Annotated in this window: 59 protein-coding genes, 1 rRNA gene and 1 pseudogene (1 of these 61 running past the window's edge); 24 read left to right on the top strand and 37 right to left on the bottom strand. The window is 35.9% G+C overall.

All coding sequences use genetic code 11. The features are described from left to right. Window positions 1–174, top strand: the final stretch of a protein-coding gene (gene mpl, locus GYX25_RS10665; protein ID WP_091350329.1) for a UDP-N-acetylmuramate:L-alanyl-gamma-D-glutamyl-meso-diaminopimelate ligase. 1,218 nt of this gene lie to the left of the window's left edge; the window shows 174 of its 1,392 coding nt (coding positions 1,219–1,392); the start codon falls outside the window, past its left edge; its stop codon occupies window positions 172–174. Between the two features lie 153 nt (window positions 175–327). Here the strand turns inward: mpl and GYX25_RS10660 are convergent, their stop codons facing one another. The 3 genes from GYX25_RS10660 to GYX25_RS10650 all read right to left on the bottom strand — a co-directional run bounded on the left by GYX25_RS10660 (window position 328) and on the right by GYX25_RS10650 (window position 2,825). Beyond that, entirely contained in the window at window positions 328–1,695 is a 1,368-nt protein-coding gene (locus tag GYX25_RS10660; protein WP_091350326.1) for an L-serine ammonia-lyase, read from the bottom strand. A 298-nt stretch (window positions 1,696–1,993) separates the two neighbouring features. Continuing rightward, window positions 1,994–2,395 carry a hypothetical protein gene (locus GYX25_RS10655; protein ID WP_091350323.1) on the bottom strand — a complete coding sequence of 134 codons (402 nt, stop codon included), beginning with the start codon at window positions 2,393–2,395 and terminating at the stop codon, window positions 1,994–1,996. A 25-nt stretch (window positions 2,396–2,420) separates the two neighbouring features. After that, entirely contained in the window at window positions 2,421–2,825 is a 405-nt protein-coding gene (locus tag GYX25_RS10650; protein WP_174787346.1) for a hypothetical protein, read from the bottom strand. Window positions 2,826–2,980: 155 nt separating this feature from the next. Here GYX25_RS10650 and proS point away from each other — a divergent pair, with 155 nt between their 5' ends. Next, entirely contained in the window at window positions 2,981–4,702 is a 1,722-nt protein-coding gene (proS, locus tag GYX25_RS10645) for a proline--tRNA ligase (RefSeq protein ID WP_174787345.1), read from the top strand. Window positions 4,703–4,907: 205 nt separating this feature from the next. After that, on the top strand, window positions 4,908–6,359 hold the full coding sequence (gene bepA, locus GYX25_RS10640; protein WP_091350312.1) for a beta-barrel assembly-enhancing protease: 1,452 nt from the start codon (window positions 4,908–4,910) through the stop codon (window positions 6,357–6,359). A gap of 71 nt (window positions 6,360–6,430) precedes the next feature. Here the strand turns inward: bepA and GYX25_RS10635 are convergent, their stop codons facing one another. Then, window positions 6,431–7,093, bottom strand: a complete 663-nt coding sequence (locus GYX25_RS10635; protein ID WP_091350309.1) for a histidine phosphatase family protein — start codon at window positions 7,091–7,093, stop codon at window positions 6,431–6,433. A 22-nt stretch (window positions 7,094–7,115) separates the two neighbouring features. Beyond that, on the bottom strand, window positions 7,116–8,099 hold the full coding sequence (gene rluC, locus GYX25_RS10630; protein WP_091350306.1) for a 23S rRNA pseudouridine(955/2504/2580) synthase RluC: 984 nt from the start codon (window positions 8,097–8,099) through the stop codon (window positions 7,116–7,118). A gap of 148 nt (window positions 8,100–8,247) precedes the next feature. Here rluC and dsbB point away from each other — a divergent pair, with 148 nt between their 5' ends. From dsbB to rapZ, 4 genes are all read left to right on the top strand, one after another. Beyond that, window positions 8,248–8,781, top strand: a complete 534-nt coding sequence (dsbB, locus tag GYX25_RS10625) for a disulfide bond formation protein DsbB (protein WP_091350304.1) — start codon at window positions 8,248–8,250, stop codon at window positions 8,779–8,781. Window positions 8,782–8,860: 79 nt separating this feature from the next. Continuing rightward, window positions 8,861–9,517, top strand: a complete 657-nt coding sequence (gene rluA / locus GYX25_RS10620) for a bifunctional tRNA pseudouridine(32) synthase/23S rRNA pseudouridine(746) synthase RluA (protein WP_091350301.1) — start codon at window positions 8,861–8,863, stop codon at window positions 9,515–9,517. Window positions 9,518–9,573: 56 nt separating this feature from the next. Beyond that, window positions 9,574–10,170, top strand: a complete 597-nt coding sequence (locus GYX25_RS10615; protein ID WP_174787344.1) for an XTP/dITP diphosphatase — start codon at window positions 9,574–9,576, stop codon at window positions 10,168–10,170. Window positions 10,171–10,258: 88 nt separating this feature from the next. Then, a complete protein-coding gene (gene rapZ, locus GYX25_RS10610; protein WP_091350295.1) occupies window positions 10,259–11,107 on the top strand; it encodes an RNase adapter RapZ in 849 nt (282 codons plus the stop codon). 10 nt (window positions 11,108–11,117) lie between these two features. Here the strand turns inward: rapZ and GYX25_RS10605 are convergent, their stop codons facing one another. The 3 genes from GYX25_RS10605 to GYX25_RS10595 form a co-directional block, all read right to left on the bottom strand. Next, on the bottom strand, window positions 11,118–11,942 hold the full coding sequence (locus GYX25_RS10605; protein ID WP_091350292.1) for a divergent polysaccharide deacetylase family protein: 825 nt from the start codon (window positions 11,940–11,942) through the stop codon (window positions 11,118–11,120). Then, window positions 11,942–13,150, bottom strand: a complete 1,209-nt coding sequence (gene envC / locus GYX25_RS10600) for a murein hydrolase activator EnvC (RefSeq protein WP_091350289.1) — start codon at window positions 13,148–13,150, stop codon at window positions 11,942–11,944. The genes GYX25_RS10605 and envC overlap by 1 nt, the downstream gene beginning before the upstream one ends. A 741-nt stretch (window positions 13,151–13,891) precedes the next feature. Then, window positions 13,892–15,601: a hypothetical protein gene (locus GYX25_RS10595; protein WP_174787343.1), complete on the bottom strand. Its 1,710-nt coding sequence runs from the start codon at window positions 15,599–15,601 to the stop codon at window positions 13,892–13,894. A gap of 1,823 nt (window positions 15,602–17,424) precedes the next feature. Here GYX25_RS10595 and glyQ point away from each other — a divergent pair. The 4 genes from glyQ to ybaK all read left to right on the top strand — a co-directional run bounded on the left by glyQ (window position 17,425) and on the right by ybaK (window position 21,907). Further along, on the top strand, window positions 17,425–18,357 hold the full coding sequence (glyQ, locus tag GYX25_RS10590; RefSeq protein ID WP_091350656.1) for a glycine--tRNA ligase subunit alpha: 933 nt from the start codon (window positions 17,425–17,427) through the stop codon (window positions 18,355–18,357). A gap of 10 nt (window positions 18,358–18,367) precedes the next feature. After that, window positions 18,368–20,440 (top strand): glycine--tRNA ligase subunit beta, encoded by a 2,073-nt coding sequence (glyS, locus tag GYX25_RS10585; protein WP_174787366.1) that lies wholly within the window; start codon window positions 18,368–18,370, stop codon window positions 20,438–20,440. A gap of 70 nt (window positions 20,441–20,510) precedes the next feature. Further along, a complete protein-coding gene (locus GYX25_RS10580) occupies window positions 20,511–21,323 on the top strand; it encodes a hypothetical protein (protein ID WP_091350652.1) in 813 nt (270 codons plus the stop codon). 98 nt (window positions 21,324–21,421) lie between these two features. Beyond that, entirely contained in the window at window positions 21,422–21,907 is a 486-nt protein-coding gene (ybaK, locus tag GYX25_RS10575; protein ID WP_174787342.1) for a Cys-tRNA(Pro) deacylase, read from the top strand. A 191-nt stretch (window positions 21,908–22,098) separates the two neighbouring features. Here ybaK and GYX25_RS10570 read toward each other — a convergent pair whose 3' ends face one another. From GYX25_RS10570 to GYX25_RS10555, 4 genes are all read right to left on the bottom strand, one after another. After that, complete coding sequence (locus GYX25_RS10570; RefSeq protein WP_065558407.1) at window positions 22,099–22,371, bottom strand: HU family DNA-binding protein; 273 nt, start codon at window positions 22,369–22,371, stop codon at window positions 22,099–22,101. Window positions 22,372–22,553: 182 nt separating this feature from the next. Beyond that, window positions 22,554–23,147 carry a YjaG family protein gene (locus GYX25_RS10565; protein WP_174787341.1) on the bottom strand — a complete coding sequence of 198 codons (594 nt, stop codon included), beginning with the start codon at window positions 23,145–23,147 and terminating at the stop codon, window positions 22,554–22,556. Beyond that, window positions 23,140–24,213 carry a uroporphyrinogen decarboxylase gene (gene hemE / locus GYX25_RS10560; RefSeq protein WP_174787340.1) on the bottom strand — a complete coding sequence of 358 codons (1,074 nt, stop codon included), beginning with the start codon at window positions 24,211–24,213 and terminating at the stop codon, window positions 23,140–23,142. The genes GYX25_RS10565 and hemE overlap by 8 nt, the downstream gene beginning before the upstream one ends. Before the next feature lie 98 nt (window positions 24,214–24,311). After that, entirely contained in the window at window positions 24,312–25,211 is a 900-nt protein-coding gene (locus tag GYX25_RS10555) for a LysR family transcriptional regulator ArgP (protein ID WP_091350644.1), read from the bottom strand. 208 nt (window positions 25,212–25,419) lie between these two features. Between GYX25_RS10555 and rpiA the strand changes: the two genes are divergently transcribed. Together rpiA and serA are read left to right on the top strand one after the other, a co-directional pair. Further along, window positions 25,420–26,076 (top strand): ribose-5-phosphate isomerase RpiA, encoded by a 657-nt coding sequence (rpiA, locus tag GYX25_RS10550; protein WP_091350642.1) that lies wholly within the window; start codon window positions 25,420–25,422, stop codon window positions 26,074–26,076. A gap of 35 nt (window positions 26,077–26,111) precedes the next feature. Continuing rightward, a complete protein-coding gene (serA, locus tag GYX25_RS10545) occupies window positions 26,112–27,353 on the top strand; it encodes a phosphoglycerate dehydrogenase (RefSeq protein WP_091350640.1) in 1,242 nt (413 codons plus the stop codon). Window positions 27,354–27,475: 122 nt separating this feature from the next. On the opposite strand, the gene srlR is transcribed toward serA, so the two are convergent. The 6 genes from srlR to srlA all read right to left on the bottom strand — a co-directional run bounded on the left by srlR (window position 27,476) and on the right by srlA (window position 31,579). After that, complete coding sequence (gene srlR / locus GYX25_RS10540) at window positions 27,476–28,255, bottom strand: glucitol operon DNA-binding transcriptional repressor SrlR (RefSeq protein WP_091350639.1); 780 nt, start codon at window positions 28,253–28,255, stop codon at window positions 27,476–27,478. A 99-nt stretch (window positions 28,256–28,354) separates the two neighbouring features. After that, complete coding sequence (locus GYX25_RS10535) at window positions 28,355–28,714, bottom strand: transcriptional regulator GutM (RefSeq protein WP_091350637.1); 360 nt, start codon at window positions 28,712–28,714, stop codon at window positions 28,355–28,357. Between the two features lie 78 nt (window positions 28,715–28,792). After that, window positions 28,793–29,572 carry a sorbitol-6-phosphate dehydrogenase gene (gene srlD / locus GYX25_RS10530; RefSeq protein WP_174787339.1) on the bottom strand — a complete coding sequence of 260 codons (780 nt, stop codon included), beginning with the start codon at window positions 29,570–29,572 and terminating at the stop codon, window positions 28,793–28,795. Between the two features lie 11 nt (window positions 29,573–29,583). Further along, window positions 29,584–29,952 (bottom strand): PTS glucitol/sorbitol transporter subunit IIA, encoded by a 369-nt coding sequence (gene srlB, locus GYX25_RS10525; protein ID WP_174787338.1) that lies wholly within the window; start codon window positions 29,950–29,952, stop codon window positions 29,584–29,586. Between the two features lie 51 nt (window positions 29,953–30,003). Further along, on the bottom strand, window positions 30,004–31,011 hold the full coding sequence (gene srlE, locus GYX25_RS10520) for a PTS glucitol/sorbitol transporter subunit IIB (RefSeq protein WP_091350630.1): 1,008 nt from the start codon (window positions 31,009–31,011) through the stop codon (window positions 30,004–30,006). A 19-nt stretch (window positions 31,012–31,030) separates the two neighbouring features. Continuing rightward, on the bottom strand, window positions 31,031–31,579 hold the full coding sequence (srlA, locus tag GYX25_RS10515; RefSeq protein WP_091350628.1) for a PTS glucitol/sorbitol transporter subunit IIC: 549 nt from the start codon (window positions 31,577–31,579) through the stop codon (window positions 31,031–31,033). Between the two features lie 275 nt (window positions 31,580–31,854). On the opposite strand from srlA, the gene GYX25_RS10510 reads away from it, so the two are divergent. The 9 genes from GYX25_RS10510 to GYX25_RS10470 all read left to right on the top strand — a co-directional run bounded on the left by GYX25_RS10510 (window position 31,855) and on the right by GYX25_RS10470 (window position 39,119). After that, complete coding sequence (locus tag GYX25_RS10510) at window positions 31,855–32,391, top strand: Dps family protein (RefSeq protein ID WP_091350626.1); 537 nt, start codon at window positions 31,855–31,857, stop codon at window positions 32,389–32,391. Between the two features lie 71 nt (window positions 32,392–32,462). Next, complete coding sequence (locus GYX25_RS10505) at window positions 32,463–33,014, top strand: NADPH-dependent FMN reductase (RefSeq protein WP_174787337.1); 552 nt, start codon at window positions 32,463–32,465, stop codon at window positions 33,012–33,014. Between the two features lie 72 nt (window positions 33,015–33,086). Beyond that, window positions 33,087–33,758 (top strand): DNA mismatch repair endonuclease MutH, encoded by a 672-nt coding sequence (mutH, locus tag GYX25_RS10500; RefSeq protein WP_174787336.1) that lies wholly within the window; start codon window positions 33,087–33,089, stop codon window positions 33,756–33,758. Between the two features lie 239 nt (window positions 33,759–33,997). Beyond that, window positions 33,998–34,417: a PTS sugar transporter subunit IIA gene (locus GYX25_RS10495; protein WP_091350623.1), complete on the top strand. Its 420-nt coding sequence runs from the start codon at window positions 33,998–34,000 to the stop codon at window positions 34,415–34,417. After that, window positions 34,418–34,909: a PTS system mannose/fructose/N-acetylgalactosamine-transporter subunit IIB gene (locus GYX25_RS10490; protein ID WP_091350622.1), complete on the top strand. Its 492-nt coding sequence runs from the start codon at window positions 34,418–34,420 to the stop codon at window positions 34,907–34,909. 33 nt (window positions 34,910–34,942) lie between these two features. Next, a complete protein-coding gene (locus GYX25_RS10485) occupies window positions 34,943–35,761 on the top strand; it encodes a PTS mannose/fructose/sorbose transporter subunit IIC (protein ID WP_174787335.1) in 819 nt (272 codons plus the stop codon). A gap of 26 nt (window positions 35,762–35,787) precedes the next feature. Next, window positions 35,788–36,609: a mannose/fructose/sorbose PTS transporter subunit IID gene (locus tag GYX25_RS10480; protein WP_209435405.1), complete on the top strand. Its 822-nt coding sequence runs from the start codon at window positions 35,788–35,790 to the stop codon at window positions 36,607–36,609. Between the two features lie 179 nt (window positions 36,610–36,788). Continuing rightward, a complete protein-coding gene (locus GYX25_RS10475; RefSeq protein WP_174787334.1) occupies window positions 36,789–38,033 on the top strand; it encodes a zinc-binding dehydrogenase in 1,245 nt (414 codons plus the stop codon). Window positions 38,034–38,288: 255 nt separating this feature from the next. After that, entirely contained in the window at window positions 38,289–39,119 is an 831-nt protein-coding gene (locus GYX25_RS10470; RefSeq protein WP_238786109.1) for a sugar-binding transcriptional regulator, read from the top strand. Between the two features lie 74 nt (window positions 39,120–39,193). Here the strand turns inward: GYX25_RS10470 and argA are convergent, their stop codons facing one another. The 5 genes from argA to aroE all read right to left on the bottom strand — a co-directional run bounded on the left by argA (window position 39,194) and on the right by aroE (window position 44,313). After that, complete coding sequence (argA, locus tag GYX25_RS10465; RefSeq protein ID WP_174787333.1) at window positions 39,194–40,522, bottom strand: amino-acid N-acetyltransferase; 1,329 nt, start codon at window positions 40,520–40,522, stop codon at window positions 39,194–39,196. Between the two features lie 284 nt (window positions 40,523–40,806). Next, window positions 40,807–42,006 (bottom strand): MFS transporter, encoded by a 1,200-nt coding sequence (locus tag GYX25_RS10460; RefSeq protein WP_091350616.1) that lies wholly within the window; start codon window positions 42,004–42,006, stop codon window positions 40,807–40,809. Between the two features lie 237 nt (window positions 42,007–42,243). After that, window positions 42,244–42,756, bottom strand: a complete 513-nt coding sequence (gene aroL, locus GYX25_RS10455; protein WP_091350615.1) for a shikimate kinase AroL — start codon at window positions 42,754–42,756, stop codon at window positions 42,244–42,246. Between the two features lie 211 nt (window positions 42,757–42,967). Further along, the gene (locus GYX25_RS10450) at window positions 42,968–43,321 is read right to left on the bottom strand and encodes an Aca2/YdiL-like domain-containing protein (RefSeq protein ID WP_091350614.1); all 354 of its coding nucleotides are present in this window, start codon (window positions 43,319–43,321) and stop codon (window positions 42,968–42,970) included. A gap of 161 nt (window positions 43,322–43,482) precedes the next feature. After that, entirely contained in the window at window positions 43,483–44,313 is an 831-nt protein-coding gene (gene aroE / locus GYX25_RS10445; protein ID WP_091350612.1) for a shikimate dehydrogenase, read from the bottom strand. 383 nt (window positions 44,314–44,696) lie between these two features. Here aroE and rpmB point away from each other — a divergent pair, with 383 nt between their 5' ends. Both rpmB and rpmG read left to right on the top strand, forming a co-directional pair. Then, window positions 44,697–44,933, top strand: coding sequence for a 50S ribosomal protein L28 (gene rpmB, locus GYX25_RS10440; protein WP_034884345.1), 237 nt, complete (start codon window positions 44,697–44,699; stop codon window positions 44,931–44,933). 15 nt (window positions 44,934–44,948) lie between these two features. Further along, complete coding sequence (rpmG, locus tag GYX25_RS10435) at window positions 44,949–45,116, top strand: 50S ribosomal protein L33 (RefSeq protein ID WP_034884348.1); 168 nt, start codon at window positions 44,949–44,951, stop codon at window positions 45,114–45,116. A 137-nt stretch (window positions 45,117–45,253) separates the two neighbouring features. On the opposite strand, the gene gltP is transcribed toward rpmG, so the two are convergent. The 14 genes and pseudogenes from gltP to rrf form a co-directional block, all read right to left on the bottom strand. Continuing rightward, on the bottom strand, window positions 45,254–46,564 hold the full coding sequence (gltP, locus tag GYX25_RS10430) for a glutamate/aspartate:proton symporter GltP (RefSeq protein ID WP_174787365.1): 1,311 nt from the start codon (window positions 46,562–46,564) through the stop codon (window positions 45,254–45,256). Between the two features lie 92 nt (window positions 46,565–46,656). Further along, window positions 46,657–49,353, bottom strand: coding sequence for a DNA topoisomerase (ATP-hydrolyzing) subunit A (gene gyrA, locus GYX25_RS10425; protein WP_091350608.1), 2,697 nt, complete (start codon window positions 49,351–49,353; stop codon window positions 46,657–46,659). A 98-nt stretch (window positions 49,354–49,451) separates the two neighbouring features. Continuing rightward, a complete protein-coding gene (locus tag GYX25_RS10420; RefSeq protein WP_091350606.1) occupies window positions 49,452–50,030 on the bottom strand; it encodes an SIS domain-containing protein in 579 nt (192 codons plus the stop codon). Between the two features lie 15 nt (window positions 50,031–50,045). Next, window positions 50,046–50,417, bottom strand: a complete 372-nt coding sequence (locus tag GYX25_RS10415; protein ID WP_091350604.1) for a YraN family protein — start codon at window positions 50,415–50,417, stop codon at window positions 50,046–50,048. Beyond that, window positions 50,383–52,227, bottom strand: coding sequence for a penicillin-binding protein activator (locus GYX25_RS10410; RefSeq protein WP_091350601.1), 1,845 nt, complete (start codon window positions 52,225–52,227; stop codon window positions 50,383–50,385). The genes GYX25_RS10415 and GYX25_RS10410 overlap by 35 nt, the downstream gene beginning before the upstream one ends. A gap of 20 nt (window positions 52,228–52,247) precedes the next feature. After that, window positions 52,248–53,330 carry a 23S rRNA (cytidine(2498)-2'-O)-methyltransferase RlmM gene (gene rlmM, locus GYX25_RS10405; RefSeq protein ID WP_091350599.1) on the bottom strand — a complete coding sequence of 361 codons (1,083 nt, stop codon included), beginning with the start codon at window positions 53,328–53,330 and terminating at the stop codon, window positions 52,248–52,250. 48 nt (window positions 53,331–53,378) lie between these two features. After that, the gene (gene lpxL / locus GYX25_RS10400; protein WP_091350596.1) at window positions 53,379–54,329 is read right to left on the bottom strand and encodes an LpxL/LpxP family Kdo(2)-lipid IV(A) lauroyl/palmitoleoyl acyltransferase; all 951 of its coding nucleotides are present in this window, start codon (window positions 54,327–54,329) and stop codon (window positions 53,379–53,381) included. A gap of 232 nt (window positions 54,330–54,561) precedes the next feature. Further along, entirely contained in the window at window positions 54,562–55,356 is a 795-nt protein-coding gene (thyA, locus tag GYX25_RS10395; protein WP_091350593.1) for a thymidylate synthase, read from the bottom strand. Continuing rightward, a complete protein-coding gene (gene lgt, locus GYX25_RS10390) occupies window positions 55,353–56,222 on the bottom strand; it encodes a prolipoprotein diacylglyceryl transferase (protein ID WP_091350590.1) in 870 nt (289 codons plus the stop codon). Before lgt ends, thyA begins: the two co-directional genes overlap by 4 nt. Next, a complete protein-coding gene (gene rppH / locus GYX25_RS10385; protein ID WP_091350588.1) occupies window positions 56,219–56,791 on the bottom strand; it encodes an RNA pyrophosphohydrolase in 573 nt (190 codons plus the stop codon). The genes lgt and rppH overlap by 4 nt, the downstream gene beginning before the upstream one ends. A 107-nt stretch (window positions 56,792–56,898) precedes the next feature. Then, window positions 56,899–57,057, bottom strand: coding sequence for a YgjV family protein (locus GYX25_RS11460; RefSeq protein WP_091350586.1), 159 nt, complete (start codon window positions 57,055–57,057; stop codon window positions 56,899–56,901). 1 nt (window position 57,058) lies between these two features. Beyond that, window positions 57,059–57,115 (bottom strand): annotated as a pseudogene (locus GYX25_RS11455) (hypothetical protein); the annotation flags it as partial. 56 nt (window positions 57,116–57,171) lie between these two features. Further along, window positions 57,172–57,333 (bottom strand): YgjV family protein, encoded by a 162-nt coding sequence (locus tag GYX25_RS11450; RefSeq protein WP_446718924.1) that lies wholly within the window; start codon window positions 57,331–57,333, stop codon window positions 57,172–57,174. A 238-nt stretch (window positions 57,334–57,571) separates the two neighbouring features. Continuing rightward, window positions 57,572–57,671, bottom strand: a 5S ribosomal RNA gene (gene rrf, locus GYX25_RS10370); the annotation flags it as partial.

Below are 57,671 nucleotides of genomic sequence, written 5' to 3'. Positions count from 1 at the left end.
GCTTACTGGACTGGCGACCTTGATTTACTGGTTGAAATGATCACAAAATCAGCCCGACCAACAGATGCAATTTTAATTATGAGCAATGGTGGCTTTAATGGCATCCATAACAAAATTGTAGAAAGTCTAGAAAAAAAACAAATAAAAGATCAAGAAGATCAACCATTAATTTAATAACGATATATTAATAGCAACATATGATATGCCTATCACAGGGCATATCATATAAACAGAATATATCATGAATGAAGCAATCGACATAATAGCTATATTATGTCGCAGAATAAAATTGGCAAGAATTGAAAAAGTTTATCTGATAACACCCAATTAATTACAGTGAACCGTAATTGCTAGCCCACCCCGTGATGTTTCTCGATATTTTGCATTCATATCTTTTCCTGTTTCATACATGGTTTTAATCACCTTATCTAACGATACTTTTGCCGCAGTAATTCGCCTTAAAGCCATTCTCGTTGCATTAATTGATTTTACAGCAGCGATGGCATTACGCTCAATACAAGGTACCTGAACTTGACCAGCGACAGGATCGCAAGTCAATCCTAAATTATGTTCCATCGCGATTTCTGCAGCCATGCAAACTTGCTCAGGATTACCCCCTAAAAGCTCAGCAAGCCCTGCTGCAGCCATAGAACAAGCAACACCCACTTCTCCTTGACATCCAACTTCAGCACCAGAAATAGACGCATTGATTTGATAAAGTTGCCCTATCGCACCACAAGTTAGAAAAAATCGAATATAAATATCTGGTGTCACTTCGTTAATAAATTTATCATAATAAGCTAGCACCGCTGGGATAATACCACACGCTCCATTTGTTGGCGCCGTCACCACTCGACCACCAGCAGCATTTTCTTCACTAACGGCAAGCGCAAACATATTTACCCAATCAATAACCACCATAGGATCACTAATAATTTTATCTTTGGTTGTAGATAATTGACGATATAACGAAAACGCACGACGAGGGACTTTTAGAGGTCCAGGCAATAATCCTTCTGTATTCATTCCACGCTTGATACATTCCAAAATAGTTTTCCCAACTCGCGAAAAATAATCTTCAATTTCTTCATAAGTGTGTAATTGCAGCTCATTTTTCATCATAATACTAGAAATTGACAATGAATTATCTTCACAATGTTTTAGTAACTGTTCGGCTGAAGAAAATGGATAAGGAAATTTTACGGAGTCTTGTTTTTGCAAACCAAATTGCTCCTCTTCAACAATTTGACCACCGCCCACGGAATAATACGTTTTTTGAAATAGTAATGTATCACCATTATAGGCACTCAACGTCATGCCGTTTTCATGTAATGGCAAAAATTTGGAATGAAACACCATACAACTATCCAAAGGAAAGTCGATTTCGTAACGATTATGATAAATCGGTAAACGGTGAGTTTGTCTTAATTTTTCGATAAAAATAGGAATATTATCAATATCAACAGTATCAGGTTTTTCACCGGCTAACCCCATAATAATAGCAATATCAGTTTGGTGCCCTTTACCTGTTAACGACAAAGAACCATAAACATCAGCAACAATTTTAGTAACCGATGACATCATATCATTGCTAATTAGTTGATCAACAAACGCCTTCCCAGCTCTCATTGGTCCAACTGTATGCGAACTTGAAGGACCAATACCAATTTTAAATATTTCAAATACTGAGCTCATTTTACTCCTTGAAATTATTATCTTTTATTTTTAAAGTAAATAAACATCTATTCATAACAGGAAAACACTATGCACTTCACCATAACATAATTAAGCTTGGAATGAATATTTAAATAATTTTGGCAAAAAACGAGTAAGAGAAATTTCAAATAAAAAGTATCTTTTATTAAAAAAGACATAAACAATATAGCGATTAAACCTATTGAAACTTAAGACTTTATAGCACAAAAAATAATGTTGAAAATCCCAAAATTATAAAATAACTAATTTTAAAAGCTTAATTATTAAAGATTGCATTTCAATCAAGAATTGAATCATAATAACAAATTATTCCTGTTTCTAAATGCTCAATTTCTAACTCGCCACCTGTTAAAATTTCATCACCAGAAAAATAACTTGGCTTTCTTTTTAGGGTCACTTTTCCCAAAAGCTCATCATTGTAATAAAAATACCCTTCATCACTAATTTTATTATAAGGATCATCCGATTCCATCAATCCTCTGCCACAAGGACAATCGATAGAATCAACCCAATTACCATCTTTAGTTTTGCACCCATCTCCTCGCCAGCCAAAATCCAAAATTTCATCATAACTTAAATCCATTAAATAATATTTGGTTATTTTCACAGGATAATAGAGTATAGCAAAGACTAATAGCACATAAATAATATGCGATATTTTTAATTTTTTTAGTTTCATTATTTTCTTATTACTTATTACTAAATTACTTATATGAATAAAAGGTACAGGTAATGCCTGATTCAAAATCCTTAACGTACAGTTCCCCACCAGTAAATCGTTCTAAAGGAATGTAATCAGGTTTTCTTTTCAAATAAACTTTTTTCATCAGATCACTACCAATAATATAGCCATTCCCATCTTTGATATAAATACCGTTACTTCTATATGGATTCATTTGTTCGCAAATAGAACAATCTTTGCCATAATGATACTTGCCGCTGTCCAACTCACCTGGGTAATAACATTCATGCTCATTCACCCACATAAGATCCATCATTTCTTCATAACTAAAATCAGTTAAATAATAGATAATAAATTTAACTGGTTGGTATAATACCAAAACCACAAAAAAGGCTGCCACTAAGCGTGATAAATTTAATTTATTCATACCGATTTTTCTTATTACTCATGCTGATAATTTACAATTAATCTTTATGATTCACAATAATTATCAATAAAATTGCTTTAGTGTTGCGTTGGGTACTGCTAAACTAGCTCACATTTTTATTATATTTATAAATAAATTATTTTCGGGATAAATTTATGCGAACCAGTAAATATCTTCTTTCAACGTTAAAAGAAACCCCCGCTGATGCAGAAGTCATTAGCCATCAATTAATGTTACGTGCCGGCATGATCCGTAAAGTGGCTGCGGGTTTATATACTTGGCTTCCCACTGGTTACCGAGTACTAAAAAAAGTAGAAAATATTGTTCGTGAAGAGATGAACAAAGCAGGAGCAATAGAAGTATTAATGCCGGTCGTGCAACCTGCTGATATTTGGCAAGAAAGTGGACGTTGGGAACAATATGGCCCAGAACTACTGCGGATTAAAGACCGCGGTGATCGTGATTTTGTGTTGGGTCCAACCCATGAAGAAGTGATTACTGACTTACTCCGTAATGAAGTAAGTTCGTACAAACAATTACCACTTAATATCTATCAAATTCAAACTAAATTTCGTGATGAAGTACGCCCACGTTTTGGTGTGATGCGTTCGCGTGAATTTATTATGAAAGATGCATACTCTTTCCATACCACACAAGAATCATTGCAAGAAACTTATGATGATATGTACAAAGCCTATAGCGCTGTATTTACTCGCGCAGGTTTAAACTTTAGAGCAGTGCGAGCTGACACAGGATCGATTGGTGGTAACTGGTCACATGAATTCCAAGTATTGGCCGACAGTGGTGAAGACGACATCGTGTTTTCAACAGAATCGGACTATGCTGCTAATATCGAAATGGCCCAAGCACAAGCGCCAACACAAAAACGCTCAGCGCCGACTAAAGCAATGGAACTGGTTGAGACACCAAACGCCAAAACGATTGAAGAATTAGTTGAACAATTCAATTTACCAATTGAAAAAACCGTGAAAACCCTAATGGTGAAAGCCACAAAAGAAAGCGGTCACAAACTTGTTGCGCTATTAGTCCGTGGAGACCACACCTTAAACGAAATCAAAGCCGAAAAAATTGATATCGTAGCCTCACCACTAGAATTTGCAACCGAAGAAGAAATCCGTGCGATTGTAAATGCAGGGCCAGGCTCATTAGGACCAATTAACTTAAATATGCCAATCATCATCGACCGTGATGTTGCAGTCATGAGCGACTTTGGTGCGGGTGCAAATATTGACCACAAACACTACTTCAATATTAATTGGGAACGCGACGTTGCCCTGCCACGTATTGAAGATATCCGCAACGTGGTTGAAGGTGACATTAGTCCTGATGGCAAAGGAACATTACAAATCAAACGAGGGATTGAAGTTGGGCATATCTTCCAACTTGGTACAAAATACTCACAAGCAATGAAAGCCACTGTACAAGGCGAAGATGGGCAAAATCACGTCATGATCATGGGTTGCTACGGTATTGGGGTTAGCCGAATTGTGGCAGCAGCAATTGAACAATGCCATGATGAACGTGGTATTGTTTGGCCTGAAGCCATTGCGCCATTTAGTGTCGTAATTATTCCAATGAATATGCACAAATCAGAAAAAGTCCAAGCCACGGCCGAAAAACTTTACGCTGATCTACAAGCTGCTGGCATTGAAGTTCTCTTTGACGACCGCAAAGAGCGCCCAGGAGTAATGTTTGCTGATGCGGAACTAATTGGTATTCCACACACAATTGTCATTGGTGAGCGTAACCTTGAAAACGGCGAGGTTGAATACAAACATCGCGCTGGTGGCGACAAACAAATGGTAAAAACAGATAATATTATCGACTTTATCAAACATCGCACTCAATTAGTTTAACGTTCAAATAACTTACTAAACAGCCTAAAAGCACAACTGCAATAAACCAATTACTGTTGTGCTTTTGCATTTTTTATCGTACCCCAAACCATCATTACCTAAGCAACCACTAAAAAGCTAAATTCGATTACAAATTCAAAGTGATATTGTGTTTTTTTTCAGCTAAAATAAATCAAAATAAATCTTATCTCAATGGGTTGAAATAATGTTAAAAAAAGTCATGGCATTTACTCTATCTGCCTCGTTATTATTACAAAGCACACCTATCGTTTATGCTGATAACATCAACCTACCAGACATGGGTACTGCCGCGGCCACAACCCTCAGCATTGGCCAAGAAATGGAAATGGGCGATTACTACGTACGAATGTTACGTGCCAGTGCACCAATTATTAACGATCCAGTTTTAAACCAATATATTAATGACTTAGGCAAAAAATTAGTCACTAAATCAGAATCAGTAAAAACCCCTTTTCAATTTTACATTATGAAAAGCGATGTACTTAACGCCTTTGCTTTCTTTGGTGGGAATGTCGTCATTCATTCACAATTGATATTAGATACCGACAACGAAAGTCAATTAGCTTCAGTCATGGCGCACGAAATTGGACACGTCACCCAACGCCACTTAGCCCGAGCAATGGAAAACCAAAACCGCAACAGCCCTTATGTATGGGGAGCAACATTAGGTTCTATCTTACTGACTTTAGCAAATCCCGAAGCGGGAATGGCTGCAATAACAAGTACTATGGCAGGTTCGGCGCAAAATATGATTAGCTTTACACAAAGTAACGAACAAGAAGCCGATCGAGTTGGTCTTAGAACGCTATCAAAAGCAGGATTTGATCCTTATGCTTCATCGGAGTTTTTACAAAAACTAGCCGATCAAAGTCGTTTTAGTAGCAAACCACCCGAAATATTACTCACTCACCCACTCCCTAACAGCCGAATAACCGACATTCGCAACCGCACATTACAATACGACAAAAAGAACGTAACACCTTCATTAAACTATTATTTAGCAAAAGCACGATTAGCAATTTTAATCAATAACAAAAAAAATGCCGGTAAACTACTCATACAGGATTACAAAAAGCTAAACAATGAACAAAGTAATATTGCCGCTATTTATGGCAACGCATTAACTGACAACGTAAGCGGTAATAACCAAAAAGCTAAACAACAATTACAACCGTTACTAGACAGTGATCCTAATAATATTTGGTATATCGACTTAATGACAGATATTGATTTAGCGCTCAATAATAACAATGCAGCCATTGCTCGCCTACAAGCGGCGTTAAAAAAAGCACCCGATAGCTCGGCATTGCAATTAAATCTAGCAAATGCGTACATAAAAAACCAAAATTATCAACAAGCGGTGAGTTTATTGCATCGTTACACTTTCGACCATAATGACGATATCAATGGTTGGGATTTACTTGTTACTGCTTATGGAGGAATACGTTCAAGAGCGCAAGAAATGAGTGCACAAGCAGAAATCAGCGCATTAAGAGGAAATTTTAAACAAGCAATCACAATATTACAAAATGCGAAAAACCAAACCAAAGGTAATCAAACGATGGTTTCGAAAATTGATGCAAGAATCAACCAATTACAACAACTGCAAAAACGTTATGCAGCTTACGCACGATAACGGGGTTAAATTGTAACAATATCGCCTCGACTCATGATAAAAATACTCATCAGTCGAGGTATAAAAGACCTTTATTCTTGGGTCAAATGATCTACGTTATTATAGAATTTCACCGTAAATTTGCCAACTGACTGGTCATCATCTTGCTTATAGTTAACTACACTAATGCTCGTATTCAACATCCTTGGAAAATAATCCTCATCACGATGTAAACGCCAATCGCCACCATTTAAAACACAAAGCAATATACGCAATACCGTACCATGTGACACAACTAAAATGTTCCCAGAATCTTGAGGGGCATTTTGCACAATAGTATTTAGCCCTTGCTTCATACGCGCTAAAATATCGGGGTAACTTTCGCCTTGGCTAACAGATGAATCAAAATTAGCAGGATCAGTCAAATAGACATTAAATTCCGGCACGTCTTGTTTTAAAGTAGGCACATGCTTACCTTCCCAAAGGCCAAAATCCATTTCGCGCAGATCCGCAAGCTCAGAAGTAGGAATAGCCATATTATTTTCATTCACAATATAATTACGCGTATCCATTGCACGTTTTTGAGGACTAGAATAAGCTTGCATAAAAGGCACATCTTTTAAATGTTGCCCAGTTAATTTAGCACCTGAAATACCTTGTTCGGTTAACGGAGAATCTTTTGACCCTTGCATCTGATCTTTAACATTCCACTGCGTTTGACCATGTCTAATTAAATATAAATTTAAATCCTTCATTCGTACTCACTACCTTTTCTATTTAAAATTCTGTAGGCTGATATTTATCTTTTCTAAGATAGGTTAAACAGCCCTGTAAAGCATCATCCATAGGTGCATTTAATTGCATCTCTTGCCCAGTTTTAGGATGAATAAATTTGACGCTAGCGGCATGTAAAAACAACCGATTAAGCTTAGTACCAGCTAACAATACATCAAACTGCCTATCACCATAACGATCATCAAAAGCAATTGGATGATTAGCATATTGCGTATGGATACGGATTTGATGGGTACGTCCAGTCACAGGGCTGGCTTTAATCAAAGTGGCAAAATCAAAACGCTCTTCAACTTTAAACCGTGTTTCCGATGGCTTACCCTCTTTATCGACTTTCACCACTCGCTCGCCGCTTTTCAATACGTTTTTAAGTAATGGCGCCTGAATCACCTTACATTCAGAAGACCAATTTCCCTTAACAAGCGCCAAATAATTTTTTTGCATTTGTTTAAGGCGCAACTGTTCATGTAACGCTTTTAATGTAGAGCGTTTTTTAGCGATCAACAATACACCCGATGTCTCGCGGTCAATACGATGCACCAACTCCAAAAACTTGGCATCGGGTCTTAGCGCGCGTAAGCCTTCAATTACACCAAAACTTAAACCACTACCACCATGAACGGCAATACCTGATGGTTTATTAATCGCTAATAAGACATCATCTTCATAGATAATGGCCTTTTCTAAATCAGCGACTTTATTAAGCTTGGTTGAAATTTCTGATGTAGCTTTTTCAGCCACGCGAATAGGAGGGATACGAATTTCATCGCCAATATTTAATTTATATTCAGGTTTAATTCGCTTTTTATTAACACGAACTTCGCCCTTTCTTAAAATACGATAAATCATACTTTTTGGCACACCCTTTAAATAGGTGATTAAAAAGTTATCAATTCGTTGTGTCGCATTTTCCTCTGAAATGGTAACAAATGAGACTTGTAACTTGGTTTGTGGAGCATTTGAGTCCATAAAAAATGATTAATCCGCCATCAATAAATAAAGTCGTTTACATTATTCAAAAATAAATTACACTATCGACATTAAAGAATCACGATAGATGATATCCAATATAATTAAAGAAAAATGATTATAACGGAATATGGAGGAATAAAATAGTATGTTGTCACTGCTTAATCAATACTCACAAAGCAGATTCGCTTGGTTCTTATTGTTCTTTTCCACGCTTAGTTTTGAAATAACCGCACTTTATTTTCAACATGGTCTAGGGCTAGCACCTTGTACACTTTGTATTTACCAACGTTGTGCCATATTTGGCATCATGCTAGCTAGCATCATAGGACTAATTGCACCTAAAAACATACTTGCACGGTTAGCGGCCGTTTTAATTTGGCTTTTTAGCGCCTATAAAGGATTTGCTTTAGCAACATTTCATGCCCACCTACAATTCGAACCAAACTTAAGTGACACTTGCTCACTCAGTCCTCAGTTTCCAGCTTGGTTACCATTAGACTCATGGTTACCTAGTTTATTTAATGCTTACGGATCTTGCGCTGATAAGATATGGACATTTTTAACTATCGAAATGTCACAATGGATGATCATCATCTTTGCTTGCTACCTTATTGTCGGTTTAGCCATATTAGTATCACAGCTATTTTCAGCCCCTAAAAGCTCAATGTGGAGCAAGTAACGCTATTTATAAAGCTAGCACTTTTTGTTGATTTTGTTAGAATGTGTGACAATTTTATTTTACAAATTGTCACACACAAATGCTTTTGGAATATCACCCACCTATTGAACCTTGGCTGTCTATTTTATATCAAGATGATCACATTGTCGTAGTCAACAAGCAACCCGGTATCTTATCGGTTTCAGGGAATAAACCTCAATTTATTGATAGTATTATTCATCGTTTGCAACAAAAATATAGCTATGTCGAATCCGTACACCGACTAGACATGGCAACCAGTGGCATCATGGTTGCCGCCTTATCGAAACTTGCCGATCGTGAAATAAAAAAACAGTTTCGGGAACGCATTCCCAAAAAAACCTATATCGCCGTTGTTCATGGGCACCTTGAGCAGGACACTGGCCGTGTTGAATTACCCCTAATTTGCGACTGGCCCAACCGCCCAAGGCAAATGGTCGATTTAGAAAATGGCAAACATGCACTGACTGAATATCAAGTTATTGCCCGCAATCCCGACAATACAACACGAGTAAAATTATTTCCTTTTACTGGACGCTCGCACCAATTGCGTGTTCATATGCAAGCCATTGGTCACCCAATTTTAGGCGATAAATTTTATGCACATCCCGAAGCATTTGCGATGTCTAAAAGACTGCTATTACACGCTCAATTACTCACGATTAATCACCCAAAAACAGGCGAAAGTATGACGTTTAGCACTGAGCCAGATTTTTGAAATACAAAACCGGCTTATACCAATGGCTAAAACTCATTAAAATAAAGGAAATTAAAATGCAAAAAATTGTATTAGCAACAAACAACCAAGGTAAAGTGAATGAATTGCAAAAATTACTCGCCGATGCCGGTTTTGATATTATTGCACAAAGCCAATTTAACGTACCTGATGCCGATGAAACAGGATTAACATTTATTGAAAATGCCATTTTAAAAGCAAGACATACTGCCAAATTAACAGGACTGCCGGCCATTGCTGATGACTCAGGCTTAGCGGTCGATGTGCTGGGTGGACAACCGGGGATCTATTCTGCGCGTTATGCGGGTGAACATGGCAACGACAAAAACAATAATCAAAAACTTCTTACAGCATTACAAAACGTCCCCAAAGAAGCCCGCACTGCCTACTTTTATTGCGCACTTGTCTTTATGAGACACGAAGCCGACCCAACTCCCATCGTCTGTCTAGGCAAATGGAATGGCTTTATCTTAAATGAAGAACAAGGTGAAGGCGGATTTGGCTACGATCCACTTTTTTATATCCCAGAATTAGGCTGCACCGCAGCACAGCTCACCAAAGAACAAAAAAGCCAAATCTCACATCGAGGCCAAGCACTTAAGCAACTTATTACCAAAATTAAAACTGATTATTAATGATTAACAATATTATTTATATTCAAAATTGTATATCAAGAAACAAACAGTATATAATTAATGCATCAATGGGCGTGGAGTTAATATTGTGATTCTACTAATAGTAAGTGGTCGCTCCGGTTCGGGCAAATCAATAGCCCTACGAGCGCTGGAAGATATGGGATTTTATTGTGTTGATAATATCCCTGTTGCGTTATTACCACAATTAGCCAATTCATTAAAAGACAACAACACACCCGTGGCAATTAGCATTGACATACGGAACTTACCTGAAAATTTTGACTTCAATAACGACATTTTCCAACGCTTACCGCAATCAGTAACCCCAGAGATCATCTTTTTCGACTGCAGTCGCAACACCCTAATTCGACGCTATAGCGAAACAAGGCGCATCCACCCATTAACCAATCAACACTACTCCCTCGAAGAAGCCATCGACCTTGAAGAAGCTTACCTAGAGCCATTAAAATCGCACGCAAGCCTCATCATCAACACCGACAACCTTTCAGTCCATGAACTATCCGATATTTTAAGATCACGTATTTTAGGTAAAAAAGAGCGCGAATTAACCATCATATTTGAATCATTCGGCTTTAAACATGGCTTACCGGTTGATGCTGATTTTGTCTTTGATGTCAGATTTTTACCCAACCCACATTGGGATATTAGTTTGCGCCCACTAACAGGTCTCGATGCACCTGTCAAAGAGTACTTACTAAAACATGACGAAGTATCCCACTTCATCTACCAAACAGCCAATTACTTAAATCAATGGCTACCATTGTTAGAAAAAAACAACCGCAGCTACTTAACCATCGCCATTGGTTGTACAGGTGGACAACATCGTTCAGTCTTTATTGTTGAACAATTAGCATCGTTTTTTAAAGCACAAAACAAACAAGTACAAATACGTCACCGAACGTTAGAAAAGCGCTAAAAAAACAGTTCTACTCATCAACCAGCTTAAGGTTTACTATTTCCTCAAGTCGGTGTTTGCATTTTTTAATAATTTCTTTCAACGTTATTTTAGGTTTATGGTTTACAGAATCTGACACCGTCGTAATTAGCTGACTGAGTTTAACCAACTCAATATCTGCAGGTAAATTAGCTAACTTAGTTCTTAACACATTAACCGTCTGCGGATGTGGATGACCAATAGCAATCGCCACACCATTTTTACGAGCCAATTTCACGGCCAAATCAAATTGCTGACTAATTGCGCTTTCGGTTTGCTTATCATCTAAAAAAACATCACGCGTTAACACCGGTATATTATAGTCCAGAGCAGCTTTTTTAACTTGGGTTTTACCGATAGTTTTACTATCCAAAAAAAACATTGAATAACGACTCAACGCTTTCATCACATTTATCATACCGCTTAGATTCGAAGTCATCAAACTACCCATATGGTTATTAACCCCAACGGCATAAGGCACCCGTTCAACAGCATTATCGACAATGACTTTAACTTCGCTTTCATTCATCGAAGGAAACAAAGTATCCTTTTCTAACGGTTGTTTATTCATTGGCGCCATAGGCAAATGGATAATCACATCATTACCATGCTCATGAGCCATCGTAGCAATACGTTTAGCATTAGGAGAGTGTGGCAAAACAGCAATGGTAATCAAGGGCGAAAACCCAATAATCTGCTCCTCATTATGTTGACGATAGCCAAAATCATCAATAACCAGCACCAACTGCCCCGCATATAAAACGGGCGAATTTAGCACCAACAAACTAATAACCAGCAGACCAATAAAACAGCGCATTACTTTAACCACCCACTTGGATCAAGTGCCTTACCATCACGGCGAATTTCAAAATATAAAGCAGGCGTATTTTGCCCCCCACTCGAACCAATCAACGCAATGGCTTGCCCGTTTTGAATCTTATCGCCCACCTCAACCAAAATACGTTGATTATAGCCATACAAACTCATATCGCCCTTACCATGCTCAAGTGCCACAACAAAACCATAACCTTGCAACCAACTCGCCAATATCACCCGTCCATCGGCAATAGCTCGCACCTGAGCACCATCTTTAGCATTAATGACCATCCCCTTCCAATGTAACTCACCTTGAAGCGATTCGCCAAAACGGTGAGCAACACTACCGCTAACAGGCCAATTAAACTGATGTTTCGGCTTACCAATACCACTCACCCGCGCCATCAATGCCCGCTCATCAGGGTTAAGGGTATAGCTTGTATTTTTTTGCTTTTCTTCAATATGTTTTGCCTGCCTTGCTTCTTCTTCTGCTATGCGTCGGCTTTCCTTTTCTGCTTGGGCAATTTTGGCTTGTAATTTGGCTTCATTGTTACGCAAACTGGCTAATTTTTGTTGATTTTCTTGCATTGACAATTCAAGCGAAGATATTGTCTTTTGCCGATTTTGACGGTTCTTTTCAAGCCCAGCTTGCTGTTCTTTTTGCTTGCTTTGCAAAGCTTTATGAGTTTCCTGTTTTTTTTGCAATTCTTGCTTTTTATTGGCCAATTGGGTTTGCGTATCTTCAAGCTCAGCAATCAGTTGTTGTCGTGCATTATTAATATAACTGAAATAAGTAATAATGCGATCATTACGCTCACTCTTCTCGCCCGAAAAAACAAGCTCAAATCCCGTCGCATTACCCAGTTTAAATGCGCTTTCTAACTGTTTGGCCAGCACAGCTCGTTGCTGTTTTTGTTTTACTGTTAGTAAATCAATTTGTTTAACTAAGCTATTGATGTCTTGATCAAGTTTTCTAAGTGATAAATCGTTTTTTTCAATCGAAGTTAACAATTTCGCGATTTCGGTTTCTTGCTCTTTAAGATCATTAACTAGCTCGGTACGTTCTTTTTTTTGCTGTGCTAGGCGTTTTTCTTGTTCTTCGATCGAATGACGTAGGGATTGGAGTAGCTGATTGTCATCAGCGTATGAAAAGTTAACTTTCATTAACCCCACAAGAACAATAATTGCAATTTTTTGATAAATGGACATGGTGTTGTATTTGTGATTGATAGCCGAGCAATAATGATGATGTCACTATACCGATAATTAGGGCAAGATGCAAAATGAAAACCAATTGTAATGTGGGGGGGAGATTGTTTTTTTTAGAAAAAACACTCAAAAAAAACTTTAATAAAATCAATACCATTTCTGACTGATTTTTGCTATATTATTTTTCATGGGGTGTCGTATGGTTGTTTTTTAACTTTGTTTTGAGGGCCAAGCCAGTTGGTGTTTTTTGATATAAGCAAAATCAAAAACCTTTCGCACCCCAGTTGGGAAGTTGCAACCTAAGATGCGTATATCGCTGATTTAACAATATCCCCTTACTTTCGTCCTTTTTATCAGCAAGCTTGCTGACAATTTTAGGTTGAAAGTCTTGGGTGATGAATAAGTGCTATGTTAGTAGTGCTCATTTTACTGTTAGGCATACTATGCCTAGCATTGAATAGATGCCATCAGTTGCATTAACACCACTATATTAAAGTACACAGCAAACACTTATCATTACCACCAACTGCTTGGTTATTCTTATTTATTTTACCCTTGTGCCACCGCCATCGACACTTTCAGCGTCGTCGGCGGCGGGGCGGCGCGATTGTGGCTTCGCCGCAACAGCGCAACCCTAAGGGAATACCCCAACTTGCGCGGGGGCGTTATTCTTTGTTAGTTGTCCTCTCAGGCACCATAACCGCCCCCGCGGCCCAAGGATTAAGGAATAAACGCTAAAAACTAAGGTGCGGCACAAAGGCCACGGCGGCCGTCGCCGGCACTGCGGCTGCGGACAGTGCCGTAGTACGAGGCGACAGTAAACCCATTGCTACCTGTAGCGTCGCTTGTCCAGTAGCTGCTGTCGGCGAAGCCCACAGCAGCGTAATCGTGCATGCGGCCCCACTCCGTGAAAAATCCAGAACCTATATGACGCATGTAATCATTACGAGATGAATGAGGCAAGGCGCCAGAAATAGGAGGATTATCTGTTTTGACTGCATTGGTTAAATCCTTAACCTGTGGCGCACGATAACCCAAACTTCTACACCAAGTGGATTGGCTAGACAGACTACTCTCGTTATTACCCCGATTGACGAACCACTGTTTTAAGACAAACCCATACCGAACCTCATTACCTCGACTATCCCTACCCAACAACTCAAAGGTCTGTGGCAAAGAGGGGACATCTAGCGGACTAGGATTACTTGAATTTTTCTGAGTATCATCAGCCCCAGGACCACTTAACTTAACTCGTGCGACAACTTTTCCTCTATCAACACTAGGAATCCAACTATCACTAGGTGTAACACTTGTCACCGTAGCCGTTATTCCACCACGAGTAACTGGAGACCATGTCAACTGACTTGCATCAACTCCAGTAGGCATCTCTAAGTCAAAATACAACCCATCAGCACCCGTTGTAGGAAAATTTCGGCCGTAAGATGATGAATCATTTGACTGAGTTAAAAAACCCTTTGTAGAAGACCATATGTTAGATGGGCCTGCGTAACTGCCTGAGCCACCGCGGAGATTCGGCCTTGCGCTACTCGCAAAGTAACAAGCAACAGGACCTGTAACACCATACGGATTGATATAATATGTCACCCTCTGACTGCTAAAATTGGTTCTATTAGGAACACCGTACTGGGTCTGTAAATATCCCCCTGTACTACTTAAAGTTACCCTATAAGGCGCCTTACATCCACTTAATTCTTCATTAAAACTAACATCATTGCCATCCTTATCTGTAAAGGATGCCGATATACTCCCTGATATACCATTTGCTGCCGGCTCATCTCCATCATCATCTCGCCAATAATCATACCTTGTGGCTAAATCACTTAAACTCACTGAACTAGCTGTTGTTCGTGGGAATATCATTCCTATATCTCCCAATCTACTTCCTTCATAAGGTAAGCTTATTGGATTTGATACGCTTGATGTATTACTAGATGGCCTGATTACCTGACCATCCTGCAACCGAATAGACAACAAACTGTCTGTATCTGTTGCCTTTGTTCGACCATGGTTGAACGCTAAATACGGCGCACTACCCTCTATTACCCTTGAAGTACACGCCATGAATGGCTGTGAACAAGGCGTTAATGCCACAGAACTCTGTGAATACGACAACAAGAACAACAACGCGAAGAACAACGCCGATTTAGATAACAATTTAGATAACAATGAAGGTCTAAACCATAATGGCGGTTTGAATACTAATGGCGGCTTTAATAACCACTTGGATATCGACGATAATTTTGCCGAAGAGGTGGCCGAAGGACCCGACGAAAACATCGCCTGAAAATACCTCGATGACGGCGTCCATTTCGCTACGCGAAATGACCTCGCTGATGAAAATAAGAATTGAGTCTGATTTCGACTACGGTGAAAATTAAAAAGTTTTAGGGCGTAGGTTTGGCAGGCCAGATGCCAGATGCCAGATGCCATAAATGGTAACGCATTTCGATCATCCTGTCAAGTAAATTTTTGTTTTATTTCGATTTTTTATAACTGACTGCTCGACTAATGAGCACTCCCTTGCTTTGAAAGCGATTAAATTATAACCGCTTGACCAATAATGCGCTACCTTTTTTGTTAAAAATTTGTAAAGTTTTGTTAAAGACTGAGTCAGCTTATGTTGGCGGGCTTTGGGAAATGGTTTTGGTGATGTTTTTTGAATAAAAAACATCAAATAAAAACTTCAATAAAATCAATACCTTTTCTGACCGATTTTTGGACGGAAAATCAGGCCTTTTTGGGGTTGGTGAATAGGATGGATTGGGTGCGGTGGTTTCGGACGTTTTGACCTATAGTGAACAAAATAGCCACAGTGACCACGTCCGAGCTAAGGGAATTAGAGCGAATTCCCTTAGCAATCCCGCGCTTGGCTGCAGAATGTGGCCTGCGGCACTACTCGTATCATCCTGATACTCGCCTCTACGAGGCCATCTTCGCTATGCTCAGATGTTCAAATTTGTTCCAGACAAATTTGTCCGCCGCCGGCGCTCGGTCTTGACGCACCGTTTGTGGACGCGCTCCCGGCGCACCACAAACTCGCCAAACATCCCTGTTTGGCGTGCTAACCTCACTCTGTTGTCGGCACATTCTGACGCCGGAATAAGACAAATAACATAACCATCGTTTTTGGGATGGGTTATTGTGTTTTTATAAGACAGTTTTTGCTAAAAAACAAAAAATAAAAACTTCAATAAAATCAATACCTTTTCTGACCACTTTTTGGATGTAATTACATTGCTTTTTAACACAAAAGCAACTCACCAAAAAACACCTAAGATTATGTTGTCTGTCTTGTTCCGGCGTCAGAATGTGCCGACAACAGAGCGAGGCTATTCTCCGTCTGGAACGGATAATAGCCGGTGCGTTAAGACCGAGTGGCGGCGGACAAATTTGTCTGGAACAAATTTGAACATCTGAGCATAGCGAAGATGGCCTCGTAGAGGCGAGTATCAGGATGATACGAGTAGTGCCGTAGGCCACATTCTGTAGCCAAAGCGTGGGTTGTCAGGGAATTCGCTTTAATTCCCTTTGCTCGGACGTGGTCACTGTAGCTATTTTATTCACCTAAGGTCAAAACGTCCGAAACCTGCGCACCTAATTTATTCTATTCACCAAAACAAAAAAGGCTTGATTTTCCGCTAAAAATCGGTCAGAAAAGATATTGATTTTATTAAAGTTTTTCCGGCCATTTTTTAACAAAAACTGCCTTATAAAAACACAATAACCCATCCCAAAAACGATGGCTATGTTGTCTGTCTTATTCCGGCGTCGGAATGTGCCGACAACAGAGCGAGGTTAGCACGCCAAACAGGACGTTTGGCGAGTTTGTGGTGCGCTTGGAGCGCGTCCACAAACGGTGCGTTAAGACCGAGCGGCGGCGGAGGGTAGCCGTAGGCCACATTCTGTAGCCAAAGCGCGGGATTGCTAAGGGAATTCGCTTTAATTCCCTTAGCTCGGACGTGGTCACGAGAGCTATTTTATTCACCCAAGGTCAAAACGTCCGAAACCACCACACCCAATTTATTCTATTCAACAAAAAAAAGGCCTAATTTTCCGCCCAAAAATCGGTCAGAAAAGGTATTGATTTTATTAAATTTTTTATTTTATTGTTTTTTTACAAAAAAAACCATCTTTAACTCACCCCGTATATTCAGGCATAAAACAATTAGACATTTCACAACTATTGATAAAAAGTATAATATATAGCACTATTTAAATTATCGAAAAACCAATTCAACCATAAAGATAACATCATGCAAAAGTTTAATGTCAAAACCTTTCAGGGGTTAATTCTTACGTTACAAGATTACTGGGCTAATCAAGGATGCACCGTGATTCAGCCTTTAGATATGGAAGTTGGCGCCGGGACTTCTCATCCTATGACTTGTTTACGAGCCTTGGGGCCTGAGCCGATTAATGCTGCTTATGTTCAACCATCACGCCGCCCAACCGATGGTCGCTATGGCGAAAACCCAAACAGGTTACAACATTATTATCAATTTCAAGTTATCTTAAAACCTTCGCCCGATAATATCCAAGAGCTCTATTTAGGTTCGTTAAAAGAGTTGGGGCTTGATCCTACTGTTAACGATATCCGTTTTGTTGAAGACAATTGGGAAAACCCAACCCTTGGTGCATGGGGGCTTGGTTGGGAGGTTTGGTTAAATGGGATGGAAGTAACCCAGTTTACTTACTTTCAACAAGTTGGCGGGCTTGAATGTAAGCCGGTCACCGGCGAGATCACTTACGGACTTGAGCGTTTAGCAATGTATATTCAAGGCGTCGATAGCGTTTATGATTTAGTTTGGAGTGATGGTGCATTTGGTAAAACCACTTATGGTGATGTGTTCCATCAAAATGAGGTTGAGCAGTCAACGTATAATTTTGAATACGCCAATGTTGAATTTTTATTTTATTGTTTTGAACAACACGAAAAAGAAGCCAAGTTTTTACTTGAGCTAGAAAAACCGCTTCCTTTGCCGGCTTATGAGCGTATTTTAAAAGCCGCCCACTGTTTTAATTTGCTTGATGCACGTAAGGCGATTTCGGTCACAGAGCGTCAACGTTATATTTTGCGTATTAGGACGTTAACAAAAATGGTGGCCGAGGCATATTATGCATCTCGTGAAGCACTTGGGTTCCCTATGTGCCAAAATTCACGCGCTAACGACAGTGCATCAAAGTAGGAATTAGAAGATTATGCAAAAAACATTCTTAGTGGAAATCGGTACCGAAGAGTTACCACCAAAATCACTCCGCACTTTAGCAGAAAGCTTTGCGGCAAATTTTATACAACAGCTTGATAATGCCAATTTAGAACATGGTGAAGTGCTTTGGTATGCTTCGCCACGTCGTTTAGCGTTAAAAGTTTTAAATTTGAGCGATACCCAGCCCGATAGCCAAATAGTTAAACGTGGTCCGGCGGTGAGTGCGGCATTTGATGCCAATGGTCATGCGACTAAAGCTGCCGAAGGTTGGGCGCGAGGTTGTGGCATTACTGTTGAGCAAGCTGAGCGTATACAAACAGATAAAGGCGAGTGGCTTTCTTATACTCAAAATCAAAAAGGTCAGCCTGTTGTTAATCTTTTATGTGATATGGTTAAAACCGCATTAAGTAAATTACCTATCCCTAAACCAATGCGTTGGGCAGCAAGACAGGTCGAATTTATTCGCCCATGTCATACGGTGACTATGTTGTATGGTGATGAGCTTGTGTCTGGTACCATTTTAGATATTGAGTCAAACCGCATTATTCGTGGCCACCGTTTTATGGGTGAACAAGAGTTTACTATCGATAATGCCGATCAGTATCCTGAAATTTTAGAGCAACGCGGTAAGGTGGTGGCTGACTATGATAAGCGTAAAGCGATCATTAAACAACAAGCCGAAGATGCCGCGGCAAAATTAAACGGTAAAGCCGACTTAACCGATAGCCTGCTTGAGGAGGTGTCGTCATTGGTGGAATGGCCTGTTGTGTTAACCGCTAAATTTGAAGAGCGTTTTTTAGCCGTTCCTGCAGAGTCGTTAGTGTATACGATGAAAGGTGATCAGAAGTATTTCCCTGTTTATGATAATCAAGGAAAATTGTTACCTAACTTTATTTTTGTTGCCAATATTGAGTCAAAAGATCCGCAGGTGGTAATTTCGGGTAATGAAAAGGTAGTTCGCCCTCGCCTTGCTGATGCTGAGTTTTTCTATAAGACGGATTTGAAACAACGTTTAGAAGATCGTTTGCCTCGCCTTGATACGGTTTTATTTCAACAACAATTGGGTACGGTTAAAGATAAATCACTTCGTATTGAAGCCTTATCTGGTTTTATTGCTGAACATATAGATACCAATGTTGAGCAAGCGAAACGAGCAGGTAAGTTGACTAAATGTGATTTAGTGACCAATACCGTTTTTGAATTCCCTGAAACGCAAGGCATTATGGGCCGTTATTTGGCACTAAAAGATGGTGAAAGCAGTGAAGTGGCCACCGCAATTGAAGAACAATATAAACCACGTTTTGCTGGCGATGAATTACCAAGTACAGCTGTGTCTTGTGCGGTTTCTATCGCTGAAAAAATGGATACTTTAGCGGGTATTTTTGGTATCGGACAGCACCCTAAAGGCGATAAAGATCCTTTTGCATTACGTCGGGCTGCAATTGGTGTTTTACGAATCATTGTTGAAAAGACACTACCGTTAGATCTTGTTGAATTAACCAGTTATGCCGCATCGTTATATGGTGATAAATTGAGTAATACAAATGTGGTTGAGGATATTGTTACTTTTATGCAAGGTCGTTTCCGCGCTTGGTATCAAGAACAAGGCTTTGCCATTGATACTATTCAAGCGGTTTTAGCGCTTAACCCAACAAAACCGGCTGATTTTGATGCGCGCATTAAAGCAGTTACTCACTTTAGAACCTTGCCAGAAGCATCGTCATTAGCCGAGGCCAATAAACGAGTGTCAAATATCTTATCTAAAGCCGAAATTACTATTCCAGAACAGATCAATGCAGCCTTGCTAGAAGCAGGTGCTGAAGGTGAATTAGCTAAAAAATTGGCAGTTTTAACCGATAAACTTTCACCTTATTTTAGTGAAGGTCGTTATCAAGATGCGTTAGTTGAATTATCATCTCTTAAAGAGACGGTCAATGCCTTTTTTGATTCTGTCATGGTTATGGTTGACAATGAACAGATTAAACTTAATCGATTAGCGCTTTTGAAAAAGTTGCAGAACTTATTCTTAAAAGTAGCGGATATTTCATTACTACAAGCCTAATTGACAAATTAAATTTTTCAACAACATAAATGGTGGTAACAAAACCAGTTACCACAAGAAAGGAACTTTTATGGAAGTGCAAAAAAAACTGACTTTTTCTTTAATTTTTAAACAAACACTGAATTTTACTCGTAACCATGTAATGCCTATTTTGTTTGTAAGCCTAATGGTAGCGTTAGCTAATTCGGTTATTACTAACTATCTTTACTATCTTAATTTGGACCTCCAATTGTATTTAGATCTATCTCCCCATATTCCAATTTTGATTCTAGCTTTGTTAATCCATAGCACTATGAAGTCAATTAGTATTGCAACCGTTAGTAATCTTAATAGCAGCAATAAACTTAAGCCAAAGCTATTCTTGTCTAGTTTTCTATCCAGTATGCTAAAAATTCTTGGTTTTTATATTACTTTTATTTTTTTAGTCTTCTTAATAGCAATCATTTTATCTTTAGTATTTATTTGTTTAAATTTTTTATTACCTAGCATTTTGATTTTGTTATTAATTGCTTTAATACTAATTGTTCCAATTATATTTTTCTCTATTTTTTCTGATCTCTTTTTCGGGTCATTAGCTGATCCTAAACAAAAAAGTTTCGCTGATTTACTTTCGTTAAACTATCAGCTAGTAAAAAAATATTGGGCTCCTGGTCTTTTGATGTTATTAATTAGCGGTGCATTTTCTACCCTTTTGGCCAAATTGGGTATGACCTTAGATAATGAAAATATTATATTGAGTGCTATCATTTCATTCGCCTCTGCCTTTTTTGATATCTTTGTTACTAGCTTTTTCTATCGTCTTTATTCGCTAGCCACTAATACTACTAGCCAAAACTTGCCGGCAAAAGATGATTATGAAACAACCAGTAATTTGATTGTTTAACTATTCTGATCCTCACCAATTTTTGTTGGTGAGGATTAACGTGCTATGTCAATTTGCGTGTATTAATTTGTTATAACAAAACCGGTAGGATAATAACTATGACACCCGCTATTAATTTGCTTAAAAAGTTAAACATCAAATTTAACATTCACCAATATAAGCACGATCCCAACCAAACCCACTACGGACAGGAAGCTGTAGATAAGCTTGATCCAAGTTTAAATGTCACTGCCGCCCAAGTGTTTAAAACGTTGGTTGTGAGCTTAAACGGTAACCCTAAAACCTTAGCTGTTTGTGTGTTACCTGTTGATGGTCATTTAGATCTTAAAAAAGCTGCAAAAGCGTTAAATTGTAAAAAAGTAGATTTGGCAGCTCCTAATTTAGCACAAAAGGTAACGGGCTATTTAGTCGGTGGAATTAGCCCTTTAGGCCAAAAACAACACTTTCCAACATTGATTGATTTAAGTGCAAATCAGCTCACTACAATGTTTATATCGGGCGGTAGAAGAGGATTAGAAATTGAAATTGCCCCTCAAGATTTGGCCGATATATTAAAGGCCACATTAACTGAAATAACCACTTAAAATTATCGGTAAAACAATTTTTAATTTGCTGTTGAGTTTAAATGTTACAAGGTGAGATTAAAAATTTAAAAAAATAGGCTGTTTTCTATTTTTAGCACATATTATTTTAGCTCAATAACAAGGGCATAAAACAATGTTCTATGCCCTTGTTATGTTCCATCAATAAAATCATCGATAGAAAAAGAATCAACTTATTTGATTGCTTCTTTTAAACTTTTACCAGATACAAATGCTGGTACTTTGCTTGCTGCAATTTTAATTTCTTTACCAGTCTTAGGGTTACGGCCTGTACGTGCTTTACGAGCATTAACTTTGAATGTGCCAAAACCAACTAATTGAACTGGTTCACCAGCTTTTAATGATTCAGTAATAGCTGCTAATGTAGCTTCTAATGCTGTTTTAGCTGCAACTTTAGTAATATCTGCTTTGCTAGCAATAGCGTCGACAAGTTCTGTTTTATTCATGGGTATATCCTTACATATTATTTTATTGTTAAAGTTAACATTACATACAAAGCAAGAATCAACAATCCAAGCTTCGTTACTGTAAACAATGTTTAGGTTACATTGCTGTTAAATGTAGTCTATATTTGATTAAGATTAAAGAAAAATTTAATAAAAAATAAAAAAATCACTCTTCAAATAGCTTAATTGCTCAAAAAAACACCAATATTACTTGTTTTAGCCGACCGTATTTCGTCTTTTAAGCCTTTTATTAACTCAATCGTTTCGTTGGTTTCATCGCGTAATAATCGAAAGAGTTCCCACTGCAAATCAAACTCGTCAACAACGCTCTGTAAGTTTTGTTGTTCGTCTTCAGATAGCGCAACATTGGTTTTAGTCATTTCAAATTCGGCAACGGTAGTGGCGGATATACCACTTACCTTGGCACTATGTTCGGCTATTTCACCACTTAAATAAGAGTGTAGAACTTCACTAAGCGCCTGACAAGCATCAATAGCAGGGTAAACCATATAAGGGCTGTCGTCAGTTACCGTAGGAATAATGGCTTCTAATTTTTCAAGTTGTAAGTCGAAATTGATTTTGACATCTTCAACCAGTAATGATTCCCAGACTAAATCTAGTATTTTTTTGTAGCTCTTTGCATCTTCTTCATTTTGTTGTTGCTGGCAATAAAAAACAAAATTGGGATACATTCGTTCACATAGACAAGCCATAAATAAACGTTGTTGCCATTGTGGTAACTTTTCTATTCTTAATTGAATAGGGTTTTTAATCATGATGAAACCTTTTAGACTTTTGATGCACTGCGTCAATTAAATATTGCACATGTTCAACGGGAATATCTTGATGAATACCGTGACCTAAATTAAAAATATGACCAGAATAAGCACCAAATTCGTTAAGAATGGTGCTAACATTAGATTCGATTGTAAGTTTATCCGCATATAAAACGGATGGATCTAAGTTGCCTTGTACGGCAATTTTTCCCTTTGAGGCAATTGAGCTCAAATTTACAGTCCAATCAACACCAATAGCATCACAACCTGTATTGGCAATACTATCGAACCATAATCCTCCACCCTTTGTAAAAAGCGTGACAGGTACATAAGAGGTGATGTCTGACGTTTTATGACCACGTTTTAATTTTGATAAGATTAATTGCATATAATGCAATGAGAATGTTTGATAACTTTGATGGCTCAATACTCCACCCCAAGTATCAAAAATCATAATAGATTGTGCTCCGGCTTCAATTTGGGCATTTAAGTACAAGGCCACGCTATCAGCAAGCTTTTCAAGTAGTCGATGTAGCGCTTTAGGTTCGCTATAAAGCATTTTTTTTATTTTAGTAAACGCTTTACTGCTCCCTCCTTCTATCATGTAGGTGGCTAATGTCCATGGACTGCCTGAAAATCCAATTAACGGTACTTTGCCATTGAGCTCTTTTTGAGTTAAACGAATCGCTTCCATCACATAATTAAGTGATTGATTTGGATCAGGAATCGGTAATTGCTCAATATCAGACATGCAAGTAATCGATTTTGTAAATTTAGGCCCTTCACCTGCCTCAAAATGTAAACCAAGCCCCATAGCATCAGGAATGGTTAAAATATCAGAAAAGATAATAGCAGCATCAAGTTTATATCGTGCTATGGGCTGTAAAGTCGCTTCGCAAGCGAGCTCGGGCGTTTGACATAAAGTCATAAAATCCCCTGCTTTTGCTCTTAACTGGCGATACTCAGGTAAATAGCGACCAGCTTGACGCATCATCCAAATCGGTGTGTAGTCCACTGGTAAACATTGCAAAGCACGTAAATAACGATCATTTTTTAATTGGCTCATATCTTCAGTTCTTTCAATAAAGAGGTTAGTTTGTCAAAAATTTCAGGAAAGTATGCGTTTAAATATCAAAATCACATTTTTTATCTATTATTTGTGCTCTAAACCTGAGGTTGTGATAATGTATTTTGAGCATAACAGATCAAAGCTTCAGAGATATTTTTCATTACACTACTTTCTGGAGCAAAACGATGCCAATATAACATTCGTCTTTGATATAACCCTTCCGTTAAATTGATTAATTCACCACTTTTTAATTCTTGTTCAACCTGTAATTTTGGTAGCATACAACACGCTGAACCTTGTTTAGCTAGTTGTACAAAGGCTTCAGATGAACTGGTAATATGGCAAATTACACTGCCTGGCGTGAGATTGAAGTTTTCTTGCAAAAACGCTTGATGCATGTCATCTAGATGGTCAAATGCAACTGCTGGAGCTTTTAATAATGAGGAGCGAGTTACACCATTTGGAAAGTACTTTTTAGCAAAATCAGGAGAGGCCACAAAAATATAGTCTAGTGCACCTAATAAATCAGATAGGCAACCCGGTAAAGGGTTAGCTTGAATGCTAATTGCAGCAACCACGGTGCCTAAACGCAATAGCTCTAGCGTATGCTCTTCGTCTTTAACTTGTATATCAAACCGTAAGATATTTTTATCTAAAACTGGTTTTAATGCAGGTAATAACCAAGTCGCTAACGAATCGGCATTGATTGCAATAGATAATGATAACGGTGTTGTATTTTGTTCATTATCCCCCAACCATTGTTGTTCTAATAACTCAACTTGGTGCAATAACCCTAAAAGATGTTCACCTTGTTTAGTGGCTTTTGGTGGAATGGTTCTGACCAATAATTGCTGACCAAAAAAGCTTTCTAATTGTTTAATACGTTGCGATACCGCAGGTTGTGTTATACACAACTTATCTGCTGCTCGTTCAAATCCTCGCTCTTTTATCACTGCATCTAATGCTTGTAATGCTCTATAATCTGGACGCTTCATAATCTCTTTAATAATGATTTGCTCATTGCTTGAATATTTAAACTAATTTAATACCGCAATAAATTATAAATATATTAAAAATTAATATATTTTCTTAAAATCCTAATGATTTTTGCTTTCCAATTAGTTACTATGCCATATCTTCAATGATTTTGCTTTCAAAATTTTATTTTTTTAACAAAAATTATCCTCAAATTAGGGTGATATCATGACTCAAGACGAATTAAAAAAAGCTGTAGGTTGGTCTGCATTAAAATTTATCAAACCTGATTCTTATGTCGGTGTGGGAACTGGCTCAACAGCATCCCATTTTATTGATGCATTAGCAACAATTAAAGATCAGATCAAAGGGACTGTTTCAAGTTCAGAAGCATCAACTCAAAAATTAAAAAGCTATGGCATTCCGGTATTAGATTGTAACCAAGTCGATAGCTTAGATGTTTATGTCGATGGTGCCGATGAAATCAATCATCATTTACAAATGATTAAAGGTGGTGGCGCAGCTTTAACCCGCGAAAAAATTGTTTCAGCCATTGCTAAGCAATTTATTTGTATTGTTGATGAGTCAAAAGTGGTTGATGTATTAGGCTCATTTCCATTACCAGTTGAAGTAATTCCTATGGCTCGTTCTTATGTTGCTCGCGAATTATTTAAACTGGGTGGAAAACCAATATATCGTCAAGGTGTAGTCACTGATAATGGTAATGTTATTTTGGATGTTCATGATCTCATCATCGCAAAGCCAATGGAATTAGAAAATAAAATTAATAGTATTGCAGGTGTGGTCACTGTTGGCTTATTTGCGAATAAAGGCGCTGATATTGCACTAGTTGGGTGTAGCACGGGTGTAAAAGAGCTCAGATAAGATCATTTGTTAGAATAAATTTAAGAGAGGAAATAATGGTTATTCAGACTTTAACCAAAGATGAAAACAAATTTTTGTTACTTGAGGGCATCCACCCTAGCGCAATAGATGTATTAAAATCCGCAGGCTTTACCAATATCGAATATCATAAAGGAGCATTATCGCCCGAAGAACTACAACAAGCCTTAAAGGATGTCCGTTTTATTGGGATCCGCTCAAGAACACAGTTAACCAAAGATATCATCGACGCAGCGCCAAAACTCGCTGGCATTGGCTGTTTTTGTATTGGCACCAATCAAGTGGATCTTGATGCGGCAACGGTGAAAGGCATTCCAGTATTTAATGCGCCATTTTCTAATACTCGATCAGTTGCTGAACTTGTTTTAGCTGAAGCAATTTTGTTATTGCGCCGAGTACCTGAAGCAAATGCTAAAGCACACCAAGGCAAATGGAATAAAATTGCCACCGGTTCGCACGAAGCACGTGGTAAAAATTTAGGCATCATTGGCTATGGCCATATTGGTAGCCAATTAAGCATTTTAGCTGAATCACTAGGGATGAATGTCTATTTTTATGATATCGAAACAAAACTGCCTTTAGGTAATGCTAAACAAATTTCAACAATGAAAGAGTTATTGGCTATAAGCGATATAGTCACCATGCATGTGCCGGAAAACGCAACGACCATAAAAATGATCAGTGATAACGAAATCGATGCTATGAAATCAGGTTCAATTTTGATTAATGCTTCACGCGGTAGAGTCATCGATATTGATGCATTAACTAAAGCGCTAAACACTCATAAATTGAGCGGTGCAGCCATTGATGTTTTCCCAACTGAACCGGCTAGTAATAACGATCCGTTTGAATCACCATTGTGCCAATTTGATAACGTGATTATTACACCACACATTGGTGGTTCAACAAGCGAAGCACAAGAAAACATTGGTATTGAAGTTGCTACAAAACTAGCTAAATACTCAGACACTGGCGCAACGCTTTCAGCGGTTAATTTTCCAGAAGCCTCTTTACCAATTCCAGCTAAAGGCGCAAGCCGTTTTATCAATATTCACCATAATCAACCCGGTGTATTAACCGCCATTAATACTTTATTTGCCGAACAAGGTTTGAATATTTCGGCCCAGTACTTACAAACCGATCCTAAAATTGGTTATGTTGTAATTGATATTGATAGAGTTGAACAAAGCAAAGCTGAAGAATTGTTAGTGAAACTGAAAAATGTATCAGGGACAATCCGAGCCAGACTGTTATTTTAAGCGATTCAAACTAGGTAGATGGATTAACATTATTTTTTACAATAGGTTGATCCATCTAAAATAAGCTTTAAATCAATTTTATTTATTTTTTCTAACCGTATTTAGATAATGATATTTTTATATTATTTATCAATCACTTTTACTTTAATCACTTTAATACCTTTTTGCATTAGTGCATCATAATATCTATCATCTAAATTATCATCAGTGATAATTGTATCGACAGCACTTAGCTCACAAACTACATTTGGGCTACGTCGTCCAAATTTAGTTGAGTCAGCTAATAATATTAATTTTGCTGCTGCTTTGCTCATCGCCACACTACCGTGATAACTTTCATTAAAAGTTGTTATGCCACCCACTAAATCTACTCCATCGGCGCCCATAAATAGTTTATCAAATGTATAAAGTTCAAATGCGGCTGCTGTCGATACACTATTACTGTGAAAAGAGGCTGATTTTCGACGAAAGGTCCCCCCAGATAGAATAATGGTATAATTATTATTGTAAGCAACTAGCTCGTTTACTATATGTAGGCTATTAGTCAAAATAGTCAGATTATCGAATTTAGCAAGCATAGGTATCATTTGTGCAACGGTACTACCAGAATCAAAAATAATTGAATCGCCCTCATGAATCAGGTTAGCCGCTTCTTCTGCTATTGCTTTTTTCGATGCTGTATTAATGTAAGTTTTATGATCGATGGCTCTATCACCAACTTCACGATTTAACATAGCACCACCATAAGTACGTAAAACCAAACCACTTTGGTGAAGCTGGGTTAAATCTTTTCGAATAGTTGTTCCTGTTGTTTTAAAATGTTCAACCAATTCATCAACACTAACCTGTCCATGGTTTTGGAGGTATTCTAAAATAGCTGTTTGTCGTAGCCTTACTTTCATACAAAAAATTCCATCATTATTAGTATACAAAAATTTTTATTTTACAAAATATTATACTGTACAATGAAAGAAATTACTTTTTAAAATAAAAGATAATTTTCAATTATTTGCCGTTAAGGCAGTAGTTAATGCACTTTGTGATGCTGCATCATTCGGAAATATCTTTTCTGGAATGATTTTTGATACTGATAATCCGTGTAATTGTAAAATGGGTTTAGGTAAAGCAAATACCGTTATCCCCTTCATTATGACTGAATCGATAACGACTTTATTTTCATCTAATGAAATTGCAATTAATACCCTTGGCATAAACCGTTTACCTTTGCTACGACCAACGCCTAAATAAGTGCCTTTTTTCATAGCTAAGAAAGCTTGATTAAAACGGCGAATTTGAAACCAACTAAAAACGATTTGGATACACCAAGCAATTAAGGCAATAGTAATTAACGTGGTTGTCATATTTGTGGTTTTCCATTTTATTTAAGTTAGAATAAAAAGTGCGATAAGTCGTAAATTAACTTTCGCACTTTATTTTAACTAAAACATTACTTGTCCACCTGTAATGTTGATTGATTGTCCTGTGCAATAAGATGCTTTATCGCTTGCATAAAATAGTAATACGTTAAGGACATCTTGATAATCACAACCACGTTTTAACGGCACTTTATCAATATAAACTTGCTCAACTTGCTCATCTGGAATACCTAATTTTTTAGCATATTGAGGTATTAATGATTGGAACATTGGTGATTTTAATAAATTCCCCAACATTAATGAGTTTACCGTAATACCATAATCAGCGAGATCAAGTGCCAGTGATTGCGTTAATCCAACACCACCAAATTTAGCTGCACTATAACCAGAATTATGCTTACTACCTACTTTGCCTGATTTGGAGTTAATTTGGATAATTCGTCCATGAGTTTTGTGTTTTACCATTAATTTAGCAAACTCACGCGCACATAAAAAATAGCCAGTAAGATTTACATTAACTGATAATTGAAAATCACTTAATGTAAAATTAGTAATAGGTGCAGCTCTTGCAATACCCGCACTGTAGACCATTAGGTCAACACGTTTGAATGTATCATCAGTATCTTGAGCAAGTTTAATTACACTGTCTTCATTTGTTGCATCAACAGCAAAACCTTTTGCTGTACCTGCTCCATGTTTTTTGTTAATTTCTTCTGCCACTTTATTTGCATTAGTAACATTTAAATCAGCAACAACAACTTTGTATCCTGCATCGGCTATGCCTTTACATAAAAATTCGCCTAAAGTTTGGCCACCACCTACAACGACTGCTACTTGTTTCATTTTTAAGTTCCTTAGTCATTTAAAATTATAATTTCATCACCCACAGAAAGTTGATCTGGTACATCACCTTTTACATGTACCGTTCCAGGCAATTCAGCCTGATGATTACCATCAAATCTTAATGTGATATGTCCCAACTCTCGAAAATTGATACTGCCTACATCACCGACTGCAGTAATTTCATAAACATGTTTACCTAATTTAATTTCCTGACCTACTTGCAAGTCTTGCTGCAAATCATCATGACTGTGAACAAAACAGTAATCAGCTAAATCTGCTGGTGCGCCATTCTTAAACAGGATTAGCATTCCATCAGCTAATGCCTCTTGGGCAAATTCACCAATTTGATTAATTTTTGAATGATAGATAACATTTGCCATTATTAACCTTCCGTCCGCTTAAGATGGGATTTATCCATCCCATTTTTTAATTTATTGATATATAAATAATGAAACAGCCCATGCAATTAAGACCGTTGGTGCGCCAGTTAAAAAACGACTAACCAACACAGATGGAACCCCTACTCTCACTGTATCTTGTTTAGCTTCAGCTAGTGATAACCCCACAGGAATAAAGTCACATGCAGCTTGAGCATTAATAGCAAACAATGCTGGTAATGCTAAATGAGGAGGAATATTACCAAGCCCAATTTGTACACCAACTAAAGTACCAATAACTTGAGCAATAACCGCGCCAGGACCTAAGAAAGGAGAAAGTAATGGGAAAGAACAGATCAAGGCTAATATAACAAGTCCAAATGGGTTGTTTGCTAGAGGAACAAGCCCATGGGCAATAAAATTACCTAATCCCGATGCAATGATGATTCCAATTAATGCTGATACAAACGCCATAAAAGGAAGTATTGTTTTAAGTACCGTATCAATAGTATCACGACCAGCTTGGAAGAAAACGGCAACGCCAGATCCCATACCAATACCAATCCTTGCTAGTAATCCGTCGCTTTGTTCAGTAATTTTTTTACTGCTGTCATATTCCTTAAATTCAGCTGATTTATTATTTGTTTGCGGTTCTTTGGCTGCTGATGCCATTTCGCTTACGCTATCACCTTCTTTTTCTATCAATTTGATATTGTTTGTCTTTACTGCTGAAACATAAATATCTTCAACAATATATTGGGCAAGAGGACCTGATTTACCTGTTGCATGAATATTGACAGTTGGTACGCGGTTCTTTGGATAGATACCACAACGTAACGTTCCACCGCAATCAATAACCGCTACACCGATTTCCTCTTTAGGTGGTTCACCTTCTTTGAATCCATCAATAGCTTCCCACCCGGTTAATTCTGCTAATGTATCAACAATCGCTGGACGAGTTCCTGCTGCAATATAGACAATTTTTTTCCCTGCAATGACAGGAAGTTCCAAAGGCCCACCCCAACCAGCTTCGCCTCTTTCAATACGAATAAATTTAGCCATTTTTATATTCCTTATAATTTTACAGATGAACTTTTCTTTCTAATTTAATACCCATTTTTCTTTCAAAAATGGCTGTACAAAAGTCAGTAATCCAACCTCTAAAAAAGTTAGTGCCTAAACCAACAAGGAAATAGCTCACAGCAAGAGGACCTAAAGGTAAATGTAATGTAGTTAAACCTGCCGCTATCCCCAAATAAACAAAGAGCTCACCAGGGTTAACGTGTGGAAATAATCCATTCATTGAATGGCAACTATAAGATGAAGCTGCATAGTAGCTTGGTTTGTAAAACTCTGGCATAAAACGACCTAAACTTAATGTCATCGGATTACAAAAAACAAAAGTACCAATAAGCGGTAACAGTAAATATCTAGAAATGGGATTACCCGCACAAGCTTGCGCTAAACGCTCAATACGTTCTTGCCCAATAAATTTAATCACTGCATTCATTACAACAAGCAATGAAATTAACAATGGTAAAATTCCCGTTACCATCCCAACAAATACTTTTCCGCCTTCTTGGAATAAACCAATAAACCATTCAGCACCAAATGAAATAGCATCAATCATATTGTCTCCTATTGAGTTGAATTCGAGTTGATAATATCAACACCAAACCACAAAAACTTTTAAATGGATCACAATTTGAAAAAATATCTTTCAATTTAAAAGAAAATTAACACAAAAAACAATTAATTTAAAATAAAGCAAATAAATGAAAGTGATAGATTGCTGAAATAACAGTAATAGCTAAAAATAGCTGATTTTTATTGGACATTAATTGTGAGTTGGCGTAACTTGGTACAAAAGCGTTGTTTTATTATTCAATTTAAGGAGAATATATTATGGCTAAAAGTATTACCTCAGCAAAAAAATTACAACAAACAGCAATTTTATTCCCTACTGACTTAGGTCAAAAAGCGTCAAAAGATATTTCTGGAGCAATGAATTCTGTTTTAGCAGATGTTTTTGCTTTATATTTAAAAACTAAAAACTTTCATTGGCATGTTAGTGGTCCTCATTTCCGTGATTACCATTTAATGTTAGATGATCATGGTGAAGAACTATTTGCCATGACAGATCCAATTGCAGAACGTGTACGTAAATTAGGCGGAACAACACTACGTTCAATCGGTCATATCGCTAAATTACAAAGCATTTCTGATAATGATGCTGATTTTGTTGAACCATCAGATATGCTTGCCGAACTTTGCCAAGATAATGTAAGACTAACAGAACGTATGCGTGTAGCACATGATATCTGTGATAAGTACAACGATACGGCTACAGCAAGTTTAATTGAAGAGTGGATAGATCAAACGGAACAACGTGCATGGTTCTTATTTGAAGCCGGACGAAAAGTCGACTCATCAGGACATTAATAAATAATTATTAATGAATAAAATAAGAGGCATATTCAGTGCCTCTTATTAAAAATATGTGGAGATTTAAGATGAGTAAAAAAATTGCTGTACTGGTTGGGAGTTTACGTAAAGACTCTTATAACTTAAAAGTAGCAAAAGTTTTTCAGAAAATAGCACCACCATCACTTTCGTTACAAATTATCCAAATTGGGGATTTACCTTTATATAATGAAGATATTGATAATAATGCCCCTCCAGCTTCTTATACTCGTTTTCGTCAAGAAATAGCCGATTGTCAGGGTGTTATTTTTGTGACACCAGAATATAATCGGGGCTTACCGGCAGTGATCAAAAATGCTATAGATGTTGGTTCGCGTCCTTATGGTAAGAGTGTTTGGTCAAAAAAACCTGCAGCGGTTGTTTCCGTTTCACAAGGTGCAATTGGTGGGTTTGGCGCTAATCATCAATTACGACAATCTTTAGTCTTTTTAGATATGCCAACATTACAACAACCTGAAGCTTATATTGGCAATATAAATGCTACTTTTGATGAAAGCGGTAATATTACCTCTAAAAGTGAAGAGTTTTTAACTGTTATCATTAATAGCTATGCTAGCTGGGTTGAAAAGTTAAGCCAATAACGCTTTATTTTACTATTCACAGTCAATATAATTGGCTGTGTTTTCTTAGCAAGCAAATTAATTCGTTTTCTCATGCCTATATTTTTTCCTAATAGTGAACAAAAATTGTTACATCGTGCGCAGTTAGTGGCGGGTTATACTTTTGGAGAAATAGCACAATATTTAAACATTCCTATCCCCACGGATTTAAGCAAACAAAAAGGTTGGGTAGGTAATCTTATCGAAATTTTTTTAGGTGCTAATGCTGGTAGTAAGGCTGAACGTGATTTTGCCAATTTAGGGATTGAACTGAAAACGATTCCCGTTGATAAACAAGGTAAACCGTTAGAAACGACTTTTGTCAGCGTCACACCATTAATGGCTAATCATGGCGTTATTTGGGAAACTAGCCATGTTAAATATAAACTAACAAAAGTACTTTGGATTCCAATAGAAGGCGAAAGAACGATTCCTCTTGCTGACCGAAAAGTAGGAAAACCTATTTTGTGGACACCAACTCAAGAACAAGAGCGACAACTCAAGCAAGACTGGGAAGAATTAATGGATATGATAGCGCTAGGTCAGGTTGAAAAAATTACCGCTCATTATGGCACCTATCTACAACTCAGACCCAAAGCGGCCAATGGACAAGCACTTACTGAAGCAATTGGTGAAAATGGGCAAATTATTTTAACTCGCCCTAGAGGATTTTATCTTAAAAAGTCATTTACTATGCAAATTTTAGATAATGCAATGAAGTCTTAATAGTTTTTCACACACCATTACACATCAAAATCATCACCTTCAAGCTTTAAAAACAAATCACATTAATAATCATACAAATATCATTTTTTACAAAAACAAATAATATTATTTTTATTTATTTGGCACAAAAATCAAATCTATATCACATTTTTTCACATTAGTGATTTACTTAGATCAAATGTGAGAATAAATTCAATTTAACATTTGTGAAACATTAAGAGAATTTGTGAGGGTTTAATATGAATTTTATTTTATCTGGGCATGGAAATATTGCTATTGAAATGAAAAAAAGTATTGAAATGATAGCGGGAAAATACCTCAATTTATATGCAATAACCTTTGAACCTGGTGAAGGTATTGATAGTTTGCAAGATAAATATCTAAAAATTATTAACCAATCAGAAAACCAACAATTCATTATTATCACAGATATTTTTTCTGGTAGTCCTTATAACGCGGCAGCAATATTAGCGCTGAAACTAAGAAATATTGAAGTTATCAGTGGGCTCTCCTTACCACTTTGTTTGGAGTTATTAAATTCTGATTACTCCTTAATCAATATTGAAAACGCATTTGAACAACTGGACAACGTCAAATTGGATTTTATCAAGTCATTCAAATCATTATCTAAAAATGCATGTATAGAGGAGGATCTATAAATGATTATAAATTTAGTTCGCATTGATGATCGTTTAATTCACGGACAAGTGACAACTGTTTGGACCAAAGAAGCCAAAGCAGAAAGAATAATTGTTGTAAGTGATGAAGTTGCCAATGATGAGATCCGTGCAACACTCGTTAAACAAGCAGCCCCTCCAGGCACTAAAGTTTCGGTGGTGAGCATTGAAAAAGCTGTAGCTGTTTATAAAAACATAAAATATGAACATGATACCGTATTTTATCTATTTACCAATCCAACCGATGTGTTGCGCTTAATTCAAGCAGGCGTTCCTATTAAAAATGTCAATATTGGAGGTATGTCATTCAAAGCTGGTAAAAAACAAATTACTAAAGCTGTTTCTGTTGATGAAAACGACGTATCGGCATTTAGAAAAATGCATGATATTGGAGTAAATCTTTATTTAAAAGTGGTGATTACCGATCCTTTTGTCGATTTTATCAAACTTCTTGAACAAGAATTTCCATATTAATAATCACTATTAATAACAAAATAGGAGGCAATAATGGAGATTTCATTATTTCAAATCATATTAGTTTTTATTTTTTCTTGTGTGGCTGGTATGGGGAGTGTGCTGGATGAGTTTCAAACCCATCGTCCATTAATTTCCTGTACTGTAATTGGTTTAATTTTAGGAGACGTCAAAACTGGAATTATTCTTGGAGGTACATTGGAACTTATCGCATTAGGTTGGATGAACATTGGAGCAGCGCAGTCACCCGATTCAGCATTAGCCAGTGTTATATCAACTATTTTAGTTGTGGTCGGTAAACAAGATATCCAAACAGGTATCGCTATCGCATTGCCAGTTGCTGCAGCAGGCCAAGTACTTACGGTATTTGCTAGAACCATCACTGTGGCCTTTCAACATGAAGCAGATAGTGCAGCTGAAAAAGTCCAATTTAGAAAAATAGAATTATTACATTTTAGTGCACTTTTTGTTCAAGCGCTAAGAGTGGCAATTCCGGCGACATTAGTTGCTATATATGTTGATGCAAACACAGTAAATAGATTATTAAATTTATTACCCGATATTGTTACTGGCGGCCTTGCTGTTGCTGGTGGATTTATTGTGATTGTCGGTTATGCCATGGTTTTAAATATGATGATGGTCAAATACTTAGCACCATTTTTCTATCTGGGTTTTATTTTGGGTGGATACCTAAACTTTAGCCTCCTGTCATTTGGTATTTTAGGGGTCATCTTTGCCATTATTTATGTTCAATTAAATTCTAAATTTAATACGGTTAAAAACAATGAAGATTCAATAAATCGATCAACAAATAGCAGACCAATCATTGCCGATGATGAATTAGATGATTAATTAACAAGGATTTTATTATGAAAGAAATGATAAATACCATTCAAAAGAAAGATATTATTAGTACGTTTATTCGATCTAATTTCCAACAAGCTTCTTTTAACTATGAACGAATTCACGCTTTGGCATTTTGTGTGGATATGATACCAACAATAAAACGAGTCTATAAAACAAAAGAAGAACAACGTGAAGCCTTAAAACGACACCTCGCTTTTTTTAATACTACTCCTGCGATGTGTGGCCCTATACTTGGTGTCACAATGGCAATGGAAGAAGCAAGAGCTAACGGTGCACCTATTACAGATGGGACGATTAACAGTTTAAAAATTGGATTGATGGGACCTTTAGCCGGTGTCGGTGATCCATTGGTATGGGGAACACTTCGCCCAATCACAGCAGCACTCGGTGCTTCATTAGCACTTTCTGGAAATATAGCCGGTCCATTGCTGTTTTTTATTCTGTTTAATTTAGTTAGGCTTGCTATGAAATGGTATGGATTGACTTATGGTTTATCGAAAGGAATAGGTATTGTTAAAGATCTTTCCGGCAATATTTTACCAAAATTGACAGAAGGTGCATCAATTCTTGGATTATTTATCATGGGAGTGTTGGTCACAAAATGGACTTCAATTAACGTTCCATTAGTTGTATCTCAAACAGCTGACATAAATGGTAACCAAATCACAATGACAGTTCAAAGTATACTTAATGATCTTGTCCCTGGCTTATTACCGCTTGGCTTAACACTCTTAATGATGAAACTACTCAGGAAAAAAGTAAGTCCAATAATGCTAATTTTTATACTTTTTGCTGTAGGTATAATTGGATATGGTTTAGGAATACTTGCTTAACAAAATGATAACTAAATGTTTATTAAAATTTAATGGGTTTTAAGTTCAATAACTAAAATTCAAAAAGTACGCAAAAAGGTTAGTCAGTTATTTTATTTATTCTAACACAATACAAATAAAATCTTTCAGCCTTTTTGTGTCTGCCCTTCAACAAGATTTAACTTATCAAAGAGGAATATATGAAAACTCAAGCGGTTAGGTTATATGGTAAAAATGATTTACGATTAGAGTCGTTTGAACTTCCACAAATAAATGATGATGAAATTCTAGTTTCGGTAATTGTAGATAGCATGTGCATGTCTTCATTGAAATTAGTCAATCAAGGAGAAGATCATAAAAAAACACCACCTGATTTAGTCAATAATCCTATCATCATTGGTCACGAATGCTGTGGTGAAATTTTAGAAGTTGGAAAAAATTGGCAGCACAAATTTAAAGCGGGAAAAAAATATGTAGTACAAGCGAATCTACAACTTAAGGATAGTCCTTATTGTGTCGGTTATTCTTATCCATACACAGGAGGATGCGCTACTTATATGATCATTAATCATGATGTATTAAAACAAGATTGTTTAATTCCCTATGATGGTAACACCTACTTTGAGGGTGCTTTAATTGAACCTTTATCCTGTGTTATTGGCGCATTTAATGCTAATTATCATTTAAAACCTAATAGTTACCAACATGTTATGGGCATAAAACACGGTGGGGATCTGTTAATTTTAGGTGGAACAGGCCCGATGGGGATGTTGGCAATTGATTATGCTCTAGGGGGACCAATAAAACCTAAAAAAGTGGTTGTCACAGGACGGAGTAAAGAAAAAATAGCTCATCTTAAAACGTTGTATCCTCCTCGTAATGGTATTGAACTTGAATTTGTTGATATATCAAATGTTGATGACCAATTAGAATCATTAAAAAGCCTTTCGACCAAAGGTAGTTTTGATGATGTTTTTGTTTTTTTACCTTCACAAGAATTAATTCATTTAGCATCAAAATTATTAGCTTTTGACGGTTGTCTTAACTTTTTTGCAGGTCCGCAGAATAAAGATTTTTTAGCTGAAATTAACTTTTATGATGTCCATTATAACTTTACCCACATTGTTGGAACATCTGGTGGAAATACCGACGATATGCGTGAGGCAGTCAAACTTATTGAAGCTGGAGCTGTTGATGTAGCTAAAATTGTTTCACATATTCTGGGGATCAACCAAGCTAGTAAAATCACTCAAATGCAAGATAAAATTAAAGGTGGTAAAAAATTAGTTTATACCCATAAGCAATTTGACATTAAAAATATAGAATCATTAACTGATAGTAAAGACGATATTGCATTGAAACAAATACTTATTAAAAATCATGGGATTTGGTCAAAAGAAGCCGAAGATTTTATATTAAATTATTTTCCTGATATTGAACCTTAATTTTTGATATACTCTACTAGCATCAAGATGTCATCATGCTGAAAATAAATGACTTCTTGATGTTATTAAATAGACTAATATTTTTAAAACAATAGATAATAAGATAACGCTACGATGATAAATCACAATTTTAGCAATAACGATTTTGAGCAACATAAAATGTTAATTAAAATTGCACAGCTGTATTATGAAGAAAATAAAACGCAGTCAGAGATAGCAAAAATAGTTCATATACATAGGTCGAGCATAAGCCGAATGCTAAAAACAATACGTGAATTAGGCCTCGTCTCTATTTCAATTAATTATGATTTATTACCCAATATCGCCTTAGAAGAAAAAATTTGTAGTCAATTTAATTTAAAACAAGTTATTGTTGTGCCTGTTAACCCCAATTTAGATAATGATACGAAAAATCAAATTGTGTGTAATGTAACATCTAGTGTATTACTTAAAAATATTCACGATAACGATGTTATTGGTATATCTTGGGGACGCTCAATTAATTATATTGTTGATAGTTTAAAAAATGATAATAATACGTTTGGCAATATAACCATTGTACCAATGATTGGTGGACCTTCTGGAAAAATTGAAACAAAATATCATGTTAATAATATTGCCTATAAATTATCCAACAAACTGAAAAGTAAATCGATATTAATTGATTACCCAGCCATTGTCGACACATCTAAATTGAAAGCTGAAATTGAAAAAACTCAGCACATGAAAGAGTTAAAAGATTGGTGGAATAAGATAACAGTAGCATTGTTTAGTATAGGTTGTCCCGCCATATCCAAAAGTTCAATTTGGTACGGTTTTTATGGAGAACTATTCCAAACAATTACCAATAAAAAAATTGTGGGCGATATCTTATCTCGATTCTATGATAAAAATGGAGCTGAATTAGATACACCATTCTCTAATCAAATTATTGGCGTCACCTTAGATAAACTAAAACAAATCCCACTTAAAATTTGTGCTAGTGGTGATCCCGAAAAACTTAATAGCTTAGTTGCAGCATTAAATGCAAATTATATTGATATATTAGTCATTAGTGATGAGTTAGCTAATCAACTAATTGACTAATTTTCAAACCAAAATAATAAAAAAGAGTCTTAATTAATGACAATACTATTTTTAATATTTAATATCAAAAAAATCTAAATAATATCAAGCATTAAAATTTTTGAATTTCGTTGATAATTATAAAGTTGCTTTTTTTTAATTGGCAAATCATCTACCTCTGCTGGATTGAATCCTTTTTCCCTAAACCAGTGAATACTGCGAGTAGTGAGAACAAATATTTTTTCTAATCCTAACTGGGTTGCTTTTTCAGTTAACTTTTCAATTAATACGTTTCCCCGAGACGAGCTACGATAGTCTGGGTGAATAGCTACACAGGCCATTTCGCCCATTTTTTCTTCAGGATAAGGGTAAAGTGCAGCACAACCTATTGTCATGTTATCACGTTCAATAATGGTAAATTTATCAATCTCCATTTCTAATTGTTCACGAGATCGTTTAACCAATACACCTTGTTCTTCCAGTGGACGAATAAGTTCTAAAATCCCACCAATATCGTTAATCGTTGCCGAACGAACCTTCTCTGAATGCTCCATTGCAACTTGCGTTCCAATTCCATCGCGCGAAAATAATTCTTGTAAAATCGAACCATCAATCAAATAACTTACCAAGTGGCTTCGTCTAACTCCACTTCGGCATGCTTTCGATGCTGCGCGTAAAAACCGTGCTTCACTGGATAAATGTTTGCCTTGCTGTTCTTTTTGATTAACATAATTATCTGCATCAACTGGATAAAGGTCAGTAATAACACGACCTTCTTCATCTAAAACCCCTTGTTCTGCACAAAAGCTGATTAATTTATCCGCTTTTAAGCGAATGGCAACTTCAGCTGCGACATCCTCAGATGCTAAATTAAAACTTTCTCCAGTAACCGAAACACCAACTGGGCCTAATAACACAATAGAGCCGCGATCTAACTGTTCTGCTATCGCCTCGTTATTGATTCGTCGGATTTTACCTGTATGACAATAATCAACGCCATCATCTACACCCAATGGTTGGGCAATTACAAAATTACCACTGACAACACTTATATGAGCACCTTGTAATGGGGTATTATTTAAACTCATTGATAAACTTGCGGTAATATTAAGTTGTAATGATCCTGTAACTTGTTTAATGATGTCTAGCGTCACTGCATCAGTGATGCGCGTATTTTTATGATATTTCGGCACAATATGATATTTTTTTAAAGATTCATCGATCTGATTACGAGCACCATTGACAATAACAAGTTTAATACCAAGACTATAGAGTAAACCAATATCACTGATGATACTTGAATAATTATTACTTTTTAACACCGCACCTGTGAGCAAAATCACAAATATTTTCCCATGATGAGCATTAATATAAGGTACTGAGTGTCTTAATCCATCAACCAATTCAGTTGTACGTTCTTGCATTTTTACAACCACCTTAAAATGAATATTTATTCAAATTAAATGTAATTTTATTTATTTTTGATTTAATAGCAAGCTATATTTTAAGGTTCTATCAACAATCTAAATATTCACTATTTATAAAAGATAAAATTGAAAATCGATAAGTATCTGATTGAAAAACGACCAATTAACCCAGCATTAAATGGTTAATTAAAAAGATTAAGTTAAAATTTTAAAAACCGTTAGTATGAAAAAAAGCATGCCATATTGGCATGCCCCATAACATTAAACTTTAGATCAATAAATTATATTTTTGTTAAATCAATGACCTTCTTAAAACGATAAAAAACAATTGATCCAAGTAATACACTTGATACTGCAATAAAAAAGTCTATTAAAATAGCATAACTGACATTGATCATAGCTAATTTTGGCACTATACGCGGAATGACAACAAACGATAGTCCACTAAATGTATACATACAACCAACGGCCAGACCTTTACGAGTTGGGAACAGTTGTTGCATTACAACCAAAGTCAACTGTAACACGCCGCCTGCAGCAGTAAATCCTACGCCAATTGCAGCAATGACACACATGACTGGTGAAATATTGAAATAAAACACAATTAAGACTAAGGCAGACAAAGCCGGCAGAATAATAATACAAAATATTGGTTTTAAGAAACGTTTAACCACAAATGCTGTAACAAATACCGAGATAATGGATGCGGTGCTATAATAGCTGATCAGTTGGTTTGCATCGATATCGCTCATATTAACACCTTTAATAGCGATAGTCGGTAACCACTGTAAAATAATGACAAATGTTGCTGTTGTAGTAAATCCCATGACAATCAGTAAAATACCTTCAAATTCAAATCGAGGATTACCTGTAAAATAGTTTACTGAACCTTCACAACCTTTGATTGTCGTATCTTTATGTGGGAATTGTTGAGGTAATAATAATAAACTGTTAATGATTAAATAAGCAGTAAAACCAAGAAACGCCCAACCATACCATATTTTGTTGGTATCAAAAAAAGTAACAATAAAAGGTAGAACTAGCGTTCCGATGGAAATGAAGGCTTTTATAAGAACACTTGCAGAGCTCGCAGCTCCAGGAAAGCATTCAGTCAATGCAGGCATAGAGCCTGTATCTAAAAAAGAATTCCCCGCCCCCACGGCAATCGCTAAACAAAAAGCTATATGAATGTTGGTACAAAAAATTATTCCTACAAAAAAGATAGCGTAACAAATCATACCTAGATAAATAAATAACTTTCTACCAAATTTATCTGATAGCACCCCACCAACGAACATTAAAAATATTTTGCCAATTCCTATGCCAGATGCAACATAACCAAGCCCAACTATATCAGTATTTAGTTGCTTTGAAAGCGCTTGAGAAAATTGCATAATCACAATTAGCGCAATACTTTGAATAATATAGTTTGCATAAATAGATCCGACAATTCCATAAGAATTGATCTTTCGATTTTCCATTTGTCATACTCCATATGTAAAACATAAAACTTTAGTTCTATTCAATATATATGTATCAATATTAAGCAGAAAGAGTAAATCTAGATTTGTTACTTAACTTTTATCTTCTTTACTTCTAAAAATAGCAAAAATCTGACAGAAAATTAAAGTTATATAGAATTCGTATTATAATTTTATTGTTGTCTATTACCAATAAAAATACCACTGTTTAAGTGGTATCTGTTATAAAAGGTTAAATTAACTTCCTAGCATCTCAAGCATTTTTGCTAGAATCAAGCTTTCATCTTGATCAACATTCACTATATGGTGTGCTGCATCATGATATAAAGGCAATCTTTCAGTTAATACTTTTTCTATTTCATCAGCAATAGATAAGCCCGTTAACGATGGTCTTTGAGCAACATTCGGGTCTTTCATTAAACGAGCAGCTAGTGTTGCCGCTGGAGCAGATAAAAAGATAACTGTGCCATTTTGTTTCATAAAATGGCGGTTATGCTCAGCTAATACCATTCCTCCACCAGTAGCAACGACGCGATTTGGTTTAGTTGTATCAACAAGCACTTGGCTTTCTCTTGATCTAAATCCTTCCCAACCTTCTTTTTCAACAATTTCAGCTACCGTTTTTTGAGTAGTTTCAAGTAAATAGCTGTCGGTATCAATAAAAGAAAACGATAGCTTATTCGCTAACATTTTTCCCATTGTTGTTTTACCTGCTGCCCTTGCACCAACTAAAAAAATTGTTTTATTCATATTGGGTTCTGTCCTTTTTTCTTTACAGAATATGTTACCATGCTAGTGATTTACTCTCGTTTTTGCAATATATTTTTATATATTATTTAATAAATTAAAAAAATAATGTTTAATGAACTCTAACATCACTTTTAAAAACATTACCGTAAATATTTTTTTACAAAAATCGTAAAAATATTAAATAGTGCTAAAATCTTGCAGATAAAACCAATTAACACAGTTTTTCTAGACCACGAAAATAGAGCTCTGTCGCTATCGATTGATGTAATCGCCACTGAATAATATCAAGGTTAATATTTACCTTTTTAAACTCTTCGTATGTCATAAAATAACGAATAGTATTACTGCCAACTCGATCATTGATACTATTGATGATGATATTTATTTTTTCGATTCGAAGTTTCTTTAGATCTTGCATTGCTGTTACAACAAATTCTGGAATCGGTTTTGTCCCATTTTCCCAATCATGCCATGTATTAACATCTGTTTTACCAATATATTCACTAGCTTCTGACACTTTTAACATAAAGAAACGACGATATGCTTGCAACTCTAAATTAGTCATAAATGCTCCTTATTATGATGCTCTTAAACTATCTAATTGATATGTTAACTTTGTTTAGACCAATTAAATAACATACAAATTTGGCAATCACAAAGCAATTATATAAATAACGGAAAACATGACTAATTCCAATTAACTAGCCATATTTACCATTTGGGCAACTATTTTTTATTCAAAGCATCAATTACAGCCTGTTTTGCGCGCTCAGAAAGATTTTTCCCTGTCCAAATTTTAAATTGAGCATTTGCCTGGCCAATAAACATTTCACGTCCTGAAATTGACTCCCAACCAGCTTGTTCAGCTTCTTGTCTAAAACGCGTATTGTATGGAGTATAAACAATATCATAAGCCACACCTTTACCTTTAAACCAAGCTTGTTTATAAGGTGTTTGATCTTCAAATTTACCCGTCATGCCTAATGGTGTTGAGTTAATAATAATTTGAGCTTCAACTTTACTACGGTCTTCCCATTTAATAGTTTTAAGATTGAATTCATTAGCTAACATATTAGGTAAATCATCTACAATATCTGTTACTGTGATATCGGTATAGCCAAGTTCCTGTAACCCAACAACAGCTGCACGTGCAGCTCCCCCTGCACCAAGTAATAATACTTTTTTATAATCTGCAGGTAGTTTTTTTGTTTTAAGCGGTTCCATAAATCCAACAATATCAGTATTATCACCACAAAGTTTATCTCCATTCCAATAAACTAAATTAGCCGCTCCCGCTTTCTTTACATGATCGGTTACTTCATCTAAATAAGGAATAACTGTTTGTTTATGTGGAATGGTGACACATAAGCCTCGAATGTTTAATAACCTTATGGATTTAAATAAAGTTGCAATATCTTCCGGAGGTGTAGCAAAAGGAACTAAAATTGCAGGAATTCCATTGTCTTGAAATGATGTAGTATGAATAAGAGGGCTCATACTATGTCCTAAAGGATAACCGATAATGCCGTATATACTATATGGCGTAAACTGTTCCATATAACCTCCTTAAAAATTAGAAAATTAAACCTAAAATGGATAAAATCGATAAATCATAGTATTAAAACATATTTATTATAAAATTAAACCGTTTTTGTATTTAATCTACATAATCAAAATTAGAAAGTTATCGTTTAATAGTAACAGACATCTATTTGTTAATATTCATTTGGACAATAAACTTATTTTACGCTTAAATAAGATAATGCTTGAGAATTTGCGTATAACAGCGTATACTTCGCTACCTCATTATTGTGGGTGTAGTGTGAGAGGTTAGACTGCTTCTCAGATAGAACTGCAGCAAACTAAAAGCCTGACGAGGTTAATTCCATTAACATATTACGCCCAAGGCTTAAGCATTGAAATTTCGGAGAATTATTGACATGTCACGAGTATGCCAAGTAACAGGAAAAGGTCCTTTAGTAGGAAATAATCGTTCTCATGCGATGAATGCTACTAAACGTCGTTTTCTACCAAACCTTCAAACTCACCGTTTCTGGATTGAGAGTGAAAAACGTTTTGTAAAATTGCGTGTATCTGCTAAAGGTATGCGTACTATCGATAAAAAGGGTATTGATGCAGTTTTAGCTGAACTTCGTGCCCGTGGTGAAAAGTACTAATAAGGAAACCATATCATGGCAAAAGGTGTACGCGAAAAAATTAGATTAGTTTCTTCTGCTGGTACAGGTCATTTTTATACCACTAGCAAAAACAAAAGAACTATGCCTGAAAAAATGGAGATCAAAAAATACGATCCTGTAGTTCGTCAACATGTAGTTTATAAAGAAGCTAAGATTAAATAGTTTTAATAAATAATAAAAACCCAGCAATGCTGGGTTTTTTTATATCTTTTTAAAATTGATGTTGCTCATTGATTAACTACTTAAGAAATAAAAAAGCTTCAGTTTTTACCTGAAGCTGAAATAAGCAAACAATGATTTTATTTTAAATATTGTTGCTCATATGATCTTGCTTTTTTATCGTCAAAGACATGCTCCCAGCGTGCAATAACAATTGCAGCTAATGCATTACCTACTACATTAACTACCGTTCTTCCCATGTCTAAGATTCGTTCAACACCCATAATATAGCCAATACCTTCAAGAGGTATACCGACACTACCAAGTGTTGCCGATAAAACTAAAATTGAAGCACCAGGAACGCCAGCAATCCCTTTAGATGCTATCATTAATGTGATAACAATAATAATTTGATCCAAAATTGTTAGATCGATGCTAAATAGCTGCGCTAAAAAGATAACAGTTATGCTTTGATAAAGTGTCGATCCATCAAGATTAAATGAATAGCCCGTAGGAATAACAAAGCTAGTTATTGATTTTGGAGCACCATAAGCTTCCATCTTTTCAATAATCTTTGGTAGTGCTGTTTCAGAACTCGCCGTTGAAAATGCAATTACCAACTCTTCTTTTAAAATTCTCAACAATGTAAAAATATTAAAGTGACAAAGTTTACAAACAAGACCAAGTATCACTAATGTGAAAATAATCATTGCCGAATACACTGTTAAAATTAATTTAAATAAAGGCAGTAAGGATTCAAAACCATATTTAGCAACAGTTACCGTAATAAGTGAAAAAACACCAATTGGTGCATAACGCATAATCATGTTAGTTACTTTAAACATGGTATCTGAAATTACTTTTAAGAAGAAAAGAAATGGTTCACGCTGTTTATCTTGTAAAGACATTAGCCCTAAACCAAAAAAAACACAGAAAAAGATAACCGGTAAAATTGCACCATCAGCCATTGCTTTAAAAATATTTGCAGGAATCATATCAAGAATCATAACAATCAAACCATGTGGTTTTCCGTTCAATTCCTCAGCTGCTTTGGCATATTTACTAACATCAGTGGTTGCAAGAGTAGATGAATCAATTCCTGCTCCCGGTGAAAAAATATTTCCCCAGCAAATACCTAACAAAATAGCAATAGTTGTAATAATCTCAAAATAAAGTATTGTTTTAAATCCTAATGTACCTAATCGTTTTGAACCGCCAATACCTGCAATACCTAGTGTTAATGTACTAAGTATAATAGGTAGTACAATCATTTTAATTAAACGAATAAAGATATCACCCGCTGGTTGAAAGATATTGACTATCGAAAACTGATAATAAGAATGTAAAGGATGAGATGGAACAGAAAGCTCAAATAAATAGGCCCCCATCGCAATACCTAAAACCAAAGCAATTAAAATTTGCCATGCAAGATTTGTTAATATTTTTTTTATAAAAAACGACATCTAATACTATTCCTTTTCGATATTATTCTAAATAAAAAAAGGATTAGTTATATTAACTAATCCTTTTTAATAATTAAAAGTTATTCTTCGGCCCCCGGCGCCAAATCACTCCGCTCTTCACACTGTGATAATAATTCGGATTCATTATCGTCCTCTGTTTCAGCGATTCGCTGTAGTCCCACTACTTTTTCAGTTTCCGCTGTTCGAATAAGCATAACCCCTTGAGTATTACGGCCTACAATACTGACTTCTGCAACTCGAGTACGAACAAGTGTTCCTGCATTTGTAATTAACATGATTTCATCTGTTTCATCAACTTGAACTGCCCCAACCACAGCTCCATTACGCTCACTTACTTTGATAGAAATAACACCTTTAGTTGCACGTGATTTCGTTGGGTACAACTCTTGCTCTGTACGTTTACCATAACCGTTTTGGGTTGCAGTTAAGATTGCGCCATTTCCACGAGGTACTATCAGAGACACCACTTTGTCATCACTCTCAAGTTTTATGCCTCGAACACCTGCAGCAGTTCGCCCCATACAACGAACTTTATTCGCTGGGAATCGAACAACTTTACCATTGGCTGAGAATAACATAATATCTTCAGTAGTTGAGAGTTGTGAAACTTCATCATCTTCAGTATCAATATCTTCTATCACGCTATCATCATTCATTTCTTCATCATCAGTCATAGCTGAAGGATCATTACTAGTTAAATCAACACCAATCAATTCATCATCGTCACGCAAATTAATCGCAATAATTCCACCACTTCGAGGACGGCTGAATTCAATTAAAGAAGTTTTCTTAACTGTACCTTGTGCCGTAGCCATGAATACACAATGTTCATTATCAAATTCTCTAACTGGTAAAATTGCAGTAATACGTTCGTTTTCTTCCAGAGGTAATAAGTTTATTATTGGGCGACCACGAGAACCACGGCTTGCTTCAGGTAATTGATAAACCTTCATCCAATATAATCGACCACGACTAGAGAAACAGAGAATCGTATCATGGGTATTAGCAACTAATAATTTTTCAACAAAGTCTTCTTCTTTAATTTTAGTTGCAGATTTACCTTTACCACCACGACGTTGAGCCTCATAATCTGAAATCGGTTGATATTTTACATAACCTTGATGCGAAAGAGTAACAACGACATCTTCTTGGGCAATGAGATCTTCAATATTAATATCTGCACTACTTGCTGTAATTTCGGTCCGTCTAGCATCTTGGAACTGGTCACGAATGGCTTCGAGTTCTTCTCGAATCACTTCCATTAAACGCTCTGAACTTGCTAAAATATGCAATAACTCACCGATTTGAACTAATAAATCTTTATATTCATCAAGAATTTTCTCATGTTCAAGTCCTGTTAGACGATGTAAGCGAAGATCTAAAATCGCTTGAGCTTGTGCATCTGATAGGTAATAGTGTCCCTCATGAATACCAAATTCTGGCGCTAAATCTTCTGGTCTAGCAGCATCATTACCTGCTTTTTCCAACATCGATGCAACGTTTCCAAGTTGCCAAGCTTGAGCCAGTAATTTAGTTTTTGCCTCACTTGGCGTTGCAGCTGCACGAATTAATTCAATAACTGGATCAATATTAGCGAGTGCAATTGCCAAACCTTCTAACACGTGAGCGCGCTCACGTGCTTTACGTAGTTCATAAATAGTTCGACGCGTAACTACTTCACGACGATGAAGTACAAAAGCTTCAATCATTTCACGCAAGTTTAACAGTTTGGGTTGACCTTTATGTAAAGCCACCATATTGATACCAAATGAAACTTGCAATTGAGTCAACGAAAAAAGATTATTTAAAACAACTTCACCAACCGCATCACGCTTTATTTCAATAACGATACGCATACCATCTTTATCAGATTCATCGCGTAATGCCGAAATACCTTCTATTTTTTTATCTTTGACCAATTCAGCTATTTTCTCGATCAATTTTTTCTTGTTAACTTGATACGGAATTTCATTAACAATGATCGTTTCTCTTCCTGAATGGTCATCAACTTCGATAGTTGCTTTAGAACGAATATAGATAATACCACGACCAGTACGATAAGCATTTTCAATGCCTTTTCGGCCATTAATCAATGCTGCCGTTGGAAAGTCTGGCCCATGGATATATTCCATTAAACCATCAACCGAAATATTTTCGTCTTCAATAAAAGCCAAGCAGCCATTAATAACTTCAGATAAATTGTGAGGAGGGATGTTAGTCGCCATACCAACAGCAATCCCTGATGCTCCATTAATTAATAAGTTAGGAATTCGTGTTGGTAACACATCTGGAATCATTTCTGAACCATCGTAGTTAGGAGAAAAATCAACCGTTTCTTTATCAAGATCCGTTAATAATGCTCCTGCAAACTTTTGCATCCGAATTTCTGTATAACGCATTGCAGCAGCTGAATCACCATCAACAGAACCGAAGTTACCTTGACCGTCAACTAACATATAGCGCAATGAAAATGGTTGGGCCATACGTACAATTGTGTCATAAACCGCCGAGTCACCATGTGGATGGTATTTACCGATTACATCCCCAACAACACGAGCAGACTTTCGATAAGGTTTATTCCAATCATATCCCGCTTCATGCATAGCAAATAAAACTCGCCTGTGAACAGGTTTTAAACCATCACGGACATCAGGTAAAGCACGTCCAACAATGACAGACATTGCATAATCAAGATAAGAGGATTTTAACTCATCTTCAATGTTAACGGGGGTTATTTCTTTGGCTAGTTCGGTCATAACACCATGTTCTCTTATTAATTTAACTCATCAAAATAGTACATAATTATAGCATGAAAATCGCTATTAATGCAGAACTAAACTGTTTTTATTTCAACTTATTCGCTATGAATAAACAACGTATTTTCAATTAATTGGCATAAGCAATTTAAAATCATGGCGTGCATTTCGTAAGCCATAACTTTTTTATAAGATGGTACTCTTATTTCAATATCATTTTGCCCAAGTAAACCAATCACTTCACCACCATCAAAAGCAGTTAATGCAACGATTTTCATGTCCTTAATTACAGCTTCTTGAACAGCACGAATAATGGCTCGACTATTTCCTTGGCAAGTCGCTATAATTAAAACATCACTTTGTTGACCTAATGCTTGAATTTGACGAGCATAAATTTCTTCATGATTAGCTATAGCACTTAATAAAACATTATCCGAGACTAAAGCTATTGCTGGAATGCTTGGTCTTTCGATATTAATACTGGTGATTAAACGTGAAGTAAAGCTTTGTACATTAGCAGCGGATGAACCATTACCACAGCTCATAATCTTATTGCCGTTAAGTAAACTCTCAACAATAATATTTGCTGCTTTTTCAATAGAGGAACCGAGCGATTCAGCCATCACAATTTGAGTTTGAATACTTTCAGTAAAATAATTTTTAATTAAATCTTGCACGCTTTTCACCTAAAATTAAAATGCATTAATAATCCACTTTTGGCTTTTACCTGTAATAGCAAAAATATCAAATCTAAACTCTGTATTCTCAATATTTAAATTTTGCTCTATCATCCATAGTTGAGCAGCATGCTTGATTTTATTTTGTTTATTTAATGTCACGGTCATTTCAGCATCACCAAAATTTGCATTTTTTCGATAACGCACTTCAATAAAAACAAGGCACTTGTTATCTAACATAATTAAATCGAGTTCACCAATGCGAAATTGGATATTATGAGCAAGAAGTATAAGCCCATGTTTAAGTAGATATTGGCAAGCAATATTTTCATAATACTCACCGATTTGTTTTTTATTCGCTTTTTGAATCAGATTTAACTTCACCATAAGTATATTGTTGCCAAGAAAGCGAGCGAGTCACTTCACATTGATTACTTGTTGATAGTTTCCCTGTCATACCATCTAAAAAGTTAACTTGATATGAATTAAGCTGATTAAACCGATTGGCGAGTCTCCACGCATCAATTCCCATTGCATACAAACGCATTAATGAATAGTCTTTCAGAATATCGCTAGGTATGTTTGTATTCACATTATCCTTTTGCTCCATAATCATAGGAATTTCTGCATATTCAGTTTTATTCATATCATAATTAAAATCTTTAGAAGAACTGGCTATATGACTTTTTGAGCTTGTATAAAGCATAACTTCTGATGAATTGCCAATAGTTTTATTTGCCCCCATATCAAGCATTGGTTTTATCAATGTTAATTCATCATATGAAGAATAAACATAAATAGCATCAAATCCCGCAGATATTTCCACTGGGGGCGTATCATTAATCAAGATAGGATTACCGGTAAGAGTAATACCTATATTACGATTCATATTGGCACTTAATGTTTGAATGTTGCCAAAATATTGCACGTAAGCTTGTGAATTATTCGCCGATAGTTGCGACCACTGCTCTGCAAAACTTTGTGCAACACGTTGTCCTAAGTCAGTTTGCGGCACTAATAATAACGGTTTTACTCTATTTTGAGAATAAATATGGTTTGCCGCATCTTTTGCTTCATCTTCAGGAGATAATGCAAAGAAACACATTTTATTAACAGAAGTAGTCTCATTATCAACTTTATTTAAGGCTAAAATAGGAATAGCAGGAGCTAGCTCTTTTATTTTAGTCACTTCATTTTTTAATAAAGGTCCTACAATTAATTCAACATTATTTTCTTGAGCTTGTTGAATTAAAATATCCATGGATGCACTAGTTGTATCAAGTACCATCACATTTTGTTGTGGTTCTTGTGGAAAAAATTTTATAGCATTGATATAACCTTGCCGAATAGTTTCACCAAATATACGTGAAGAACCATTTAATGGTAACAATAATGCAACTTTTTTTGCATTAGCATCAACAGAAAGAGTTTGTTCACCCGTTAATATGGAAAGAATTTCCTTAGCAGGGTGATCTGGATATTGTATAGCCCAATTGTTGATGGCTTGTTTTAATAGTTGTTTTTGATTTTGAGATTTTGCAACAATTGATTCTGGAGTATCATCATCTTGCGAAACGAGTACTTTGTTATTGCTTTGGTAAGCGTAAGTTAAATCAACCCACCCTTGTAATGTAATTTCATTTTCATTTACTAAAACTTTACGAAGTTCTTCTAATTTTAATTTACGAAAGAAATCCCATGTATTATTTAATAATTGTTTTTTTCCAGCTTCTGCTACATATTTTTCTAATTGAAGATAATCATGAGCTTGGGCATTAATATCTTTACTGTTTGCATCTAAACCTAATTTTATAACGTAATAACGATATAACTGGGAATTAGTCAACTTTTCCAGAGCTAACTGATTAAGATCAAACGGTTTCCTTTTTTTTACGGCAATTTCACCTTCTGATAATAACTTTTCTTTTTGCTGCTCAGTATTAAGATTAAGAGGCAGATTTGATAATAATTCACTGGCTTGCGAAAATTTATTTTCTTTTATCAAAGCGCGAATACCTAATAATTGCCAATTAACTTTAGTAGAACCAGTGCTATTATCTGCTTGAGATAAATAATAATTAGAGTTTTGATGCTCATCAAAGTTAAGGGATTTCTTTGACATTTCTAAAGCACATCCCACCAAAAATACAAACAATGGCATTATTAACATAGCACAAAAAGAGCGTTTTAAATTCATACCTTTTCTCTTGTAAGTTGTTATCCCCAAATTCGTTGTACATGAACGGTCACTTCTTCTCGATCATGATAAAGCTGTTTAGCCTGAATTTGTACATTAATTTTTTTATTATTTAGTTCGTCGTTTAGCAAGTGTAAACTTTGTTTTACTTCTTCATAACGCTTTTTCATTGGTAATTTGAGATTAAAAATAGTCTCTCTACACCAACCGTTAACCAGCCATTTAGCTATTAATTCAGTTACTTTAGTTGGTTTTTCAACCATATCGCAAACCAGCCAATAAATATTATGCTTTTTAGGCATAAATTTAAAGCCATCTTCTCTGTAATGTTTAACTTGTCCTGTTTCCATCAATTTTTCATTCATCGGACCATTATCAATGGCATAAACCATCATATTTCTTTTAACAAGTTGATAAGTCCATCCTCCAGGGCAAGCCCCCAAGTCAACCGCATTCAAACCACCTTTTAATCGTTCATCCCATTCTTCATAAGGAATAAAAATATGAAAAGCTTCTTCTAATTTTAACGTAGAACGGCTTGGTGCATCGGTTGGAAATTTTAGCCTTGGAATCCCCATATAAAAAGGTGAATTATTTTGACTCAGTGAATAACCGACATAACAACTATTACTATTAATAAAAAATAAGTGAATAACAGGTCTTGAGGGGTTTTCAGCTTTTAATAAAATACGTTTACTTCGTAATGCCTGACGAAGAGGTACCGTAAATTTACGACAAAATCCTGAAAGCGCTTTGCCTTCATTTGTATCAGCAACTTCAACGCGTAAATCTCCTGCTTTATCAATACATCCAGATAATGCATCAATAATAGGAGAAATACGATCATTTGTTGGTAAATCAACTAATAAATCACCAGACAAAAATATTTGTCGCGCAAAAATGAGAGTTCTGAAAGCCAAATCCTTTATTAATAATTGTGCATCGCCATCTTGATAGCATTCAAAAACAATATAACCACTGTTTTCTTTTACTTTAACAAAACCATATATTTGTTTTTGTGCAGATCTATCTGTAATTTCTGCCGCACACTCTTTTTCAAACCCAGAACGACAATATAAAATAATCTTATTTAATTTTTGCATATTGCAATTTTTTACTCTTTTAACAGATATTATAAAAAAACAACCATATTAGTCAGATTGAACATTATCAGAATATAAAGGGGCATCCCCTTTTGGGCGCGTTTTGAATCGACGATGTAACCACATATATTGTTCAGGTGCTTTTAAAATTTCCTGTTCAATGATTTTATTCATGAATGTTGCTGCTAACACATCATCTTCAACAGGAAACTCTTCAACCCTAGGAGAAATATATACAATATAGCGGCCATTTTTTTCTCGTTTAGGCGTAAATGGAATAATCGCAGGCAAACCTAACTTAACTAATATACGTGTACCAACTGTTGTCGCAGCTTTTTCAACTGAAAAAAGTGGAGCAAAAACGCTATTTTTAGGTCCATAATCATGGTCTGGTGCATACCAAAGTAATTCACCATTTTTTAATGCACGGATCATACCTTTTGTATTATGACGCTCCAGCATATATTTGTTTGATTTCAAACGGCCTTTAAGCTGAACATAATCCATAACAGGATTATCATTTGGTCGATATACGCCAACACCAGGATGACTAATCCCCAGAATACGGGCACCCAATTCTAAGGTTAAAAAATGAATACCAATAAGTAACACACCCTGACCCGATTGTTGCACCTTTGTTATATAATCGTCACCAACAATGGAGGTGTGTCTGGATAGACGTTTATCAGACCAAAACCAAGCCATACCGGTTTCAAAAATAGCTATCCCAGTAGAAATAAAATTTTCACGCAACATCTGATCACGTTCTTGCTGTGGCTTTTCGGGGAAGCAAAGTTTAAGATTTTGTCTTGCAGTCTCTTTACGTTTACCAATTAATTTCATTGACAGTAACCCTAATGCTTTACCTAATTGGTAAATAATCGGATATGGTAATAAAACAATTAAATACAAAATGCTAATCCCAAGCCACGTTAACCAGTAACGAGGATGTAATAAGCGTTTAGTAAAAATAGGGCGAATTTCTTGATTTTGACTCATATTAAGATCAAGTTATTGTTAATCATAAAGTCAATTATTATATACTATATCTTAATTTTAGGGGCAGAAAAATAAACAAAGCTTGACTACATAACATCAGCATTGCTTAGCTAACTTTATGATAAATTTTATATTTAAAGCTCATCATAGCTAATAATTAGAAAGATTAGCTATGATCTTTTATTAACAACTCACTGTTTTAATGAAATATGTTGCTTTATGAACTTAAAAATCAAACAGCTACGGGGGCTTTTATTGCTGGATGTGGATCATAACCAACGATGTCAAAATCCTCAAACTCATAATCAAAAATTGTTGGAGGTTTACGTTTAATCACTAATTTGGGTAATGCTCTTGGCTCACGACTTAGTTGTAAGTGGGTTTGTTCCATATGATTAGAGTAAAGATGTGTATCTCCCCCAGTCCAAATAAAATCACCTACTTGCAATTCACACTGCTGTGCAATCATGTGAACTAGTAATGAATAGCTAGCAATATTAAATGGTAGTCCTAAAAATACATCACAAGAACGCTGATAAAGCTGACAAGACAGTTTACCATTTGCAACATAAAATTGAAAAAAAGCATGACATGGAGCTAAGGCCATTTGATCTAATTCCCCAACATTCCAAGCAGAAATAATCATGCGTCTAGAATCAGGATCAATTTTAATTTGTTCAATTAATCGTGAAATTTGATCTATTTGGTGACCATCAGCTGTGCCCCATGCTCGCCATTGTTTACCATAAATAGGGCCTAAATCACCATTAACATCAGCCCATTCATCCCAAATCGTGACGTTGTTGTCTTTTAAATACTTGATATTCGTATCACCTTTTAAAAACCAAAGCAACTCATGGATAATTGAACGTAAATGACATTTTTTAGTTGTAACAAGAGGAAAGCCTTCTTGCAAATTAAATCGCATTTGATGACCAAAAATAGATAACGTACCTGTGCCAGTTCGATCCGATTTAAGCGTACCTTCATCTAAAATTTTTTGCATTAACGCTAAATATTGTTTCATCGTGCTTTTGCCTTCTTGTCAAATCTATACGCAAATAAAAAAATTAAAATACCACCAATAATCATCGGTAAACATAAAATTTGCCCCATACTGATAATATTTAAAAATAAACCTAGTTGTTCGTCAGGTTGTCTAAAAAACTCTATAACAAATCTAAATAAACCGTAGCAAAGTAAAAATAGCCCAGATACAGCACCTGTAGGCCTTGGTTTTAGAATAAAGATATTTAATATAACAAATAGTATTATTCCTTCAAACGTCATTTCATAAAGTTGTGACGGATGTCTTGGTAAAATACCATTTAATTGAGAGTAAAGTGAAAACCATTCAGGATGAGACTGAACAAACATAAAATCAGCATGCGATGATGTTGGAAATAGCATACCAATAGACGAATGAGTAACTCTGCCCCAAAGTTCTCCATTAATAAAATTACCAAATCGCCCAAACATTAAGCCTATCGGGACAAGAGGAGCAACAAAATCACCTACTTGCATAAAAGTTTTCTTTGTCTTCTTAGCAAAAATAGCAATAACACAAATAGCACCAATCAAACCGCCATGGAAAGACATACCTCCTTCCCAAACTTTAAATAATATTACAGGATCTTTAGTAAAAACATCAAAGTTATAGAAAAAGACGTAGCCTAATCTACCTCCAATAAATAGCCCCAAAAATCCCCAAAATAATAAATTTTCAACTTCTTGTGACGTCCATTTACTATTTGGTTTATTTGCTCGGCGCTTAGCTAAGTAAAGAGCACCCAAGACGCCAAATAAATACATTGCTCCATACCAATGGAGTGATATAGGACCAATAGAGAAAGCTATCGGATCAAAATCAGGAAATTGCAAATATTGATTCATTTTTTAATACGCTTTTTATTTTTTCGTTTATGTACAAAGAAATTAAATTTTTTCTTTTTAGGAATACTAATAATTGGTGCATCTAATTCAGTCTGTATAGCAAAAACAGAGGAAGAAAATTCTTTCATTGCTTTTCTATAGACATCTCTTTTAAAAGCAATAACCTGCCGAATAGGATACCAATAATTAACCCATTTCCAATCATCAAATTCAGGAGTAGAACAAGCATTGAGATTAACTACCGATGGATCAGATATTAATTCTAATAAGAACCATTTTTGCTTTTGTCCAATACAAACAGGTTGATTTTCCCAACGGATCATCCTTTTAGGTAACCTATATCGTAACCAACCATTAGTAACGGATAAAATTTTCACATCTTTTGATAATAAACCAACTTCTTCATTTAATTCGCGAAACATTGCCTGCTCAGGCGTTTCGTTTTGTTTTATTCCGCCCTGAGGAAACTGCCAAGAATTTTGCCCATAACGACGAGCCCAAAGTACTTGACCATACCTGTTACAAATAACTATTCCTACGTTTGGACGGTAGCCATCATTATCGATCACTGACTACCTCAAGAAATCTATTTTTATATAGTTAAATTGTTTCATACATGGAGCAATAAATAAATAAAAAAATGAGTTAATTGAGTAAATATGCTTTCTTATATAGGTTATTTTTTTATAATTGCAACAATATTAATTATAACAAATATTATTTCAATAGCTAAACTATCTAAAGAGCCTATCCACAAGCTATAAATAACCCATAAAAAAACTGTATAACAACATAAGCAATCGCATCTTTTGTTGCTGTAAACGAAACAGTTCAATAGTCACCAATGTACTACCTATAATTGAAAGGTAATGAATAAATTGCATCCAATCAGGTGTAGTAAGAAAATACCCACATTAAAGCAATAAAAGAAAACATTACAAACATATTTTTATGTGTAAGCAGAAATAATATTTCTAAATATATTCCCAATATTCGGTATTGCTGCAGGATATGATTCTGGACCTAATAAATAAAAGTGAAGAGACATAATAAGATTAACAATGGCCAATTGCCATATAAAAGAATTGTCATTATGTTGCAAAAAAAACACTAATATCTACAAAATAATCTAACATACCAATTAATTGTGGAATTGTCGTATATTTTTTAACAAAATATGCACTAACAGATTCATATAAAATTTCAGACTATCCATCGTTAACTTCTTAGACAAATAGATCTAAATAATTTTTCGGATCATTTAGTTAGATTATTCATCCTTAAATAATATGAACTAACACAAAAGCAAAAAAGCCCAACAACACTGCTGGGCTCTCTCTAATTTAAAAGTCTGGCGGCACCCTACTCTCACATGGGTAATACCCACACTACCATCGGCACTACGGCGTTTCACTTCTGAGTTCGGCATGGGGTCAGGTGGGACCACCG

The sequence above is a fragment of the Gilliamella sp. ESL0254 genome (assembly GCF_013344985.1).
In the GTDB taxonomy this organism is placed as follows: Bacteria; Pseudomonadota; Gammaproteobacteria; order Enterobacterales; family Orbaceae; genus Gilliamella; species Gilliamella bombicola.
Note: the sequence above shows the minus strand (reverse complement) of the source record. Positions and strands in the feature narration are given on the sequence as shown.

Excerpts from the sequence above, each read along its gene's own strand:
- srlB (WP_174787338.1), bottom strand. The coding sequence starts at position 29,952 with ATGGCAAATGTTATCTATCATTCAAAAATTAATCAAATTGGTGAATTT.
- rpmG (WP_034884348.1), top strand. The coding sequence starts at position 44,949 with ATGGCAAAAGGTGTACGCGAAAAAATTAGATTAGTTTCTTCTGCTGGT.
- argA (WP_174787333.1), bottom strand. The coding sequence starts at position 40,522 with ATGCAAGAACGTACAACTGAATTGGTTGATGGATTAAGACACTCAGTA.
- lpxL (WP_091350596.1), bottom strand. The coding sequence starts at position 54,329 with ATGAGTCAAAATCAAGAAATTCGCCCTATTTTTACTAAACGCTTATTA.
- GYX25_RS10475 (WP_174787334.1), top strand. The coding sequence starts at position 36,789 with ATGAAAACTCAAGCGGTTAGGTTATATGGTAAAAATGATTTACGATTA.
- GYX25_RS10510 (WP_091350626.1), top strand. The coding sequence starts at position 31,855 with ATGGCTAAAAGTATTACCTCAGCAAAAAAATTACAACAAACAGCAATT.
- thyA (WP_091350593.1), bottom strand. The coding sequence starts at position 55,356 with ATGAAACAATATTTAGCGTTAATGCAAAAAATTTTAGATGAAGGTACG.
- GYX25_RS10495 (WP_091350623.1), top strand. The coding sequence starts at position 33,998 with ATGAATTTTATTTTATCTGGGCATGGAAATATTGCTATTGAAATGAAA.
- bepA (WP_091350312.1), top strand. The coding sequence starts at position 4,908 with ATGTTAAAAAAAGTCATGGCATTTACTCTATCTGCCTCGTTATTATTA.
- GYX25_RS10565 (WP_174787341.1), bottom strand. The coding sequence starts at position 23,147 with ATGATTAAAAACCCTATTCAATTAAGAATAGAAAAGTTACCACAATGG.
- aroE (WP_091350612.1), bottom strand. The coding sequence starts at position 44,313 with ATGGAACAGTTTACGCCATATAGTATATACGGCATTATCGGTTATCCT.
- glyQ (WP_091350656.1), top strand. The coding sequence starts at position 17,425 with ATGCAAAAGTTTAATGTCAAAACCTTTCAGGGGTTAATTCTTACGTTA.
- rlmM (WP_091350599.1), bottom strand. The coding sequence starts at position 53,330 with ATGCAAAAATTAAATAAGATTATTTTATATTGTCGTTCTGGGTTTGAA.
- ybaK (WP_174787342.1), top strand. The coding sequence starts at position 21,422 with ATGACACCCGCTATTAATTTGCTTAAAAAGTTAAACATCAAATTTAAC.
- hemE (WP_174787340.1), bottom strand. The coding sequence starts at position 24,213 with ATGAGCCAATTAAAAAATGATCGTTATTTACGTGCTTTGCAATGTTTA.
- dsbB (WP_091350304.1), top strand. The coding sequence starts at position 8,248 with ATGTTGTCACTGCTTAATCAATACTCACAAAGCAGATTCGCTTGGTTC.
- srlE (WP_091350630.1), bottom strand. The coding sequence starts at position 31,011 with ATGGCTAAATTTATTCGTATTGAAAGAGGCGAAGCTGGTTGGGGTGGG.
- GYX25_RS10650 (WP_174787346.1), bottom strand. The coding sequence starts at position 2,825 with ATGAATAAATTAAATTTATCACGCTTAGTGGCAGCCTTTTTTGTGGTT.
- aroL (WP_091350615.1), bottom strand. The coding sequence starts at position 42,756 with ATGAATAAAACAATTTTTTTAGTTGGTGCAAGGGCAGCAGGTAAAACA.
- envC (WP_091350289.1), bottom strand. The coding sequence starts at position 13,150 with ATGTCCATTTATCAAAAAATTGCAATTATTGTTCTTGTGGGGTTAATG.
- GYX25_RS10470 (WP_238786109.1), top strand. The coding sequence starts at position 38,289 with ATGCTAAAAACAATACGTGAATTAGGCCTCGTCTCTATTTCAATTAAT.
- GYX25_RS10485 (WP_174787335.1), top strand. The coding sequence starts at position 34,943 with ATGGAGATTTCATTATTTCAAATCATATTAGTTTTTATTTTTTCTTGT.
- serA (WP_091350640.1), top strand. The coding sequence starts at position 26,112 with ATGGTTATTCAGACTTTAACCAAAGATGAAAACAAATTTTTGTTACTT.
- GYX25_RS10505 (WP_174787337.1), top strand. The coding sequence starts at position 32,463 with ATGAGTAAAAAAATTGCTGTACTGGTTGGGAGTTTACGTAAAGACTCT.
- srlD (WP_174787339.1), bottom strand. The coding sequence starts at position 29,572 with ATGAAACAAGTAGCAGTCGTTGTAGGTGGTGGCCAAACTTTAGGCGAA.
- GYX25_RS10490 (WP_091350622.1), top strand. The coding sequence starts at position 34,418 with ATGATTATAAATTTAGTTCGCATTGATGATCGTTTAATTCACGGACAA.
- rpiA (WP_091350642.1), top strand. The coding sequence starts at position 25,420 with ATGACTCAAGACGAATTAAAAAAAGCTGTAGGTTGGTCTGCATTAAAA.
- GYX25_RS10615 (WP_174787344.1), top strand. The coding sequence starts at position 9,574 with ATGCAAAAAATTGTATTAGCAACAAACAACCAAGGTAAAGTGAATGAA.
- proS (WP_174787345.1), top strand. The coding sequence starts at position 2,981 with ATGCGAACCAGTAAATATCTTCTTTCAACGTTAAAAGAAACCCCCGCT.
- rluA (WP_091350301.1), top strand. The coding sequence starts at position 8,861 with ATGCTTTTGGAATATCACCCACCTATTGAACCTTGGCTGTCTATTTTA.
- GYX25_RS10410 (WP_091350601.1), bottom strand. The coding sequence starts at position 52,227 with ATGAATTTAAAACGCTCTTTTTGTGCTATGTTAATAATGCCATTGTTT.
- srlA (WP_091350628.1), bottom strand. The coding sequence starts at position 31,579 with ATGATTGATGCTATTTCATTTGGTGCTGAATGGTTTATTGGTTTATTC.
- GYX25_RS10460 (WP_091350616.1), bottom strand. The coding sequence starts at position 42,006 with ATGGAAAATCGAAAGATCAATTCTTATGGAATTGTCGGATCTATTTAT.
- gyrA (WP_091350608.1), bottom strand. The coding sequence starts at position 49,353 with ATGACCGAACTAGCCAAAGAAATAACCCCCGTTAACATTGAAGATGAG.
- lgt (WP_091350590.1), bottom strand. The coding sequence starts at position 56,222 with ATGAATCAATATTTGCAATTTCCTGATTTTGATCCGATAGCTTTCTCT.
- rluC (WP_091350306.1), bottom strand. The coding sequence starts at position 8,099 with ATGGACTCAAATGCTCCACAAACCAAGTTACAAGTCTCATTTGTTACC.
- GYX25_RS10450 (WP_091350614.1), bottom strand. The coding sequence starts at position 43,321 with ATGACTAATTTAGAGTTGCAAGCATATCGTCGTTTCTTTATGTTAAAA.
- mutH (WP_174787336.1), top strand. The coding sequence starts at position 33,087 with ATGCCTATATTTTTTCCTAATAGTGAACAAAAATTGTTACATCGTGCG.
- rpmB (WP_034884345.1), top strand. The coding sequence starts at position 44,697 with ATGTCACGAGTATGCCAAGTAACAGGAAAAGGTCCTTTAGTAGGAAAT.
- GYX25_RS10595 (WP_174787343.1), bottom strand. The coding sequence starts at position 15,601 with ATGGCATCTGGCATCTGGCATCTGGCCTGCCAAACCTACGCCCTAAAA.
- GYX25_RS10415 (WP_091350604.1), bottom strand. The coding sequence starts at position 50,417 with ATGGTGAAGTTAAATCTGATTCAAAAAGCGAATAAAAAACAAATCGGT.
- GYX25_RS10580 (WP_091350652.1), top strand. The coding sequence starts at position 20,511 with ATGGAAGTGCAAAAAAAACTGACTTTTTCTTTAATTTTTAAACAAACA.
- GYX25_RS10635 (WP_091350309.1), bottom strand. The coding sequence starts at position 7,093 with ATGAAGGATTTAAATTTATATTTAATTAGACATGGTCAAACGCAGTGG.
- GYX25_RS10535 (WP_091350637.1), bottom strand. The coding sequence starts at position 28,714 with ATGACAACCACGTTAATTACTATTGCCTTAATTGCTTGGTGTATCCAA.
- GYX25_RS10655 (WP_091350323.1), bottom strand. The coding sequence starts at position 2,395 with ATGAAACTAAAAAAATTAAAAATATCGCATATTATTTATGTGCTATTA.
- GYX25_RS10660 (WP_091350326.1), bottom strand. The coding sequence starts at position 1,695 with ATGAGCTCAGTATTTGAAATATTTAAAATTGGTATTGGTCCTTCAAGT.
- srlR (WP_091350639.1), bottom strand. The coding sequence starts at position 28,255 with ATGAAAGTAAGGCTACGACAAACAGCTATTTTAGAATACCTCCAAAAC.
- GYX25_RS10555 (WP_091350644.1), bottom strand. The coding sequence starts at position 25,211 with ATGAAGCGTCCAGATTATAGAGCATTACAAGCATTAGATGCAGTGATA.
- GYX25_RS10605 (WP_091350292.1), bottom strand. The coding sequence starts at position 11,942 with ATGCGCTGTTTTATTGGTCTGCTGGTTATTAGTTTGTTGGTGCTAAAT.
- GYX25_RS10480 (WP_209435405.1), top strand. The coding sequence starts at position 35,788 with ATGATAAATACCATTCAAAAGAAAGATATTATTAGTACGTTTATTCGA.
- GYX25_RS10570 (WP_065558407.1), bottom strand. The coding sequence starts at position 22,371 with ATGAATAAAACAGAACTTGTCGACGCTATTGCTAGCAAAGCAGATATT.